At 72.2% G+C, this 56119-nt stretch carries 56 protein-coding genes; 23 read left to right on the top strand and 33 right to left on the bottom strand.

Annotated elements, in window-relative coordinates:
* The first annotated feature begins 338 nt into the window (after positions 1-338).
* Positions 339-1304 carry a YihY/virulence factor BrkB family protein gene (locus ACZ44S_RS25925; protein WP_190162934.1) on the top strand — a complete coding sequence of 322 codons (966 nt, stop codon included), beginning with the start codon at positions 339-341 and terminating at the stop codon, positions 1302-1304.
* A 145-nt stretch (positions 1305-1449) separates the two neighbouring features.
* Positions 1450-1857 (top strand): hypothetical protein, encoded by a 408-nt coding sequence (locus ACZ44S_RS25920; RefSeq protein WP_466933200.1) that lies wholly within the window; start codon positions 1450-1452, stop codon positions 1855-1857.
* A gap of 158 nt (positions 1858-2015) precedes the next feature.
* Here the strand turns inward: ACZ44S_RS25920 and ACZ44S_RS25915 are convergent, their stop codons facing one another.
* On the bottom strand, positions 2016-2438 hold the full coding sequence (locus ACZ44S_RS25915) for a DUF350 domain-containing protein (protein ID WP_466932970.1): 423 nt from the start codon (positions 2436-2438) through the stop codon (positions 2016-2018).
* A gap of 766 nt (positions 2439-3204) precedes the next feature.
* Here ACZ44S_RS25915 and ACZ44S_RS25910 point away from each other — a divergent pair.
* The 4 genes from ACZ44S_RS25910 (at position 3205) to ACZ44S_RS25895 (ending at position 7250) form a co-directional block, all read left to right on the top strand.
* The gene (locus ACZ44S_RS25910; protein WP_466932967.1) at positions 3205-3561 is read left to right on the top strand and encodes a hypothetical protein; all 357 of its coding nucleotides are present in this window, start codon (positions 3205-3207) and stop codon (positions 3559-3561) included.
* A gap of 163 nt (positions 3562-3724) precedes the next feature.
* Entirely contained in the window at positions 3725-4960 is a 1236-nt protein-coding gene (locus ACZ44S_RS25905) for a lectin (protein WP_466932966.1), read from the top strand.
* Between the two features lie 200 nt (positions 4961-5160).
* Positions 5161-5712, top strand: a complete 552-nt coding sequence (locus tag ACZ44S_RS25900) for a tellurite resistance TerB family protein (RefSeq protein ID WP_190162940.1) — start codon at positions 5161-5163, stop codon at positions 5710-5712.
* 86 nt (positions 5713-5798) lie between these two features.
* Complete coding sequence (locus ACZ44S_RS25895) at positions 5799-7250, top strand: WGR domain-containing protein (protein WP_466932964.1); 1452 nt, start codon at positions 5799-5801, stop codon at positions 7248-7250.
* Positions 7251-7330: 80 nt separating this feature from the next.
* Here the strand turns inward: ACZ44S_RS25895 and ACZ44S_RS25890 are convergent, their stop codons facing one another.
* Positions 7331-8068, bottom strand: coding sequence for a D-Ala-D-Ala carboxypeptidase family metallohydrolase (locus tag ACZ44S_RS25890; RefSeq protein ID WP_466932962.1), 738 nt, complete (start codon positions 8066-8068; stop codon positions 7331-7333).
* Positions 8069-8298: 230 nt separating this feature from the next.
* Here ACZ44S_RS25890 and ACZ44S_RS25885 point away from each other — a divergent pair, with 230 nt between their 5' ends.
* Positions 8299-9021, top strand: coding sequence for an FAD binding domain-containing protein (locus tag ACZ44S_RS25885; protein WP_466932961.1), 723 nt, complete (start codon positions 8299-8301; stop codon positions 9019-9021).
* A 69-nt stretch (positions 9022-9090) separates the two neighbouring features.
* Here the strand turns inward: ACZ44S_RS25885 and ACZ44S_RS25880 are convergent, their stop codons facing one another.
* The 16 genes from ACZ44S_RS25880 to ACZ44S_RS25805 form a co-directional block, all read right to left on the bottom strand.
* Positions 9091-9543, bottom strand: a complete 453-nt coding sequence (locus tag ACZ44S_RS25880) for a universal stress protein (RefSeq protein WP_466932959.1) — start codon at positions 9541-9543, stop codon at positions 9091-9093.
* A 64-nt stretch (positions 9544-9607) separates the two neighbouring features.
* A complete protein-coding gene (gene hypE, locus ACZ44S_RS25875) occupies positions 9608-10648 on the bottom strand; it encodes a hydrogenase expression/formation protein HypE (protein ID WP_466933197.1) in 1041 nt (346 codons plus the stop codon).
* 19 nt (positions 10649-10667) lie between these two features.
* On the bottom strand, positions 10668-11807 hold the full coding sequence (gene hypD, locus ACZ44S_RS25870; RefSeq protein WP_466932956.1) for a hydrogenase formation protein HypD: 1140 nt from the start codon (positions 11805-11807) through the stop codon (positions 10668-10670).
* Positions 11804-12106, bottom strand: a complete 303-nt coding sequence (locus tag ACZ44S_RS25865) for a HypC/HybG/HupF family hydrogenase formation chaperone (protein ID WP_190162946.1) — start codon at positions 12104-12106, stop codon at positions 11804-11806. Before ACZ44S_RS25865 ends, hypD begins: the two co-directional genes overlap by 4 nt.
* 42 nt (positions 12107-12148) lie before the next feature.
* Positions 12149-14530 carry a carbamoyltransferase HypF gene (hypF, locus tag ACZ44S_RS25860; RefSeq protein ID WP_466932955.1) on the bottom strand — a complete coding sequence of 794 codons (2382 nt, stop codon included), beginning with the start codon at positions 14528-14530 and terminating at the stop codon, positions 12149-12151.
* Positions 14527-15222 (bottom strand): hydrogenase nickel incorporation protein HypB, encoded by a 696-nt coding sequence (gene hypB, locus ACZ44S_RS25855; protein ID WP_466932953.1) that lies wholly within the window; start codon positions 15220-15222, stop codon positions 14527-14529. Before hypB ends, hypF begins: the two co-directional genes overlap by 4 nt.
* Positions 15223-15224: 2 nt before the next feature.
* Positions 15225-15620: a hydrogenase maturation nickel metallochaperone HypA/HybF gene (locus ACZ44S_RS25850; RefSeq protein ID WP_466932951.1), complete on the bottom strand. Its 396-nt coding sequence runs from the start codon at positions 15618-15620 to the stop codon at positions 15225-15227.
* Between the two features lie 101 nt (positions 15621-15721).
* Positions 15722-15838: a DUF6893 family small protein gene (locus ACZ44S_RS25845; protein ID WP_466932950.1), complete on the bottom strand. Its 117-nt coding sequence runs from the start codon at positions 15836-15838 to the stop codon at positions 15722-15724.
* The gene (locus ACZ44S_RS25840; protein ID WP_466932948.1) at positions 15835-16413 is read right to left on the bottom strand and encodes a hydrogenase maturation protease; all 579 of its coding nucleotides are present in this window, start codon (positions 16411-16413) and stop codon (positions 15835-15837) included. Before ACZ44S_RS25840 ends, ACZ44S_RS25845 begins: the two co-directional genes overlap by 4 nt.
* Positions 16410-17819 carry a hypothetical protein gene (locus ACZ44S_RS25835; protein ID WP_466932946.1) on the bottom strand — a complete coding sequence of 470 codons (1410 nt, stop codon included), beginning with the start codon at positions 17817-17819 and terminating at the stop codon, positions 16410-16412. The genes ACZ44S_RS25840 and ACZ44S_RS25835 overlap by 4 nt, the downstream gene beginning before the upstream one ends.
* The gene (locus ACZ44S_RS25830; RefSeq protein WP_466932944.1) at positions 17816-18454 is read right to left on the bottom strand and encodes a DUF6084 family protein; all 639 of its coding nucleotides are present in this window, start codon (positions 18452-18454) and stop codon (positions 17816-17818) included. The genes ACZ44S_RS25835 and ACZ44S_RS25830 overlap by 4 nt, the downstream gene beginning before the upstream one ends.
* Positions 18451-19092 (bottom strand): DUF5947 family protein, encoded by a 642-nt coding sequence (locus ACZ44S_RS25825; protein WP_466932941.1) that lies wholly within the window; start codon positions 19090-19092, stop codon positions 18451-18453. Before ACZ44S_RS25825 ends, ACZ44S_RS25830 begins: the two co-directional genes overlap by 4 nt.
* Entirely contained in the window at positions 19089-19673 is a 585-nt protein-coding gene (locus tag ACZ44S_RS25820) for a hypothetical protein (protein ID WP_466932939.1), read from the bottom strand. The genes ACZ44S_RS25825 and ACZ44S_RS25820 overlap by 4 nt, the downstream gene beginning before the upstream one ends.
* A complete protein-coding gene (locus ACZ44S_RS25815; protein ID WP_466932937.1) occupies positions 19670-21451 on the bottom strand; it encodes a nickel-dependent hydrogenase large subunit in 1782 nt (593 codons plus the stop codon). Before ACZ44S_RS25815 ends, ACZ44S_RS25820 begins: the two co-directional genes overlap by 4 nt.
* Before the next feature lie 72 nt (positions 21452-21523).
* Complete coding sequence (locus ACZ44S_RS25810) at positions 21524-22612, bottom strand: NADH-quinone oxidoreductase subunit B family protein (RefSeq protein WP_466932935.1); 1089 nt, start codon at positions 22610-22612, stop codon at positions 21524-21526.
* A gap of 56 nt (positions 22613-22668) precedes the next feature.
* A complete protein-coding gene (locus ACZ44S_RS25805) occupies positions 22669-24375 on the bottom strand; it encodes a hydrogenase maturation protein (RefSeq protein WP_466932933.1) in 1707 nt (568 codons plus the stop codon).
* A 261-nt stretch (positions 24376-24636) separates the two neighbouring features.
* Here ACZ44S_RS25805 and ACZ44S_RS25800 point away from each other — a divergent pair, with 261 nt between their 5' ends.
* On the top strand, positions 24637-25023 hold the full coding sequence (locus ACZ44S_RS25800) for a hypothetical protein (RefSeq protein ID WP_466932932.1): 387 nt from the start codon (positions 24637-24639) through the stop codon (positions 25021-25023).
* Between the two features lie 9 nt (positions 25024-25032).
* Here ACZ44S_RS25800 and ACZ44S_RS25795 read toward each other — a convergent pair whose 3' ends face one another.
* Both ACZ44S_RS25795 and ACZ44S_RS25790 read right to left on the bottom strand, forming a co-directional pair.
* A complete protein-coding gene (locus ACZ44S_RS25795) occupies positions 25033-26511 on the bottom strand; it encodes a glutamate-cysteine ligase family protein (protein ID WP_466932930.1) in 1479 nt (492 codons plus the stop codon).
* A gap of 83 nt (positions 26512-26594) precedes the next feature.
* Positions 26595-27029: an SRPBCC family protein gene (locus ACZ44S_RS25790; protein WP_466932928.1), complete on the bottom strand. Its 435-nt coding sequence runs from the start codon at positions 27027-27029 to the stop codon at positions 26595-26597.
* Between the two features lie 135 nt (positions 27030-27164).
* On the opposite strand from ACZ44S_RS25790, the gene ACZ44S_RS25785 reads away from it, so the two are divergent.
* Positions 27165-27605, top strand: a complete 441-nt coding sequence (locus ACZ44S_RS25785; RefSeq protein WP_466932926.1) for a DNA-binding protein — start codon at positions 27165-27167, stop codon at positions 27603-27605.
* Here ACZ44S_RS25785 and ACZ44S_RS25780 read toward each other — a convergent pair.
* Positions 27563-28282, bottom strand: a complete 720-nt coding sequence (locus ACZ44S_RS25780; protein ID WP_466932925.1) for a lysophospholipid acyltransferase family protein — start codon at positions 28280-28282, stop codon at positions 27563-27565. The genes ACZ44S_RS25785 and ACZ44S_RS25780 overlap by 43 nt on opposite strands.
* Before the next feature lie 89 nt (positions 28283-28371).
* On the opposite strand from ACZ44S_RS25780, the gene ACZ44S_RS25775 reads away from it, so the two are divergent.
* Together ACZ44S_RS25775 and ACZ44S_RS25770 are read left to right on the top strand one after the other, a co-directional pair.
* Positions 28372-28623, top strand: coding sequence for a hypothetical protein (locus ACZ44S_RS25775; RefSeq protein ID WP_466932923.1), 252 nt, complete (start codon positions 28372-28374; stop codon positions 28621-28623).
* Positions 28620-29033: an SRPBCC family protein gene (locus ACZ44S_RS25770; protein WP_466932921.1), complete on the top strand. Its 414-nt coding sequence runs from the start codon at positions 28620-28622 to the stop codon at positions 29031-29033. Before ACZ44S_RS25775 ends, ACZ44S_RS25770 begins: the two co-directional genes overlap by 4 nt.
* 37 nt (positions 29034-29070) lie before the next feature.
* Here ACZ44S_RS25770 and ACZ44S_RS25765 read toward each other — a convergent pair whose 3' ends face one another.
* Entirely contained in the window at positions 29071-29904 is an 834-nt protein-coding gene (locus ACZ44S_RS25765) for a pentapeptide repeat-containing protein (RefSeq protein WP_466932919.1), read from the bottom strand.
* Between the two features lie 102 nt (positions 29905-30006).
* A complete protein-coding gene (locus ACZ44S_RS25760) occupies positions 30007-30603 on the bottom strand; it encodes an ATP-binding protein (RefSeq protein WP_466932917.1) in 597 nt (198 codons plus the stop codon).
* Positions 30604-30866: 263 nt separating this feature from the next.
* On the opposite strand from ACZ44S_RS25760, the gene ACZ44S_RS25755 reads away from it, so the two are divergent.
* Both ACZ44S_RS25755 and ACZ44S_RS25750 read left to right on the top strand, forming a co-directional pair.
* Positions 30867-31742: a helix-turn-helix domain-containing protein gene (locus tag ACZ44S_RS25755; protein ID WP_466932914.1), complete on the top strand. Its 876-nt coding sequence runs from the start codon at positions 30867-30869 to the stop codon at positions 31740-31742.
* Between the two features lie 48 nt (positions 31743-31790).
* Positions 31791-32606: an SAM-dependent methyltransferase gene (locus tag ACZ44S_RS25750; RefSeq protein WP_466932913.1), complete on the top strand. Its 816-nt coding sequence runs from the start codon at positions 31791-31793 to the stop codon at positions 32604-32606.
* 27 nt (positions 32607-32633) lie between these two features.
* Here the strand turns inward: ACZ44S_RS25750 and ACZ44S_RS25745 are convergent, their stop codons facing one another.
* From ACZ44S_RS25745 to ACZ44S_RS25710, 8 genes are all read right to left on the bottom strand, one after another.
* Positions 32634-33560 carry a GNAT family N-acetyltransferase gene (locus ACZ44S_RS25745; protein ID WP_466932911.1) on the bottom strand — a complete coding sequence of 309 codons (927 nt, stop codon included), beginning with the start codon at positions 33558-33560 and terminating at the stop codon, positions 32634-32636.
* Positions 33561-33652: 92 nt separating this feature from the next.
* Positions 33653-34453, bottom strand: coding sequence for an enoyl-CoA hydratase/isomerase family protein (locus tag ACZ44S_RS25740; RefSeq protein WP_466932909.1), 801 nt, complete (start codon positions 34451-34453; stop codon positions 33653-33655).
* Positions 34450-35712: a cytochrome P450 gene (locus ACZ44S_RS25735; protein ID WP_466932907.1), complete on the bottom strand. Its 1263-nt coding sequence runs from the start codon at positions 35710-35712 to the stop codon at positions 34450-34452. Before ACZ44S_RS25735 ends, ACZ44S_RS25740 begins: the two co-directional genes overlap by 4 nt.
* 106 nt (positions 35713-35818) lie before the next feature.
* The gene (locus ACZ44S_RS25730; protein WP_466933195.1) at positions 35819-37117 is read right to left on the bottom strand and encodes a cytochrome P450 family protein; all 1299 of its coding nucleotides are present in this window, start codon (positions 37115-37117) and stop codon (positions 35819-35821) included.
* A gap of 103 nt (positions 37118-37220) precedes the next feature.
* Complete coding sequence (locus ACZ44S_RS25725; RefSeq protein ID WP_466932905.1) at positions 37221-37823, bottom strand: GTP-binding protein; 603 nt, start codon at positions 37821-37823, stop codon at positions 37221-37223.
* Complete coding sequence (locus ACZ44S_RS25720) at positions 37798-38172, bottom strand: DUF742 domain-containing protein (protein WP_466932904.1); 375 nt, start codon at positions 38170-38172, stop codon at positions 37798-37800. The genes ACZ44S_RS25725 and ACZ44S_RS25720 overlap by 26 nt, the downstream gene beginning before the upstream one ends.
* A complete protein-coding gene (locus ACZ44S_RS25715) occupies positions 38169-38570 on the bottom strand; it encodes a roadblock/LC7 domain-containing protein (protein ID WP_004921409.1) in 402 nt (133 codons plus the stop codon). Before ACZ44S_RS25715 ends, ACZ44S_RS25720 begins: the two co-directional genes overlap by 4 nt.
* Positions 38567-39772, bottom strand: a complete 1206-nt coding sequence (locus ACZ44S_RS25710; protein ID WP_466932902.1) for an ATP-binding protein — start codon at positions 39770-39772, stop codon at positions 38567-38569. The genes ACZ44S_RS25715 and ACZ44S_RS25710 overlap by 4 nt, the downstream gene beginning before the upstream one ends.
* Positions 39773-40193: 421 nt before the next feature.
* Between ACZ44S_RS25710 and ACZ44S_RS25705 the strand changes: the two genes are divergently transcribed.
* The 10 genes from ACZ44S_RS25705 (at position 40194) to narI (ending at position 53948) form a co-directional block, all read left to right on the top strand.
* The gene (locus ACZ44S_RS25705) at positions 40194-40889 is read left to right on the top strand and encodes a response regulator (protein WP_466933193.1); all 696 of its coding nucleotides are present in this window, start codon (positions 40194-40196) and stop codon (positions 40887-40889) included.
* Between the two features lie 1255 nt (positions 40890-42144).
* A complete protein-coding gene (locus tag ACZ44S_RS25700; RefSeq protein ID WP_466932901.1) occupies positions 42145-43410 on the top strand; it encodes a TIGR04053 family radical SAM/SPASM domain-containing protein in 1266 nt (421 codons plus the stop codon).
* On the top strand, positions 43398-43844 hold the full coding sequence (locus ACZ44S_RS25695; protein ID WP_466932900.1) for a hypothetical protein: 447 nt from the start codon (positions 43398-43400) through the stop codon (positions 43842-43844). Before ACZ44S_RS25700 ends, ACZ44S_RS25695 begins: the two co-directional genes overlap by 13 nt.
* Positions 43845-43974: 130 nt before the next feature.
* Positions 43975-45012, top strand: a complete 1038-nt coding sequence (locus tag ACZ44S_RS25690) for an Acg family FMN-binding oxidoreductase (protein ID WP_466932898.1) — start codon at positions 43975-43977, stop codon at positions 45010-45012.
* Positions 45013-45130: 118 nt separating this feature from the next.
* The gene (locus tag ACZ44S_RS25685; RefSeq protein ID WP_466932896.1) at positions 45131-46378 is read left to right on the top strand and encodes a nitrate/nitrite transporter; all 1248 of its coding nucleotides are present in this window, start codon (positions 45131-45133) and stop codon (positions 46376-46378) included.
* Between the two features lie 27 nt (positions 46379-46405).
* Complete coding sequence (locus ACZ44S_RS25680; RefSeq protein WP_466932894.1) at positions 46406-46879, top strand: hemerythrin domain-containing protein; 474 nt, start codon at positions 46406-46408, stop codon at positions 46877-46879.
* 254 nt (positions 46880-47133) lie between these two features.
* Positions 47134-50817, top strand: a complete 3684-nt coding sequence (locus tag ACZ44S_RS25675; RefSeq protein WP_466933191.1) for a nitrate reductase subunit alpha — start codon at positions 47134-47136, stop codon at positions 50815-50817.
* Position 50818: 1 nt separating this feature from the next.
* A complete protein-coding gene (narH, locus tag ACZ44S_RS25670; RefSeq protein WP_466932892.1) occupies positions 50819-52519 on the top strand; it encodes a nitrate reductase subunit beta in 1701 nt (566 codons plus the stop codon).
* Positions 52516-53184: a nitrate reductase molybdenum cofactor assembly chaperone gene (gene narJ, locus ACZ44S_RS25665; RefSeq protein WP_466932890.1), complete on the top strand. Its 669-nt coding sequence runs from the start codon at positions 52516-52518 to the stop codon at positions 53182-53184. Before narH ends, narJ begins: the two co-directional genes overlap by 4 nt.
* A complete protein-coding gene (gene narI / locus ACZ44S_RS25660) occupies positions 53181-53948 on the top strand; it encodes a respiratory nitrate reductase subunit gamma (RefSeq protein ID WP_466932888.1) in 768 nt (255 codons plus the stop codon). Before narJ ends, narI begins: the two co-directional genes overlap by 4 nt.
* 38 nt (positions 53949-53986) lie before the next feature.
* On the opposite strand, the gene ACZ44S_RS25655 is transcribed toward narI, so the two are convergent.
* Both ACZ44S_RS25655 and ACZ44S_RS25650 read right to left on the bottom strand, forming a co-directional pair.
* Positions 53987-55192, bottom strand: a complete 1206-nt coding sequence (locus ACZ44S_RS25655) for a serine hydrolase domain-containing protein (protein WP_466932885.1) — start codon at positions 55190-55192, stop codon at positions 53987-53989.
* Between the two features lie 181 nt (positions 55193-55373).
* Entirely contained in the window at positions 55374-55928 is a 555-nt protein-coding gene (locus tag ACZ44S_RS25650) for a nucleotide triphosphate diphosphatase NUDT15 (protein WP_466932883.1), read from the bottom strand.
* Positions 55929-56119: the final 191 nt, after the last annotated feature.

Here is a 56119-nt window from a genome sequence, read left to right as displayed (position 1 = left end):
GGTTTGGGGCGACTGTCACGACCCACCCCCCCCCCCCCCCCACCCCTCCCCCCCCCCCCCCCCCCCCCCCCGCCCCCCCCCCCCCCCCCCCTCCCCTCCCCCCCCCCCCCCCGAGGCCCACCCCGGCGGCCACCGTTCCCTGCAGGAAGACTCTGCGCTTCCATCCTTCAGCCATGTTGCGTCCCTTGATCGTTCCTGACAGACGATGCTTGAAACGTTTCAGTAGTGCTGTTCAGCGATCCTATGGACGCCCTGTGAGTCACTACAAGAGGTGTGACGGCAGCGAAAAGGGCGATCAGTGAGGGGAACAAGCCACTCACAGGCAGGAGGGTCCGCGCATGGGAACCGTCGTCCGCGTCCCGCAGACCCGCGACATGATCGGGGACGAGCTCTCCGGGGACGAGGCGTTCGCCGCGCTGCGGCACTACGGAGGTCTGCGTCTGCTGACCGACTCCGTCGCCCGCTTCCGCTTCGCCGACGGCTTCACCAACGCGCGGGCCCTCGCCTTCCAGGTCGTGCTGGGCCTCGTGCCGTTCACCGTGGCGCTGGTGGGCCTCGCGACCTCCGTGCACACCGAGGGCGTGGGCCGTGTCGTGGAACTCGTCCTCGGCCGGATCGTGCCGGGCGCCGGCGCGGACGTCGTCGAGGACGCCCTCGACGGGACCCGTCGCACCGCCGGCGAGGGCCTCGGGAGCATCCTGGCGCTCTGGCTCGGGCTCGGCTTCGCCGTGCTCAACCTCGCCTCCGCCATGGGCCAGATCGAGCGGGGCGCCAACCGCATCTACGGAATCGAACGCGACCGGCCCCTGCCCCGCAAGTACGGCCGTGCCGTCCTCCTCGCGCTCGCAGCGGGGCTGCCGATGGTGCTCGGGTTCGTCGTCCTCGTCGCCGGTGACGCGGTGAGCCGTGCGGTCACCGAGGTGGCGGCCGGACGGGGCAGCGGCACCGGGTGGTGGGGCGCGCTGGACGTGCCGGTGGGGCTGCTGCTGGCCTGGGTCGCCTCGGCGGTGATCTTCCGCTGGTCGCCCCGCCGCGCCCAGCCGGGTTACACCTGGCTGGCCTTCGGCTCCGCGGTCCATCTCCTGCTGTGGGTCGCCGCGACCTGGCTGCTCGCGCTGTACGTCGAGGGCAGCGGGGCGTTCGGCGCGCTGTACGGGCCGTTGACCGCCTTCGTCGCCCTGCTGCTCTGGGCCTACCTCACCGCCGTCGCCCTCTTCCTCGGCATCGCCTTCGCGGCCCAGCTGGAAGCGGCGCGTGCCGGCATCGACGCCGCGGTGCGTCCGGATCCGGGCCCGGGCGGCTGACCCGGGGGCGACACGCCGACACGGGAACGGAGTGAGCTCTGCCCGCGTTGTCGGTGTGAGGTTGCACAATGATCGGAAAAGGAGATCAACTCCGGCGCGGTGCTGGGTAGACGGTCTCGTGTCCGGCTCCGGAAAGGTCCTGCTGATGCTCTCCACCGTCGACCGCACGACGCCCCTCGTCGCCCTGCCGACCTCCCGCCGCCGGCACTCCAGGGCATCCGTCCGCCCGGTCCCGGACGGACGTCCCTCGGGTGCCGCCGCCGACGCGCTGCGCATCATCGCCGACCCTCGTACTCCCACCTACGTCACGGTGTACGCGAACGGCCGCCGCAGGTACAGCTACTGGCGCCCCCTCGACTCCACCACCGGCGCCGGCGGCTGCTACGCGGCCCTGCCCACCGCCGAGTGCGACGAGCTGCACGCGGCCGGCCGGATCACCCTCGGCGAGCCCGTCGTGGACCCCAACCGCACGACGTACCGCGTCCGTACGGCCGCCCGGGTCCAGCCGGCGTCGCTGCGCGGCGTGCCGCAGACCCGCTCCCGGGTGGCGTGAGGGCGCAGGGGCGGACGCCGCCGCAGCGGAGCATCCCTGGGTTCCTGCTGAACCATGGGGGTTCCCCGCGGGTGTTCCGGATCTTCCCGGCCACGTCGGGTGACCTCTCCGCCTGGAGGCACTGGGGGACGCCGAGCCCCGGGGCATGAGGCCGGGCGTCAGGCGATGGACGCCGAGATGATCGCGGACACCGCGAGATTGCAGGACGCCGTCACCCAGACCGCGGGATGGGGTTCGGACTCCACCAGCGTGGCGCCCAGGCGCCCCGGAGTGATCAGATCCACCACCAGGAACGCCACGGCCATCATCACCAGGCCCAGCACGCCGAAGACCGCGGTGGACGCCAGCCCCTTGCCGAAGTCCTCGTACGTCGTCCAGATCGACGTGAACACGATGCCGCCGATGCCGAGCAGCGAGGAGCTGAGGACCACGGAGGCGTTGCGGTTGCGCTCCTGCCAGATCTGCCGGCCGAGCTTCCCGGGCGTCAGCAGGTCCACCAGGACGATGCCGAGGACCAGCAGAACCAGTCCGAGTGCGCCGTAGGCGGCGGCCCGGCCGAGTCCGTTGACGATGTCGCTCAAGGGTGTGCCGTCCGTAGCGTGAGAGATCGTGAATGATCGCGGTCAAGGGCGTGCAAAATGTAGCGCACCCGTTCGACGTCCAGGCCGGGCGCCCCGTCACGCCTCCCGGCCGATGTCGTCCGCGAGTGCGACGAAGCGGGCGCCGCCGGTGACCCGGTAGAGGAACGCCCCGCCGTCCCGGTCCGTGTCCTAGGACGAACGCCCGGGTGACACCGGCCAGTACATGGTCCGGCAGCGGCTCACGGCGCCGCGGACAGTCCTCGCCCAGTACGGCCCACCGCGACGGATCGCTCTCGTGCGGCCGGTGGACGCGGAATCCGGCGCCGAAGTAGTCGGGCTGTACGCCGAGTCCGCGGACGAAGGCGACCGCCTCGGCCCGGGTCCGCGGAGCCCGGTCCTCAGGCGGGGTGTACGGCTCCTCGGCGACGGCGGCCGGTGACGACGCGCCGGGACCGGGAGTGCCGGGTGTTCCGCTGCGACCCGGACGGCTTCCCGGCACCGGCTCCCTCCTCCGTCCCGCCCGTGCACCCCACCACCAGCAGTGTCCCCGCCACCGCGGCGACGACCGGTCAGTGCGCGACCATGCCCCGCCCCCGCTCTCCCCACGGTCCGGTCCCCTCGGCGCAGTGTGACGCAAGGGGACGCCGGAGGGTGACAACTCAAATTGAAACAAAGGGACTTGATGGAGAGTTCCGTCGGCCTGTCATGCCGGCGCACATCCGGGGCATCAGAAGTCCATCGGAGGGAACGGGAAGGGGAACGAGCCATGAGCAGGGGCAGCCGCGCTCTCACCGTCCTGTACGTCGCCGTGGCCCTTTGGCTCTCCTTCTGCACCGTGCGCACCTGGGGCACCGTGCCCGTGTGGACGAGTCTCGCCATGGCCGTCGCCGCCCTGGCGCCCGTGGTGGGTGTGGTCCGCGAGACGGTCATCGCCGAGGAGCGGCGCGCCGTCGCCGTCCTGCGTGAGCGGGAGGGCCGCCGGGCGGCCTGGCGGGACGCGGCGGCCGCGGCGCTCGCACAGGCGGAGGTGGAGGCCGCGTGCTGCGAACGCTGGTGGACGTCGTGCGCCACCGCACACGACCCCGGCTGCGCGCACCGGACCTCGTGGGGCACCACGGCCTGAAGCAGGGTCCGGGGCCGTCGTCCGCGCGTCGGCCCATCCTGGTCTGTACCAGGGTCTTGACGGCCTGTTATCTCATCCCTTAAATCAAGTGGTTGCGCATTCAACCCCCACAACCTCGGTCGGCGCACCCGTGCACTCGGGTCGCCGTACGGAAGGGAGAGCCATGTTCTCTCCGCGCACCCGCCGCAGATGGCTGATCGCCGCCCTGTCCGCCGTACTCGTCGCATCCGGTGCGGCCGGAACGACCGCCCAGGCCGAACCGGCCGGCGCCGACGCCGCGGCGGCCGTGACGTTCTCGGACACCTTCGACGGACCCGCCGGTGCGGCCGTCGACTCCTCGAAGTGGCAGATCGAGACCGGCGACAACGTCAACAACCACGAGCGGCAGTACTACACCTCCGGCAACAGCAACGCCGCGCTGGACGGCCAGGGCCACCTCGTCATCACGGCCCGGAAGGAGAACCCGGCCAACTACCAGTGCTGGTACGGCACCTGCCAGTACACCTCGGCCCGGCTCAACACCGCGGGCAGATTCACCGCGCAGTACGGGCACATCGAGGCGCGGATGAAGATCCCGCGCGGGCAGGGCATGTGGCCGGCGTTCTGGATGCTGGGCACGCCCGTCAACTGGCCCGACTCGGGCGAGATCGACATCATGGAGAACGTGGGCTTCGAGCCCTCCACCGTGCACGGCACGATCCACGGCCCCGGCTACTCGGGCTCCGGCGGCATCGGCGCCGGCTACACCCTGCCGGGCGAGCAGGCCTTCGCGGACGCCTTCCACACCTTCGCCGTCGACTGGGCGCCGGACTCGATCACCTGGTCCGTGGACGGGAACGTCTACCAGCGGCGCACCCCGGCCGACCTGGGTGGCAGGCAGTGGGTGTTCAACAAGCCCTTCTTCCTGATCCTCAACCTGGCGGTGGGCGGCTACTGGCCCGGTGACCCGGACGGCTCGACCGTCTTCCCGCAGCAACTCCTCGTGGACCACGTCTCGGTGACGACCAGTGACTCCTCGACCGGCGGCGCGATCCGCGGGCTGGCCGGCAAGTGCGTGGACGTGGCCGGGGCGAACACGGCCAACGGCACCCCCGTGCAGCTCTACGACTGCAACGGCACCTCCGCCCAGCGGTGGACGGTGGGCTCCGACGGCACGATCCGGGCGCTCGGCAAGTGTCTGGACGTCGCCTCGGGCGGCACCGCGGACGGTACACCGGTCCAGCTGTGGGACTGCAACGGCACGGCGGCCCAGAAATGGGTCGTCACCGGGGCGCGGGACATCGTCAACCCACAGGCCGACAAGTGCCTGGACGTGGCCGGAAACAACGCGGCCAACGGTACCCGGCTGCAGATCTGGACCTGTACGGGCGCGGCGAACCAGAAGTGGACGGTGGGCTGAGCCGGCACCGGACACCCTGCAGGACCGCCGCCCCCGGACCGTCGGGCCCGGGGCGGCGGCATGCCCGTGGGGCGCGTTTTGCTTTTCTTTTGCCCTGCGGGAACACGGTCGGGGCCGCGTCCGTTTGACCGGACGGACGAAAGATCCGGGACCGGCGACCAGGACCGGACGGACCGCGACAGAAACCGAGGTGGCACCGAATGGCGATGTGGGACCGGCTCAAGGACCAGGCCAGGACGCTCCAGCAGTCCCAGGGGGCACGAGCGGGAGGCGCACGGCAGCCGGGGCACGGCTCGTCCTCGTCCGGCGGCTCCAAGGCCCAGCTGCTGGGACTGTTCAAGTCCCAGCTCGCGTCCGCCAAGGCGGAGCTCAAGAGCGGCGCCTACCGGGACGCGAGCATGGCGATGTGCGCGCTGGTCGCGGCGGCGGACGGCCGGGTCGACCCCTCGGAGCGGCAGCGGGTGGAGGAACTGATCGTCTCCAACGAGGTGCTGCAGAACTTCCCGCCGGACCAGCTCCGCAAGCGGTTCAACGAACACGTGGACCGGCTCACGGCCAACTTCGAGCAGGGCAAGGCGCGGGCGCTGGAGGACATCGCCAAGGCGGCGAAGAAGCCGGTCGAGGCGCGGGCCGTCGTGCAGACGGGCATGGTCGTCGCCGGCGCCGACGGCAGCTTCGACGCCTCGGAGCAGTACGCCGTCCGCGACGCCTGCGTGGCCCTCGGTCTCCCGCCGCAGGAGTTCGGCGTCTGACGGCGGCTCCGTTGTCAGAGGCGCCCCCTACGGTGTGATCAGTGGGCCCGCCGGAGCGGCCGCGGGCCCGTGGGGAGGGGTGTGCCATGTCTGCCGGGGCAACGGTGTCGACGACGTATCTGGAGCTGTCGCAGGAGGGCGGCGGCGCGCACAAGTTCTACGAAGTGACCGTCGCGGGCCAGATGGTGACGGTGCGCTACGGCCGGATCGGCGCGGCGGGGCAGATCCAGACGACGACGTTCGCCTCGGCGGCGAAGGCCCAGGCCGCCGCCGCGAAGAAGGTGGGGGAGAAGGTCCGCAAGGGCTATGCGCCGGCCGTGCCCGGACAGCGGGCCCCACGCGCGGTGACCCGGCGTCAGGTGACCTCGGCCCCGTCCACCGCGCGCGCCGTGGCCCCCGTGCTGTGGCGGTTCGGCACGGGCTCCTCGGCGTTCGGCATCCATGTCGACGACGACCGCTGCTGGGTCGGCAACCAGTCCGGCGACGTCTACACCCTGGACCACGAGGGCAACGTACTGGCCCGCTTCAGTCTGCCGGACGGCGTGAAGTGCCTGGTGGCGGACGACTTCTGGATCTACGCGGGCTGTGACGACGGCAGGGTCTACGACCTGTCCTCGAAGCTGCCGTTCGCCGCCTACGACATCGCGGCCGACGTCGACATCTTCTGGCTGGACATCCACGAGGGCGTTCTCGACGTCTCGGACCGCGAGGGCCGGCTCACCGTCATCGACCACGAGGACGAGCACCAGTGGACCCGTCGCAGCCAGGGCGACCACGCCTGGATGGTCCGCGCCGACGACCGGGCCGTCTACCACGGCCACCACCGGGGAGTCACGGCCTACGCGCCCGACGGCAGCGGCGAGTTGTGGCACACGCCCACCCGCGGCGGTGTGTTGTTCGGCTGGCAGGAGGACGACACCGTCTACGCGGGGACGGCGCACCGGGTGGTGCAGCGGCTGTCGAAGGCGACCGGCACCATCGAGGCCACCTACGCCTGCGACAGCGCCGTGTACTCGTGCGCGACCGCGCCCGGCGGACGGTTCGTCTTCGCCGGGGACGCGTCGTCGTCCGTCTACTGCTTCGACCGGGACGGCACCCGCCTGTGGAAGCTCGGCACGGGCGGCGGATCGGCGCTGTCGATGCAGTACCGGGACGAGCGCCTGTACCTGGTGACCACGGACGGCTCGCTGGTCTGCGTGGACGCGAGCGAGGCGGCGGTCTCCGCGGCCCAGCAGGGCTCGGTGCCGGTGGCGCGCGACGTCAAGCTCGCCGCGGCCCTGCCGACCTACGCACCCGCCACGACCGCGACCGCGGTGGCCACCGTCGCCCAGCCGCCCTCCGGTGCCGTGGTCGTCGAGTGCGTGCAGCACGACGGGCGCCTGCGCGTCCATGTGGTGTCCGAGGGCTACGACGGGTCGTGGAACGTCCAGTTCCCGCGCGCGATACGGGAGCCCGGCGCGCGCTACGTCGTGGACGCGCTGCACCCGGCGGCCGGCGGCTTCTACCGCGTGCGGGGCGAGATCCGCCGGCTGCTCTGAGCGTCGCCGGCGCAGGCCGGGCCCGCCCCCGGGGTTCCCCGGAGTGGGGCCGGGGAACCTTCCGAGCGGCCGGCGCCGGCTCAGATGCCGCAGGTCGGCGCGGACCAGTAGCGACTGGCGCGGTGGTCGACATGGGTGTGGTCGTCGTGTCCCGGATAGCCGGGGCCGAGAATGCCGCGGAAGCCGTGATTGCGGGCCTGCCTGGCCAGGGTGCACAAGGAGTGCGGCCCCGCGCCCAGGTCGGCCGCGTCGCCGTACAGATGGCGGCTGCCGCTCGCCCCGCCCACCGCGTCGTTGCAGGCGTGGGAGCGGAAGCCGCTGGTGACCCGGATCGGCTCGTCGCCGAGCGCGTGCCGCAGGGCCTCCAGCTTCCACATCGTCCGCAGCGCGTTGGACTTGGCCGTCGCGGCGCCGACCGCGCCGCCCGACCATGCGGAGTTGCAGCGGTTGAGCTCGGCGTAGGAGAAGTGGACCGGCGTGCAGTCGTCGTCCTGGAGGGCGTACAGCTTGCTGTAGGTCTGAGGACCGGCCACGCCGTCCGCGGCCAGGCCGTAGGCGGACTGGAACCGCTTGAGCGCGGCCGCCGTGGCGGGCCCGAAGTCGCCGTCCACGGCCAGCACCGAGCCGTGGCCCGGGTAGCCGCCGAGCCGGATCTGGAGCTGGGTGACATCGGCGCCCGAGGCGCCCTGCGACAGGGTGCGGGTCCATGTGTAGCAGCCGTCGGCGTGCGCGGTTCCTGCGGTGGCGACGGTGCCCGCCGCCAGTCCAGCCATGAGTATGACAACCGACAGAAGGATTCGTACACAGCGTCCGAACATGCGATCTCCGCTTCCGGGACATGTGGTTCAGCTGAGTGAGGGGCCATGTGACGCGCGTCAACCATGGAGCACGTACCCGACTCGGCGCAATGGTCCCGCCGCACGGGCGCACACCGCCACACCGTGAGCCCTGTACGCGCCCCCGGCTCCGTGCCGACAATGCAGTGCCCGTGATCGCCCCGGTAAGTCCTCGGTTTTCCGCCCCTGTTGAGGAAAGCAGGTCGCCCGTCGTGCTGTTGCGTATGCCCACATCCCTGTCCGAAGCACAGCAGTGTCTGGCCGAAGGGGCGGTGCCCGTCGGCGGCGCCACACTCGTCTGGGCCCTCTGGCAGCGCGACGGCTTTCCCGAGCAGGCGATGTCGCTGCGCAAGCTGCCGGAGGCCACCCTGACGGAACGTGAGGCGCTGGGCGCCGCGGTCCTGCTGCACCAGGTCGACGACCGCGTGCCGGACGTGCTGCGCCGGGCCGCCTCCACCGTGGGCACCGGTGCCGTGCGACGGACGGCCACCGTCGGCGGCAACATCGTGGGCAGCACGCTGCGCTGTCTGCTGCCCGCGGCGCTGGTCCTGGACGCCCGGGCGACCGTGCTGGACCGGGAGGGCACCTACGAGACCGACCTCGCCGAAGTGGTGGCCAAACGGCATCTGCTGCTCGGCCTGCGCTGGCGAGACCCGGTGACCAGCGGGTACTACAAGGCGCCCGGCGAAGCGGGCGGACCGCCGCCCCTCGTCGTCGCCACCGCCGTGCACACCGGGAGCGACGGCCGGCACCGCCTCTTCGTTGCCGTCCGGGACGGCTACGACGTGATCAGCGAGACCGTTCCCTGCCACACCGGGCCCGACCGGGCCCTCGAGGCCCTGGACGGCACCGGCCTGGCGTCACTGCCCGCCGAGGCGCGAGAAGCGGTACGCCGGGAGGTGACCGGAATCCTGGGCGGCCCCGCGGACCGCTGAAACGGGGCGTGCACACGGAAGCGGGTCACCCGGTGCGCCCGGGTGACCGCCGTCCTCGGGCGGGTGGGATCAGCCCTGCGCGTCCTGCCGGTGCCGCACCACGACGACCGGGCACGACGCGTGCTGGGCGCAGCGCTGGCTGACCGAGCCCAGCATCGCCCGCGCGAACCCGCCTCGTCCGCGGTGGCCCACCACCAGCAGCTCCGCACCCTCGGAGGCCCGGATCAGCACCTCCGAGGGATCGCCCTCGACCAGCCGTTCGCGCAGCTCGGCGGGCCGCTCGCCGGGGAACGCGGTGCTCAGCGCCTCGGCGAACCGCTCCCGGGCCTGCTCCGCGTCGAAATCCGGTTCGATCACGGGGCCGGCCCACCCCGTGGACGACGGGGTCTCCCAGGCGTGCACGGCCTCCACCACCGCGCCCATCGCCCGCGCATACCGCACGGCCCAGCGCAACGCCTCGTACGAGGCCGGTGATCCGTCCACGCCCACGACCACCCGCGGTGCCGGTTCTGTGGATTGCATGCCTACCTCACCCACCCGTCGTTGTTCGGTCTCTGCTGCGCCGCCCGGCCCGGTGACAGCCGGGTCAGCAGATGCGGGGCAACTGCTCGCCCATCGGCAGATCCACCACCCGGGTACCCCCGAGCCCGGTCCGTGCGACGACCATGCCCGGATGCTCCGCGACCACCTCGCCCACGGCGGCGGCCCCGGAGCCCAGCGGATGCGCCCGCATCGCGGCCAGCACCGCGTCGGCGTGCTCCCGGGGCACGAAGGCGACGAGCTTGCCCTCGTTGGCCACGTACATCGGGTCGAGCCCCAGCATGGCGCAGGCGCCGGCGACCGGCGGCGGCACCGGAACCGCGCGCTCCTGGATCACGACCCCGCACCCGGAGGCCACGGCGATCTCGTTGAGCGAGGTGCCCAGACCCCCGCGCGTCGGGTCACGCAGCACATGCAGATCCGGGGTGACCGACAGCATCGCCTCGACAAGCCCGCCGAGCGGCGCGGAGTCGCTCTCGATCTCGACCTCGAACCGCAGGTTCTCCCGCCGGCTGAGGATGGCCACGCCGTGCACGCCGATGGCCCCGCTCACCAGGACGACATCGCCCGGAACCACCCGTTGCGGACGCAGGTCGACCCCGGCGGGGACCACCCCGACCCCGGACGTGTTGACGTACACGCCGTCCCCGTGCCCGGCCTCCACGACCTTGGTGTCACCCGTCACCACGCGCACCCCCGCGGCACGAGCCGCGGCACCGAGCGCTTCGGCGACCCGGCCGACGGTCTCGATGTCGACGCCCTCCTCCAGGATCAGCCCGCACGAGAGGTACGCCGCACGGGCCCCGCTCATCGCAAGGTCGTTGACCGTGCCGTTGACGGCCAGGTCACCGATGCTCCCGCCGGGGAAGAACAGCGGCCGGACCACGAAGGAGTCGGTGGAGAAGGCGAGCCGGGCACCGCCGAGGTCCACCACGGCGGAATCGGTCAGCGCGGCCGGAGCCGCCCCGCCGAGCCCCGGGAGGACGACCTGCTCGAGCAGCTCGGCGGACAGGGCGCCGCCCCCGCCGTGGCCCATCACCACACGCGGCCGGTCGCGCAGGGGCGCCGGACAGCTCCAGGAGAGCATGTCGGGGGCCGTCGTGGACTCAGACAACGGAGCTCGCCTCCCGGTCCGGCGCGGTCACGTCCGCCGCCGGCAGTTCCAGCCGCCGGTACAGGTAGTACGCGGCGCAGGCGCCCTCACTGGACACCATGGTGGCCCCCAGCGGGGTCCGCGGCGTGCAGGTCGTACCGAACGCCTCGCACTCGTGCGGCTTCAGCAGCCCCTGCAGCACCTCACCGCTGCGGCACTCCGCCGGTTCCAGCGTGGCGATGTCCGACACCTGGAACCGGTGCTCGGCGTCGTAGTCCCGGTAGCGCGCCGACAGCCGCCAGCCGCTGTCCGGGATCACCCCGATCCCGCGCCACGCCCGGTCGGTGACCTCGAAGACGTCGTCGAGCATGGCCCGCGCGCCGGGGTTGCCCTCGGGCCGGACGGCGCGCGGATAGGCGTTGTCGACCGTGTGCTCGCCCCGCTCCAGCTGCCGCACGGTCCGCCGTACGCCCTCCAGGATGTCCAGCGGCTCGAACCCGGTCACCACGATGGGCACCTTGTACCGCTCGGCCAGCGCCGGGTACTCCTCGGTCCCCATCACGCTGCACACGTGCCCGGCCGCCAGGAACCCCTGGACCCGGCAGTCCGGTGACCGCATGATCGCCTCGATCGCGGGAGGCACCCTCACGTGCGAGACGAGCAGGCTGAAGTTGCGGATGCCGCGTTTGCGGGCCTGATGCACCGTCATCGCGTTCGGCGGAGCCGTGGTCTCGAAGCCGATGCCGAAGAACACCACCTCGCGGTCCGGGTTCTCCTCCGCGATGCGCAGCGCGTCGAGCGGGGAGTACACCACGCGGACGTCACCGCCCTCCCCGCGGACCTGGAACAGGTCGCGCCCGGTGCCCGGCACGCGGAGCATGTCGCCGAAGGAGCAGAAGACGACCTCGGGCCGCGAGGCGATCGCCAGCGCCCGGTCGATCACCTCAAGCGGGGTCACACAGACCGGACAGCCCGGTCCGTGAATCAACTCCACCTCCTCCGGCAGCAGTTGATCGATGCCGTGCCGGATGATGCTGTGCGTCTGACCGCCGCACACCTCCATCAGGGCCCATGGCCTGGTCACCGATGCCCGGATGTCGTCGAGCAGGTGTGCCGCCAGCTCCGGGTCCTGGAACTCGTCGATGTACTTCACCGCCGTACCTCCCGCGCCGGTTCCTCGTCGCCGCTGCGCGCGGCCTGTTCCCACGGATCGCCGAACTCCTCCTGGAGCATGCCGAGGTTCTCGAACAGCTCCAGGGTCCGGCGGGCCGACTCCTCGTCCAGCCGCTGCAGGGCGAACCCGACGTGCACGATGGCGTACTCACCGACCTGCAGATCGGGCAGGTACTCCAGGCACACCTCCTTGACCACACCGCCGAAGTCGACGGTGGCCATGCGGGTACCGTCCCGTTCCTCGACGCCCAGCACTCGGCCGGGTACCGCAAGACACATGCGGATCTCCTCACTCGTCGCGCGCGCGATCGCCCGCGCCCGTCATCGGCTCGCGGCTCCCGTCCGGGCGGCCACGACCAGCTGGCCGAGGGCCAGCCCGCCGTCGTTCGGCGGGATCTCCCGGTGGCGCAGCACGGTGAATCCGGCGGCACGCAGCTCCCGGGCGCAGGCCGAGGAGAGCAGCGTGTTCGCGAACACCCCGCCGGTCAGTGCCACTGTCCGCAGTCCCGCCGCCGCACGGGCCGCCACGCACGTCTCCCGCACCAGCCCGGCGACGGCCAGATGGAAGCGGGCGGCGATCATGGCCGCGGGGACGCGCCACCGTACGTCCTCGACGACCGCCGCCAGCAGCGGGGCGGGGTCGGCGGCCGACGGGCCCGGACCGCCCGCCGGCCGGAACCGGTAGCGAGGGTCGCGGTCGACGTCGCCGGCCGACACGGCCGCCGCCTCCAGCTCGACCGCGGCCTGCGCCTCGTACCCCGCCCGGTGGCACACCCCCGCCAGGGACGAGACCGCGTCGAACAGCCGGCCCATGCTGGAGGTCGGCACACAGTTCAGCCCGCGCGCCAGCTGCGTGCGCAGCACGTCGAGTTCGTCCGGCGGGCAGGCGGCCGTGCACGGCAGGTCCGGTGCGGCGCCGATGCCCGCCGCGTGCAGATGCGCCAGCGCCATCCGGTACGGCCGCCGCACCGCCGCGTCACCACCGGGCAGCGGCACATGGGACAGGTGCGCGAACCGCTGGTATCCGTCGTAGTCCGCGATCAGGAACTCCCCGCCCCACACGGCGCCTTCGTCCCCGTGCCCGGTGCCGTCGAAGGCGACCCCGATGACGCGGTGGCCGGCCGGCACCTGGTGCTCGGCCAGGACGGCGGCGACGTGCGCGTGGTGGTGCTGGACCGTGACCACGCGACGGCCCCCGGCGTGCCGTCGCGCCCATGCCGCCGACCGGTAGCCGGGATGCCCGTCGGCGGCCAGCAGCGACGGCCGTACACCGGTCACGGACTCCAGGTGCCGCTCGGCCCGGCCGAACGCCTCCTGGGTGGCGAGGTCGTCCATGTCCCCGACATGCGCGGACAGCCAGGCCCGGCGTCCCTCCCCGAGACAGAAGACGTTCTTCAGGTCCCCGCCCACCGCGAGCGACGGCACCACGGGAACCGGCAGCGTGACGGGCAGCGGCGCGTAGCCGCGGGAGCGGCGCAGCACCAGCGGTTCGCCGTCGCAGACGCGCACCACGGAGTCGTCGCACGGCACCCGGATCGGCCGGTCGTGCGTCAGCCACGCGTCGGCCGTCCCCGCCAGCCGCACCAGGGCCTCGTCGTCGTCCGTCACGATGGGTTCCCCGGAGAGGTTGCCGCTCGTCATCACCAGCAGCCGGGGCGCCCCCGCCGCCGCGAGCAGCAGGTGGTGCACCGGCGTGTACGGCAGCATCACGCCCAGGTCCGGACTGCCCGGCGCGACGGCGTCCGCGGGCACCGGCGCCCCCGGGGCCGGCCGGACACCGGAGCGCCGCCGCAGGAGCACCACCGGGCGGACCCGCCCGGTGAGCAGCTCCCGCTCCACCGGACCGATGTGCACCAGGTGTTCGACGTCCCCGATGTCCCGCGCCATCAGCGCGAACGGCTTGTCCCCCCGGGCCTTGCGGCGGCGCAGCGCGGCCACCGCCTCCGGCCGGGTGGCGTCACAGGCGAGGTGGTAGCCGCCGACGCCCTTGACCGCGAGCACCGCGCCCGCGGCGAGCAGCGCGGCGGCCGCGCCGAGGGGGTCGTCGCCGGCCGGCGGCGGCACGCCGGGACAGGAGGCGCCGGTCACCAGCCGCAGCCGCGGCCCGCACGCGGGACAGGACACCGGCTGCGCGTGGAAGCGCCGGTCGAGGGGATCCCCGTACTCGCGGGAGCAGTCCTGGCACAGGGGGAAGCCCGCCATCGTCGTGTGCGCACGGTCGTACGGCAGGCCGGTGACGATGGTGAAACGCGGCCCGCAGTGTGTACAGGTGATGAACGGATGGCGGTGGCGCCGGTCGCCGGGGTCGCCGAGCTCGGCCAGACAGTCGGCGCAGGTCGCGGTGTCGGGCGCCACGAGCGTCCGTACGGGACCGTCCGTCCGGGACGCGACGATGCCGAAGCCGCGCTCCCGCGTGACGGGCAGCTCGGTGGTCTCCACCGACTCCACCAGCGCGAGCGGCGGCGCGTCCGGGGCGATCCGCGCGCAGAACCGGTCGACGGCCGACGGCGCGCCCTCGACCTCCACCACCACCCCTTCACCGGTGTTCGTGACGTGCCCCGCCAGCCCCAGACCGGTGGCCAGCCCGTACACGAACGGCCGGAACCCCACACCCTGCACCACGCCCCGTACGACGACACGCGCACGCCGTGGCGGACCGGGGTCCGGTGCCGGGGCGGGGCGGACGCCGGGAGCGGTGCTCACGCCTCGGCCCGCGCCATCACCGGTACGTGGACCGTGTCCCCGTCGGCCGCCGCGAGCGCACGGTCCACCAGGACTCCCGCGCCCTCACCGGTCCGCACGGACGTCAGCACCACCTCGACACCGGGATTGACCTGCTCCACATGGGCGCGGAAGGCGGCCTCGTCGAACGCGGCAGGACCGGCCAGATCGGACTTGGTGACGACCACCAGCTGGGCGAGGCCGAACGCGGTGGGGTACTTGAGCGGCTTGTCCTCGCCCTCCGTGACGGACGCCAGGACGACGCGCAGGGACTCGCCCAGGTCGTAGGAGGCCGGGCACACCAGATTGCCCACGTTCTCCACGAAGAGCAGCCGGGTGGCGTCGGGCAGCCAGTCGTGCAGGTGCCCGGCGAGCATGTCGGCCTCCAGGTGGCACAGCCCGTCGGTGAGCACCTGCTTGACCGGGACGCCCGCACGGGCCAGCCGGGTGGCGTCGTTCTCGGTGGCGAGGTCCGCGGTGAGGGCCGCGGTCGTGACGCCCCGCTCCCGCGCCAGCACCAGTTCGCGCTCCAGCAGGGCCGTCTTGCCGCTGCCGGGGCTCGACAGAAGGTTGACGACGGTGGTGCCCCGGGACGTGAGTTCGGTGCGCAGGACGCCTGCCGCCATGGTGTTCCTGGCGAGCACGGCCTGCCGGAGGTCGACTGTGCGGCACATCGTCAGCTCTCCTCGGATCGCGGTACCGGTGTGGGACCGGGTGCGGCGGTGGGCGTGGACCAGTGCACCTCGGTGATCCGCAGTTCGCGGCCCGAGAGCAGTTCACCGGCGCCCCGGCGGCAGACCGCGCAGAGCATGTCCGGCGGCATCCCCGTGTCCCAGGAGCGTCCGCAGGGGGTGCAGGAGGCCCGGCCGGGCAGTGACCGGGTGACGAGCTCGGCTCCCTCCAGCACCGTGCCGGCGCAGGCCAGTTCGAAGCAGAAGGCGAGGGCGTCGGGGACGACGCCGGCCAGTTCCCCGATCTCGACGGTGACCCTGCGCACCCCGTGCGCACCGCCGGACCGTGCCGCCTGCTCGACCTGGTCCACGACCGACAGGGCGACGGACATCTCGTGCATCGCCGCTCCGTCCTGGCCGGGTGGTGTTCGCCGCCCATTAGAGGCACGGCCGGGGCGGCAAGCGGCCCGGCGCGCCGGGGCCATAGCCCGTTCGGCGGGCCTCACATACTGCGCATGCGCAGGTAACGCCGCACGTCCGGCCAGAGGTTCACGGTGATCGCCGCCAGTGCGGACAGGGTGAGGACGGCGGCGACGCCGCCGACGAGGCGTTTACTCATGGTGCTCTCCGAAGGGATGGAAGGGGGGTGCCGTCGGGCCCGGCCTCGGCTTCGTCGAGGCCCGGCCCGCCGATCAGGCCGACGACCAGACGTGCCGCCTCGGGCACCGCGGCGGCGACCGGCGGACTGAGGCCGATGCCCTCGTCCAGGACGGCGGGTTCGCAGCCCACGACCAGCATGCGGCGGGGCGGCACCGCGCCGGTGCCCGCGCACAGGGTGTCGAGCAGGGCGAACACGGCGTCTGGCGACATGCGGTGGCCGTCCAGGGGGACACCGTCCGGTGGGGCACCGTCCGCCGTCCGCCGGCCGGCGGGCCCGGCCGCGTCGATCACGTACAGGGCCCCCGGCTGCCCGCCCCGCGCCGTCGCGTCGAGCACGACCAGCGTGTCGTACCCGTCGAGGAGCCGGTAGGCCAGGTGCACGCCGCGGATGCCGATGTCGGCGACCTCGACGCCCTCCGGCAGCGGCCGTCCGGCCAGGGCGCGGGCGGCCTCGACGCCGAAGCCGTCGTCGCCGAGGAAGATGTTGCCGACCCCGGCGACCAGGGTGCGCGGAGCTGCGTTGCCGCCGGTCACGGCTCCTCCACGTCGATCTCGTCGGGCTGGAAATAGAGGTAGCGGCCTTGTTCACGACGGATGTCGGCGCCCGGGTCGTCCTCGACGACGACCGCGATGTGCACGCCCCCGTCGACATCGTGGAGGACCGCCTCCACCAGGGCGCGCCGCCCGGCCAGGAACAGGTCCTGGGCGTCGGTGTGCCGCAGCCGGGGCCGCAGGACGACGCGGCTGCCCGCCCGCACCTCCCGCCCGTCGACCAGCACGTGGTCGTGGGCCGGGTCCACCGAGGCGTCCGCGCCCGGATCCCACCAGGGCATGTCCGGTCGGGCGAGGCCCCCCTCGGCGTCATGGAACACCGGTGGGGCGGGCGCGGTGACCTCCCGCAGGCCGCGGACCGCGCCGTGCAGCCGCTCCAGCACCTCCGCGGGCATCGAGTCGGTGAGGTCGATCACCGCCGCGGCCCTCTCGTCCGTACCCCTCGCCTCACGCTTCTCCTCGTCGGTGAGGGCCGCGGTGCGCAGGGCGAGGATCTCGTCGATCTCCGTGGCGTCGTACAGGGCGCCCGGGCTCTCGGGGGCGATCGCCGGATGGTCCTCCAGGATGATCGGGGAGGAGAGCACCAGGTCACGCGAGTCCGGTTCGCCGGCCAGCACGGGCCAGGTGTGCAGATTGCGACAGGCCGCGGCGGCGCCCCGGGCCCACTCCGGAGGGTCCGTCAGCGACAGGAAGCCTCCGGCGTCCAGATGCAGCAGCGTGTGTGTGGCGACCAGCGAGCGGGAGAGGGCCGCGTCACGGTCGGCACCCTCCTCGGGCAGCCACTCGCCGGTGTTCTCGACGACCACACCGAGCCGCTGTGTGGTGTACGGGCCGTCCAGCGGGCTCGCCGTCAGGCGCAGGACGCCCTCCACCGCCTCGTGGCGCCGGACCAGCCGCCCCACGACCGTCCCGTCGGCGTCCGTGACCGGCTCGGTCTCCTCACCGGCAGGCCGGCCGAACGGGACGACGGTGCCGGAGCCCGACAGTTCCTCGACGGGAACGGTGAGGCGGACCCGCTCCTCCCGGCCCTCGTCCCACGGGACGATCACCCGGTCCGCCAGGCGCAGTTCGCCGACGGTCTCGTAGGCGCCGTCCGGCAGCACCCGCTGCACCGTGCGCCGCCGGGCGTGCAGGAAGCGCACCTCGACGGAGAGGACGGCACCCCGGCGCGGCTCCATCAGCAGTTCGGTGTGCTGGAAGTCGTGCTCCGCTGCCGTCGCCGTCCAGGACGGGGGCACCAGCACCCCGAACTGCCAGCGCAGCCTGTTCTTGGCGGCCGACGCCCGGTACGGGTAGAGCACATAGCCCTCGAACAGCACGGCGTCGGCGACGTGCCGGGCCACCGCGAGGCGGGCCTCGGCCGAGGCGGTGAACGTCGTCGTGCTCATCGTGTCCTCCCGCCCGCGGCGTCCAGCAGCTCGTCGACGGTCGCCTGCCACGAGGGAAGCGCCCGCCGGGACCGGTAGGCGAGCAGCGCGTCCATCGCGTCCCTCGGCAGCCGGATCCAGCCCGAGCCCGGGAAGTGCCGGTCGACCATCTCCCGCCAAGTGCTCACCGGCATCCGGAACACCGCCTCCTTGTCCCAGGGGACGGGCTCGACCCGGAACCCGCCGGCTCCGGTGAACGCGGTGCCGGAGAACAGCATCCGCAGCGGCACCTCCCCGTCGTCCAGGGCGTGGAAGTAGCGGGACGAGGCGATGTCCATGTCGTAGGTACAGGGCACCACCAGGTCGGTCTCGGTCTCGCCGGTGAACCCCCGGACCATCACCGGGACCTGGGCGAACTCCAGGGGGTTGAGGGTGCTGCCCCAGCGGGACCGTGCCCCGAACAGATCGGTGAGGGCTGCGGCCTCGGTGTCGTCGTAGCCCCGGCGCGCGGGCTCGATACGGATCTGGCAGCGCAGCGCCAGCGCGTGCACCCGCGCCCCCGGGGACGCGGTGACCCGCAGCCGGAAGACCAGTGCCGGACCCGCGGCGTACGGGTCGGCGCGCACCCCGGTGCAGGTGAAGCCGAACTCGGTCACGACGGGCTCCCCCCGACGTCACGGGCCCGCTCGCGCACATGGCCGAAGAACTCCTCCAGCTCGGCGCGTGCCCGCGCGCCGCCGTCGAAGCCCTGCCACCGCAGTCGCATACGGCCCACCAGTTCGTAGCAGATGTCGATCGGCACCAGATGGCACTCCACCCGCCCCTGGTGGCGGCGGAGCAGCAGCGCCTCCACGTCGGGTTCGAGGAGCCCGGCCAGGGGGGTGGCGGCCGGCAGCACCTCCCAGACCTCCGGCTCGAGTTCGCTCTCGGTGGCGCCGGCCGGGCTCGGATAGAGCGCGACCGGCCGGCCGAGGGCGGAGTTGTGGAAGAAGAAGGCGACGCCGACGGGGACGCGCAGCCGCTCCCAGGAGGCGTCGTCGAGACCGCCCCCGGGGTCGCTCAGGTAGCGGCCCGGAACCGCGCGGAACCGGCCCGTGGCCGCGCCCGAGGTGTCCAGCAGCCGGGCACAGGGGTCACAGGCGCAGGCCAGGGCCCGGTTCTCGGTGTCGACGAGATGCCGGTGGCCGGGATCCGGCAGGGCGGCCGAGCACAGCTCGCAGCGTTCGTCGCGGGGCGGCCGGGGCGCGGTGAACCGGAACAGGCCCCGTCGCAACGACGGCTGACGCGTGCTCACGGTGCCGTGGTGGCCGCTGGGCGGCCGTCCGGTCCCGACGAGTCGGAGCCCGGCGGGCCCGCCCCGATCTGGAGCAGCACCGGCTCGGACACCGCGTCCGCCTCCCATGTCACCGCCGTCACCTCGGGGGCGAACGACGCGAGCGTGTCCAGGACCGCCCGCTCGACGGCGTCCCGGGAGCCGCCGCAGCCGCAGCCCCCCGAGCCTGCCGTCCGCAGCCGCAACTCGCCCGTGGCCGGGTCGAAGCCGGTGCTCTCCACGTCCTGCGGTAGGGCGTCGAGGGCGTGGGCGATCCGGGTCGGCGCGTCCTGCGGATGCAGCCCGTGCAGCACCAGCAGGCCCGCGACGAGCTCGTCGCTGAGCAGCGCGTCCACGGCCTCGCGGGCCGGCCGCTCCGGGCGGCGCCCGAGCAGGTCCATGACCCGCGCGAACCCGCCGCCGTAGAACTCCATGAGGACGCGCACCAGTTCCTCGGCGGCCTCGCACGCCGCGTGGTCGCCCGAGGAGGCGAGCCGGTCGAGGACCTCCTCGACCATCCGCCCGGCCGTCTCCGCGTCCGGCGTGCCCTGAGCGCCGCTCATCCGGCCAGACCGCTCAGACCGGTGGGCACGTGCATCGACTTCACCGTCCGGCCGTCGCCGACGTACATGTGGACACCGCACGGCAGACACGGGTCGAAGCTGCGCACGGCGCGCATGATGTCGATGCCCTTGAAGTTCTCCGGTGAGTTCTCCTCGAAGATCGGCGTGTTCTGCACCGCGTCCTCGTACGGGCCCGGGGTGCCGTAGGTGTCACGTGTGGAGGCGTTCCACGGGGTCGGCGGGTAGGGGTGGTAGTTGGCGATCTTCCCGTCCCGGATCACCATGTGGTGCGACAGGACACCGCGCACCGCCTCGGTGAAGCCGACGCCGATCGACTCGTCCGGCACCTCGAACTTCTCCCACGTCTGGGTGCGTCCGGCGCGCACCTCCTCGAGGCCCTTCTCCGCGCTGTGCAGGGCCACCGCGGCGGCGTACGCCTGGAAGTAGGTGCGGGCGCGGTTGCGCTCCAGGGCGTTGGACCACTGCGGGATCTTCCACTCGAAGGTGGTCTCCGGCTTGGTGAGCGTGCGTGGCAGGTTGATGACGACGCTGTGCCCGGTCGCCTTGACGTACCCGATGTCGACGAGCCCGGACAGCGCGGTGGACCACAGGCGGGCGAGCGGACCGCCGCCGGTGTCCAGCGGCAGATGGTCCTTGCCGTCGAACCAGCGCGGGGACATCACCCAGCTGTACTTGTCGTCGAAGTTCCGCTTCTGGGGTGCCGGGATGGTGTGCTGGTTCCACGGATGGCGCGGGTCGACGGGGTTGCCGAGCGGATCGTGGGTGACGAAGCGCTCCTGGCCCTCCCAGTCCTCGTAGTACGCGCTGCCCAGCAGGATGCGGATGCCGAGGTTGATCTCGGTGAGGTCGTTGGTGACCAGCTTCCCGTCCACCACCACACCGGGGGTGACGAGCATCCGCCGTCCCCAGTCCGTCATGTTGGCGTAGGTGAAGTCGCAGTACTCGGGGTCGTTGAACGCCCCCCAGCAGCCCAGCAGTACACGCCGGCGGCCGACCTCCTCGTAGCCGGGCAGTGCCTCGTAGAAGAAGTCGAACAGGTCGTCGTGGAGCGGGACGACCCGCTTCATGAACTCGCAGTACCGCATGAGGCGGGTCATGTAGTCCGTGAAGAGCTGCACCGACGCGATGGTGCCGACACCGCCCGGGTACAGCGTGGAGGGGTGCACATGGCGGCCCTCCATCAGACAGAACATCTCCCGCGTGTACCGGCTGACCTGGAGCGCCTCCCGGTAGAACTCGCCCTCCAGCGGGTTGAGCGAGCGCATGATGTCGGCGATGGTGCGGTAGCCGTGGTCGGCGGCGTGCGGCGCCTCGGTGCGTTCGGCGAGTTCGAGGACGCCCGGGTTGGTCTCGCGGACCATCTTCTCGCAGTAGTCGACCCCGACCAGGTTCTCCTGGAAGATGTTGTGGTCGAACATGAACTCCGCGGACTCACCGCAGTTGATGATCCACTCACCGAGGTGCGGTGGCTTCACGCCGTACGCCATGTTCTGCGTGTAGACCGAACAGGTGGCGTGGTTGTCGCCGCAGATGCCGCAGATGCGGCTGGTGATGAAGTGCGCGTCGCGCGGGTCCTTGCCCCGCATGAAGAGGCTGTAGCCGCGGAAGACCGACGAGGTGCTGTAGCACTCGGCGACCCGCTTCTGCTTGAAGTCGATCTTCGTGTGGATGCCGAGGCTGCCCACGATCCGGGTGATCGGGTCCCATGCCATCTCCACCAGGCCGGTGCCGTCACCGGTCGTCGTCGAGGTCGCCATTGTGTCGGTGCTGCCCTTCGGTCGTTCGGTCGGTGAGGGGGTCGGTGGAGCGGCGGGGGCAGGGGGCGTCGGTCACCAGGGCGGCCGGTAGCCGGTGGTGAGTTTCCGGCCGGTGTGCCGCCACTTGGGCTCCTTGTCCACCGTCCGCGCCGTCATGGTCCGCAGCCTGCGCACCACGCCCCCGTAGGCGCCGCTGGCGGTGGTGGAGATCTTCGCGCCGGGAGGCTCGTCCATGAACGGCATGAACTTGTCGGGGAAGCCGGGCATGGTGCAGGCGATGCAGATGCCGCCGACGTTGGGACAGCCGCCGATGCCGTTCATCCAGCCGCGCTTGGGGACGTTGCACTTCACCACGGGCCCCCAGCAGCCGATCTTCACCAGGCACTGCGGCGAGTCGTACGACAGGGCGAACTGGCCCTGCTCGTAGTAGCCGGCCCGGTCGCACCCCTCGTGCACGGTGGCCCCGAACAGCCATGTGGGACGGAGCTTGTCGTCCAGCGGGATCATCGGCGCGGAGCCCGCGGCCTGGTAGAGCAGATAGGTGAGGGTCTCGGCGAAGTTGTCCGGCTGGATGGGGCAGCCCGGGACGCAGACGATGGGGATGCCGGCCTTCGACTTCCAGTCCCAGCCCAGATAGTCCGGCACACCCATGGCGCCGGTCGGGTTCCCCGCCATGGCGTGGATGCCGCCGTAGGTGGCGCAGGTGCCGATGGCCACGACGGCGAGGGCCTTGGGGGCGAGCCGGTCGATCCACTCGCTGGTGGTGATGGGCTGACCGGTCTCCGGGTTGTCCCCGAAGCCGCACCAGTAGCCCTCCTTCTTGATGGCCTCGTTCGGCACGGACCCCTCGATCACCAGGACGAACGGATCGATCTCCCCGCGCTCGCCCTTGAAGAACCACTCGATGAACGTGTCCGCGCCGCCGACCGGTCCGCACTCGAAGTCGATGAGCGGCCAGTGCACGGCGATCTTCGGCAGGCCGGGCAGAGCGCCGAGCGCGATCTCCTCGATGCTGGGCTGCATGGCGGCGGTCAGCGCGACCGAGTCGCCGTCGCAACTCAGGCCGGCGTTGATCCAGAGGATGTGGATCGGTTGGTCGTCCGTGCCGACGGCGCCGGACGTCTCCGGTTCGGCGCTCGAGGCCGGGGGTGCTGCGTTCATCGGGGCCTCCTGGGGAGGAATGCGGCGATGCCGATGTCTCGGCCCGTGTCCGTGGCTCAAGCGTCGGCCACACCGGCCGGCACCGCAGGCGGGACGGCCGGCGGTTCCTTGCGGCAGAAGGCCCTGCGGAGCGCGTGGTAGGACGCGGTGGGGTCGAAGAAGATCCTGTGCATGTGCGCGAGTTCCCGCTCGCGCACCGCCGCCAGAGGGGTGACGGCCTCCCGGCGCTCGCTCTCGGCCTTCTTCGCGACGAGCCGTGACTGCGCCCGGGAGGAGCCGGCCAGGCGCTGAGCCAGCCGGGTGACCTCGCGGGAGAAACGGGCCGGAGCGCAGTCGATCACCCGGTCGGCCAGGCCGATGTCGCGGGCCTGTCCGGCCCCGAGCGGGAGCGCTTCCCGCATGAGTCGCTCCGCCGCCGCGGCGCCCACCCGGCGCGGCAGGCTGTACGTCCAGTACTCGGAGCCGTACAGGCCCATGAGGCGGTAGTGCGGGTTGAGCACCGAGCCGGAGCGGCACCACACCTCGTCGGCGGCCAGCGCCAGCATGACGCCCCCGGCCGCCGCGTTGCCGCCGACCGCGGCGACGACGAGCCGGTCGGTGGTGGTCAGGACGGCCTCGACCAGGTCGTTCATCGCGTTGATGGTGGACCAGGACTCCAGCGCCGGGTTTGCCGCCGCCTCGATGACATGCAGATGGATGCCGTTGGAGAAGAAGTCGCGGCCGCCCCCGAGGACCAGCACGGACGTGGGCCGCTCGCAGGCAGCCCGGTACGCCTCCAGCAGCCGCCGGCAGTGGTCGGTGGACATCGCGCCGCCGGGGAAGGAGAACCACAGCATCCCCACCGCGCCGTCCTCCCGGTACCGGATGTCCGACCAGGGGGCCCCGTCCCCGGCGGGGCACAGCGGCGGCGTGGACAGCCGCGGCAGCCGGGGCAGCCGGTCGCCCAGGGCGAGCACGGCGGGCAGCTTGCAGGCGCGCGGCGCACCCGGGCCGGTACGGGCCCGCAGCTCGGGGAGCCACACCGCGCCGTCGGCCGTGGCCCGGCAGACCGCCCCCGCCCGGGTGGCCAGCAGCTCGCCGGGGCGTCCGCGCAGCCGGTACTCGGGATGACCGCCGTGCAGGAACCATTCCTCACCGAGCAGTTCGTCGAGGACGCCGGGCTGGGAGTCGGCGGCGCGCAGCTTGCGCAGCACCGTCCCGGTCGGGTCGTCGGCCCACGCGATACGACGGGTGCCCTGTCGCATCGGCGGGCGGGTCCGGGCGCCCGGCGCGGCCGGCAGGGAGCTCTGTGCGGCGGGGGAGTGGCGGCCCGAGGCGAACCGTTCGACGGCGGTCAGTACGGCGTCCACGGCGGCGTCGGACAACTCGTTGCGGTACAGATCGCTCTTGCCGGTGCGGGTCACGGGGAACGCCGTCGTGGCCCACACGGGCCCCGCGTCCATCTCCTCCTCGGCCTGGAGCACGGTGACCCCCCAGGCGGTGGCGTCCTCGTGGATCGCCCAGTCCAGGGAGGACGGCCCCCGGTCGCCGACGGGCCCCGGGTGCACGATCAGGCACGTCCGGGTCGTCCACACCTCGCGCGGGACGACCGTCTTCAGCATCGGCGCCACGACGAGCCGGGGATCGTGCCGGTCCACGGCGCGGACCACGTCACCGCTCGTGGGCGTCACTTCGACGGCGACGGCGTGCCCGCGGACCCGCAGCTCGGCGTGGACCCGCTGAGTGAGGCTGTTGTAGGCACTGGCGATGAGCAGGATGCGCATGGCGACAGCCCTTCCGGGGTTGCTGAGGCCGTCGGCGGGAGACGGCCCGGCTGTCTGCGATGGTCGGGCATCCGGAGCCGGAAGCGTCGACACGAATCCCTCTCATCACCCGTGCGAGTGATGGTTCCGGCCGCATGCGAGGCGGACAGGTGGCTACAGATCGCGCATTATCCGATATGCCATGGATTGAGATGAGTGGGAGGCTTTGTGTGCCGGGGCACTGTGGATGTGCTCCCTATGAGCGGACAGGTGGGCCGACACATGCCCGATGATCGCAAGTCGCCGAAGCCGTCGCGGGACCGCGGGCCCGGTCGCCATCAGGGGACCGAACAGCACGGCTGGTCGCCCGACGTCGACGAGACACGGCAGCAGGAGAACCCGAGCGCTCGCCGCTCCTTCTACGCGGAGGAACACGCGCCCTCACGCGGAGCGGGCCGCAGGCACGTCGAGGAGGAACGCACGTCCGTCCCCGGCGACGTCGCGCGCAGCGGCACGCGACGGGGCGAGGAGTACGCGGAGCACAGTGAGGAGGGGAGGCGGGACACGGGACGCCGGGGCCGGTCCGCGCGTCCCAGCGGTACCAAGGACGACTCCGCCTTCACCGGGGTCGACCCGGACGACTCCGGATCCGGACCCCGGCCGGGCTGACGGACGGGGTCACTCCACGGGCCAGGTATGGACCGGGGCGTTGAGGTGCATGTACTCGATGTACTGCTGCGTCATGCGCCGCAGCGCCTCGTGGCGGCCGCAGTGCGCGGTCGCGTCGATGTGGTGGAACATCTCCTTCTGCCACACCGCCCCGTTGCGGCCCGTGACGCACCGCTGCTCGATGATGCCGAGCAGCGGTTCCCGCCAGGCCTCGTCCATCCCGGAGCGCTCCAGGCCGCGGTGCGCCAGCGGCAGCAGTCGCCGCAGCACGAGTTCGGCCGCCGGCACCTCGCCCATGCCGGGCCAGTACAGCCGGGCGTCGATGCCGTACCGCGCGGCCGACCTCAGGTTGTCCTCGGCGGCCGAGAAGGACATCCGTGACCACACCGGACGTTCCTCCTCCACCAGGGCGCGGGTGAGACCGTAGTAGAAGGCGCCGTTGGCGAGGGTGTCCGCGACGGTCGGGCCGCCGGGCAGCACCCGGTTCTCCACCCGGACGTGCGGCTTGTCGTGCGCCACGGCGTACACCGGCCGGTTCCAGCGGTAGATGGTGCCGTTGTGCAGGGTCAGCTCGCCGAGTTCCGGGATGTCGCCGCGGGTGAGGGTCTCCGCCGGGTCCTGGTCGTCGCACAGGGGGAGCAGGGCCGGGAAGTAGCGCAGGTTCTCCTCGAAGAGGTCGAAGACGCTGGTGATCCAGCGCTCGCCGAACCACACCCGGGGCCGCACGCCCTGCGCCTTGATCTCCTGCGGGCGGGTGTCGGTGGCCTGCTCGAACAGCGGGATGCGCGTCTCGTGCCACAGTTCCTTGCCGAAGAGGAAGGGCGAGTTGGCCGCGAGCGCGACCTGGACCCCGGCGATGGCCTGCGCCGCGTTCCAGTAGTCGGCGAACTGTTCGGGGGAGACCTGGAGGTGGAACTGCGTGCTGGTGCACGCGGCCTCCGGTGTGATGGTGTCCGCGTAGGTCCGCAGCCGGTCGATGCCGGTCACCTCGATGTGCAGGTCCTCGCCGCGTGCCGCGAAGATCTGGTCGTTGAGCAGCCGGTAGCGCGGGTTCTCCGACAGCGCGCCCTCGCCGACGTCCTCCTGCCGCAGGGTGGGCAGGATGCCCGTCATGATCAGATGCGTGCCGATGGACCTGGCGCGGTGCTCCGCGTGGTTCAGCGCCGCGCGGATCTCCGACTCCCAGGCGTCGGGCCCGCCCGCCGTGAGCCGTCGGGGGGCGATGTTGATCTCGAGGTTGAACCGGCCGAGTTCGGTGTCCCAGGCCGGGTCCGCGATGGCCTCGAGCACGTCGGTGTTGCGCATCGCGGGCTCGGCCCGGTCGTCGACCAGATTCAGTTCGATCTCGAGCCCCACTTGGGGCCGCTCGGCCTCGAAGCGCGACTCGCGCAGCATATGCGCCAGCGCTTCGAGGCACTCCTGCATCTTGATCCGGTAGCGGCGGCGATCCTCGCGGGTGAAGGTGAGCGCCGGGACGTCGCGTCCCATCGGTCTCCCTCCAGGGCTGTCGTCCTCGGAACCTGACCACCCAAGCGTCGCACCGGCGGACGACTCCGACCACGCGAAGCGCTTCAGCCCTTCGCGCCGTCGGCGAGGAAGACGGTCAGGCTGTCGAGGAGCATGGTGCTGCCCTGCTCGGCCATGTCGCGCTCCTCCGCCGTGTCGCACGCCTGGCGGAGGACGATCCGCGTCCGCGGGCCGTCCTCGGCGAGTTCGACGGCCATCGTCGAGGGCGCGGGCTTCCCGGGGACGTCCATGCCCACCACCAGCAGGCGGGCGACGTCGACATCGAGGTAGGAGCCGGTCAACGGGAACTCACCGCCGTCCGGGGTGACCATGGTGGCCTTCCAGGCGCCGCCCGGCCGTACGTCCATCTCGACGGAGCCGGGAGCCGCGTAGGCCCACCGGGCGTACTGGTCGGGGGTGGTCCAGGCCTGCCACACCCGGGCCGCGGGGGCGTCCAGGGCGCGGGTCAGGGTGTACGAGAAGTCGGTGCCGTTGCTCATCATGTTTCCTTCGTCCGGTGGGCCGGCCCCCGGCGGGCCGGTCGCATCTGTGGACGGCCGGGAGCGCGGAAAGTCATCGGCGCGACGAGGATGTATTTCGTTGACAACAGGCTGTTCATCCCTGAGGCTGGGCCCATGGCGCAGACCTCTGAGCACCCCACCGACCCCTTCACACCCCCGAGTTCCGACGCGGCGCGCGTGCACCGGACGCACGCCTCCTTGTTCCGCATCGCCGAACGGCACGCGGCCACCGACGGGCAGCGCCGTCGGCAGACCCACCCCGGAGTGATCAGCCCGCACGAGGCGGTCCGGCTGGTGTCGTTCCTGCTCAGCGGCGCCGCGCTGCTCGAGGACGGTGAACCGGAGGTGGACCGCGCGGACATCACGGCCGCGCTGAGCCTCGTACCGCGCGCGCGTGCGGAGATGGACGAACTGGAGGTCGGTCTCCTGCAGATGGCGCGAGGGCGCGGCATGACCTGGCCGGAGATCGCCTTCGGACTCGGCCTGGGCAGCCCCCAGGCCGCCCGGCAGCGCTACGAGAGGCTGGCCGAGCGCACCGACGCCGGCACGGACTGACCGGGGCCCGCCGCGTCGCCCCCGCCGTGGACGCGTTCGCCCACGGCGAGGGCGGCCTGCCGCCAGGCGGCGCCGACCGCCCGGTGGGCCACCGTCGTGCCGGCCGACGTCCCGGACGGCAGGTGCACCGGACGGCCGACGTGGACGTGGAACCGCGGACGGCGCACCGGGGCCGTGAGCACACCGGCCAGTTGCTTGGCGACCGGACCGGAGGCGAGCCGCCGGGCTCCCGCCTGGCCCACGGGCACGACCGGCGCTCCGGTGGCGGCCGCGAGCCGTGCCAGGCCGGTGCGGAAGGGCCGGGGCGGGGCCGACGCCGCGTCCTCGCGCAGCGGCAGGCCCCCTTCCGCGTAGATGAGGACATGGCGTCCCGACCGCACCGCCTCCGCCGCGGCGTCGAGCGCGTCCGACGCGCGGGCCGTCCTCCGGTGCACCGGGATGTGGCCGCCCCCGGCCAGGGCGCGTCCCAGCACCGGTACGCGCCACAGCCCCGCCGTCGCCATGACGGCCGGCGTCACACCGATGCCGCGCAGAGCGGCCAGCACGACGGCCGGATCGGCCACCGAGTCGTGGTTGGCGACGAAGACACTGCCCCCGGCGAAGGGCTCCTCGGCGTCGAGGGTGACGGTGAGCCGCCCGAACAACGGCAGCAGGACAGCGGCGGCACGGCTGAGCACGGAACGTCCTTCCGGAAGACGGGAACCTCGCCGCCCAGCCTCGCGCCCGCACCGCCCCCGCGCCTGAGTACGTGTACCCGGACCGTCGTGTGCCGCGTACTCGGCTTCCCACCGGGACGGTCGTCAGCGTTCTCGCGCCGGCGCCGTACGACGCATCGCCCGACGATGCCCTGGGTACCCGCCACGTCCTCGCGCGGATCCGCCGCGCCGCCCCGGTACGGGAGGCCTCCATGGCCGAGATCGGCCCCATCGACCTGCAGGAGGCCGTCTTCGACCACGCACAGCGCCCGCGCGGCGCCCGCCACCCGCGCGTCCGAACCGGAAGGCGGTACCGGCCATGACCGAGTACGAGCGTTCACGCACGATGCCCGCACAGCCCGAGCATGTCTTCGACCAGGCTGCGAACATCGACCAGATGGGTGACTGGCTGCCCGAGGCGCTCCATGTGCACGCCGACGAGCTGCCCGCCGTCACCGTGCACGAGGACCGTCTCGACGAGGACACCTCCGCGCTGCTGCGCGCCCGGCGCGACCAGATGCGGCTCGAATGGGGCACACGTGACCAGGGCGGTTACACCGGCTGGTTGCAGGTCGCCGGAATGGGCAGCGGAGCGAGCGAGGTCACGGTGCACCTGTCCTTCTTCGACGACAGCCACGACCCGGGCGAACAGCGGGTGGGCGACGCTCTGGACTCGAGCCTGAGGCGCCTGGAGGAACAGGTGCGGCTGCGCGTCGACAACGCGGCCGGCTGAACGTCTCCACGGAGGACCGCCGCTGTTGCGCGGCCCGCTACCAGTGGGCGGGGCGGTCCAGCGCGGGAGGCAGCACCGTGGTGGCGTCACCCCTGGCGGCGTTCACCTGCGCCTGGGTGAGGAAGAGGGCGCCGGTGAGGTCGGCGCCGCTGAGGTCGGCGTCGCGCAGATCGGCCCCGATCAGGTCGGCGTCCCGCAGATCCGCGCCCGTGAGATCCGCGGCGACGAGCAGGGCACCGCGCAGACTGGCCCCCCTCAGATCGGCGCCGGACAGCCTCGCGCCGACCAGATCGGCCCCGCGGTGATTCTTCCTGCGCCCGGGCACATGGGCCCGGGCCAGCTCACCGGCCCGCAGCAGCAGCACGTTGACCTCGCCGCGCAGTGCGTTCACATCCAGCTCGACGAGCGACTCGGCGCTGCCGTGGGTCAGGCCGTCGATCCGGGCCAGCGCCCGCCGCAGTTCCCTGTGCACGGGCCGGGCCGGCGGCAGGGCGAGGGCCTCGGTGATGTACCAGAGAAGCTCCTGCAACTGCCGCATGACGGGGAAGACCGTGAACATGCCGCGCGCCGTCTCCGGCGCCTGGCGCCAGTCGGTGCCGCCGAAGGTGACCTGGGACACCTTCTGCCCGGCGCCGAAGCAGTCGAAGACGGTGCAGCCGGGGTACCCCTCGTCGCGCAGCCGCTCGTGGATGCCGCAGCGGAAGTCGCTCCGCAGGTGGGAGCACGGCCGCCCGGCGGGTTTGTCGGCGGCGAAGTCGGAGGAGCGGGCGAAGGGCAGCGCCACGCAGCACAGCCCGAAGCACGAGGAGCAGTCGGCCCGAAGGTCCCCGCGGTCCCCCGGGGAGGCGGGGGTTTCGTACTGTGGCGACACCGTGCGTGCTCCAGTCGTGCGGCGAGCACTGCACACCGCGGCGCTCCGGGACCGGCCCATTCTCGCAGACGGCCGCCGTCGCCGGCACACGCCGCCGGAGCCTCAGAAGCGGTCCGTCCTCGCTTCCGCCTCCCCGCCGTCGGAGCCCGGCGGCGCGAGCCCCGGCGGCCCGGCACTGCGGGGCAGTTCGGCCCAGACCGTGCGTCCGGACCGGCCCGGAACGCTGGTGACCGCCCAGTCGCTGCTGAGCGCGTCGACCAGGAGCAGCCCACGGCCGTTCTGGTCGTCGGGGCCCGGCCGGCGGAGCACGGGCAGTCCGGAGCCGCGGGCCTGGTCCTCGACCTCGATCCGGATCACGTCCGGTGCCAGGAGCAGCCGGAAGCGGATCCGGTCGCCGGCTGAGTGGGTGAGCGCGTTGGTGACGAGTTCCGAGGTCACGATGACAGCGTTGTCACACACGTCGTGACCGATGCCCCGCGCGGTCAGCAGGTCGCGCACGCCGCACCGGGCGGTGCGCACCGACGCCGGAGCCGTCGGCAGGTCGAACGTGCGCGTCTCCCGAAGGGCGTGGGGCCCGGAGGCGAGACGGCCGGGGCCGTCCGGCTGGGGGAGTGGAGCCGGATGCCCGCCTCCGGGTGATCTGGGGAGGAGCTCGTTCCGGGCGTGGTGCAGCGGCCTGGGTAAGGGGAGCCGAGCCATCTCCGTGGGCCTTTCGTCTGCCTGCGCGCGGGGGTCCCGTCCCACCTCGGCCGGGGGTCAACCGGCCGACTCCGTAAGGCTGTTCAGCAGCCGTGGGGACGGTGCGAACACTGTGGCACCTGTCAACGGCGGGCCGCAACCGGCAAGTTGAAAATTGCAGCCGGCTGCGGGCATGCTGCTCCCGGCAGCGCCTGATCGACTGTGTCCAGGGCGAGTGACGCGTGGGACGGTGAGCCCGGAGAACCGATGTGAGGGGGCACGGCGTGACCGCGGAGACCGACTGGGGCGGTGCCCCTTCCGTCCTGCGCATGATCCTCGGCAGACAACTCGAGGAGTTGCGCGGCCGGGCCGGTCTCACCTACGAGGAGGCGGGCGCGGCCATCGGCGTCAGTCACTCCACGATCCGCCGGATGGAAGCCGCCAAGGTGGCCCGGCTCAGGCTCGCGGACGCCGAGAAGCTGCTCCGCGTCTACGGGGTGAGGGACCAGCAGGAGATCGACACCTTTCTGAAGTCGGTCCGTGAGGCCAACAAGCGGGGGTGGTGGCACACCTACCGCGACGTCATGCCGGACTGGTTCGCCGCCTACCTCAGCCTGGAACAGGCGGCCCTGCAGATCCGCGCCTACGAGAGCCAGATCGTGCACGGGCTGCTGCAGACCGAGGCCTACGCACGCGCCCTGCTGAGCGCCGGCAACCCGCACGCCCCCGCCGAGGCGACCGAGCGCCGGATCGCCCTGCGGATGCGCCGGCAGGAGTTGCTGCGGCGCGAGGCGCCGCCACGGGTGTGGGTGGTGATGGACGAGACGGTGCTCCGCTGGCCGGTCGGCGGCGCGGACGTGATGCGCACCCAGATCGACCACCTCATCGAGCTCCAGCGGCTGCCCCAGGTGACGCTGCAGATCATGCCGTTCTCCAACGGCCCGCACCCGGCCGTGCGCGCCGGTGCCTTCCAGCTCTTCCGGTTCCGGGCGCGTGAACTGCCCGACATCGTCTATCTCGACGGCCTGGTCGGCGCCGTCTACCTCGACAAGGGCGCCGACGTCGTGGTGTACCGGGAGGCCCTCGACCGGGTGAGTGCGCAGGCGACACCCGTGCGAAGAACCGAGGCCGTCCTCGAACGGATCCGCAAGGACCTCTGAGTCACCCCGCCCGACGCAGCCCCCACGACGTACGAAGGAGACCCGAAGGTGCCCGAGAACGGATGGTCGGCCGACCGCATCGACACCGAGAACGCACACTCCGCGCGGATCTACGACTACATACTCGGCGGCAAGGACTACTACCCGGCCGACCAGGAGGCCGGCGACGCCATGGCCCGGGAGTGGCCGGCGCTTCCCGTCCACATGCGCGCCAACCGGGACTGGATGAACCGGGCCGTCCGCTGGCTCGTCGAGGAAGCGGGGATGCGCCAGTTCCTGGACATCGGGACCGGCATCCCCACCTCCCCGAACCTGCACGAGATCGCCCAGTCGGTGGACCCCGGAGCACGCGTGGTCTACGTCGACAACGACCCGATCGTGCTCACCCTCTCCCAGGGACTCCTGGCCAGCACGCCCGAGGGCAGGACGTCGTACATCGAGGCCGACTTCCGTGACCCGGCGAGCATCCTGGACGCGCCGGAACTGCGGGAGACCCTCGACCTGGACCGGCCGGTGGCCCTGACGGTCATCGCCATCGTCCACTTCGTCCTCGACGAGGACGACGCCGTCGGCATCGTCCGCCGGCTCCTGGAGCCGCTCCCGCCGGGCAGTCACCTGGCGATGACGATCGGCACGGCGGAGTTCGCCCCCGAGGAGGTGGGCCGGGTGGCGCGTGAGTACGCGGCCCGCAACATGCCGATGCGGCTGCGCACCATCGACGAGGCCCACGAGTTCTTCGAGGGCCTGGAGCTGGTCGACCCGGGCATCGTCCAGGTGCACAAGTGGCACCCGGACGGCACCGGCGAACAGGGCATCCGGGACGAGGACATCGCCATGTACGGAGCGGTCGCCCGCAAGCCGTAGCACGATGGCCGGGCACCGGTACGGCCGTCAGTCCACCACCGTCTCCCAGGTGTCGACGGCGTAGTGGACCGTCATTCCGTGGCGGTCGTACAGGCGCGGGGCGCCGGTGGTGTTCTCCGTGTCCACGCCGAGGCCCACGGTGTCCCGGCCCCGTGCGGCGAAGGCCGCGAACGCGTGCCGCAGCAAGAACCCGCCCAGGCCCCGGCCGCGCGCCCCGGACAGCACACCGAGGCTGCGGATCCACCCCATGGCCTCGCGGTCGCCACGGGCGAGCAGGAAGCCGGCGTCGCCCAGTTCGTCGGTGGACACGATCCACACCAGGGACCAGTCCAGCCCCTCGGCGTCGATGTCGTGCAGCCACGTCTCGTAGGCGCGCGGCTGGAAGTCGAAGTGGCCGGCGAACGACGCCTGGTACAGCTCGTGCACCCGCAGCCGGTCCGCCTCCGCGGTGCAGTCGCGCACGCGTACGCCGGCCGGAACCGCGGGCACCGTGTCGCGCGCCGGGTCGAGGGGGCGGCGCAGCACGTGATACCGGCGTACGACGCGCCAGTCACGTGCCCGCAGCAGCCCGGTGTCCAGCGTGGGCGCCGCATTGAGGTGGAGGTGCACCACCGCCCGCGCCGCGCCGTTCTCCCGGGCCTTCTCCAGCGCCCTGACCTCCATCGCCTCCAGCATGCGGGCGGCGGCACCCTGGTGTTCGGGCAGGACGTACTGGTCGATGTCCACGCGCTCGCCGTCGGACTCGTCCCACAGCAGCCCGTAGGCGACCAGGCGGTCGCCGTCCAGCACCAGCCAGGAGTCGCGCTCCAGGTCGGTTCCGGGATGCTTCAGGTCGGCCTGGACGGTGTGCAGGTCGGTCTCGGGCCGGCCGATCTCGATCTCGTCGACCCGGTTGAGCAGTTCGGTGATGGCCGGGGCGTCGGTGAGCGCGGCGGGACGCTGCGAATAGCGCATGGGCACCAAGGGTCGGGCGGTGGCGCCCGCCGCGCAACGGCTTTTCCCGGGAGCGGGTCCGAACCCGCTCCCGCCGGCCGTCGCGGGCGGGATCAGCGGGGGGTGCGGGCGCGGTGCTGCTCGCTGAGGACCGCCGCCATCAGCTCGGGGTCGAGTACGGAGACGTCGGCGAGCCGGGTGGAGGCGGTGAGGGAGTTCAGCAGGGCCTTGGTGACCCGCAGCGCGGGGGCCGGCCGCCGCAGGAGGGGCTTGACCCAGGCCGTGACGGCGTCGTCGAGGGCTTCCTCGGGCACGACCTTCTGGAGGACCGACAGGGTGTGGGCCTCGGCCGCGTCGAAGACCCGGCCGGTGAGGATGATGTCGCGGACGCGGGCCGCTCCGGCCTCGCTGATGAGGCGCGGGAGCAGACCGCCCCAGGCGGTGGGCAGGCCGAGGGCGAGTTCGGGCAGGCGGAAGGCCGCGGTGTCGGCGCCGACCCGCAGGTCGCAGGCGAGGGCGAGGGCGAGACCGGCGCCGACGGCCTTGCCCTGGACGCGGGCGACGGTGACGGCGGGGTTGGCGGCGAGGGCGTCGCACACGCGCCGGGCCCGCGTCCCGGAGGCGCGGATGCCGCCGCCGGCGGGGTCGTGGGCGAGGTGCTCGGCGAATTCGCCCCGGTCGCCGCCGAGGCAGAAGTCGTCCCCGGCGGCGGTGAGCACCAGCACCCGTACCGCCGGGTCCTGGTCGTCGAGGACGGTGAGGAGGTCGTCCAGCATGGTGTCGGTGACGGCGTTGCCCTGTTCGGGAACGTTCAGTTCGACGGTGAGGAGAGGACCCTGCCGGTGGACGCGCAGGGTCTTGAGTATCCGGTCGGCGGGGAGGGCGGGGACGTCGGCGAGCGGCGGGGCGTTCATGCGGTGACCTTCAGGGAGGTGATGCGGCGGAAGACGATCCGGGAGGTGTCGTAGGAGGGGGGTGCGGTGGGCCGCAGGGTGGGGAAGCGCTCCAGCACCTGAGCGAGCAGTTCGCGGGCCTCGAGCCGTCCGAGACCCGCTCCGAGGCAGTAGTGGGCGCCGCCGCCGAAGGTGAGGTGGCCGCCGCCGCGCCGGATGTCGAAGACGTGCGGGTCGGGGTTGCGACGGGGGTCGTGGGCGGCCGACCCGTACAGCACGTGGACGGTCGTGTCCTTGGCGACGGGCGTGCCGGCGAGGACGGTGTCCTCGGCCGCGAAACGGGAGTTGAGCCACACCGGCGGGTCGTAGCGCAGGGTCTCCTCGACCGCGTCGTCGATGTGCTGCGGGTTGCGGCGCAGCCAGGCGGCGCGGGAGGGCTCCTGGGTGAGCAGCCAGACGACGTTGGTGAGCAGCACCGCGGTGGTCTCGAGCGAGGCGATGGTGATGAACATCGTCAGGTCGTAGAGCACCTGGTCCGCGGCGGCCCGGTCGTCGGGGTACCGGGCGTCCCAGTAGCGGATCCAGCCGGTGAGGGCATCGTCGCCGGGACGGTTCCGCCGCTGCCGGATCAGCTCGGTGAAGAAGACCCGCATCTCGAGTGTCGCCCTGGCCGAAACGGCCAGTTGGCTCTTGGTGGGCAGCAGTTCCTGGGCGTAGACCTGCCGGTGGGTGAAGTCCAGGATGTGGGCGAAGTGCTCCTCGGGGATGCCGAGCCAGTCACCGACGGTCCGCATGGGGAGCTGCTCGCTGACGGTCTCGACGAAGTCCGCCGTCCCGTCCACGCGCAGCCGTTTCTCGAGGTCGTCCAGCAGCCCGGAGGCCAGGGCGGCGATCCTGGGGCGCAGCGCCTCCAGGGCGGCGCGGTCGAAGGGGTTGCCGAGGGCGCGTCGTTGGCAGGTGTGGGCGGGCGCGTTGAGGCGGATGAGGGTGCGGGTCATTTCCCGGGTGGCGGGGGCCTGCCAGCGCTCGGGGTCGGGCCGGCGGTCCTGCCAGGCGAAGTCCGGTACGAGCCAGTCCCTGCCGCGCAGGACCTGGCTGCATGCCGCGAACCCGGTGACGAAGTAGCCGCCCCAGGGGGCGCGTACGACGTCCCCCAGGGCCCGCAACTCCTCCCAGACGGGCAGTGGGTCGGCCTGCCCCTCGCTCGAACGCAGGCGGCGGAGGAGGGAGATGACGGCTCGGCGGTCGGTCGTGCCGCGTATGTCGCCAACGGCGGTCACGCAGAGCTCCTTTGACTGGGCGCTGTCGATCAATACCGCCGGAACCTACCCCTCCACCCTCCCTCGTCATGCGCCGCTGCGTGTTGCTCCTGTCACATGCAGTGCATCAGACCCGGAAGATGTCCAGGAAGCTGCTCCAGAACCCCTTCTTCCGCGCCGGTTCCTGCCGGACCGGGGCGGACGCCGACGCCGGGAGCGGCTGGGCACCCGAAGCCGCCGAGCGGCTCTGGACCGCGGCCGCCATCCGGGTGGCGGGCGTGGGACTGAACGTCACCGGAAGCGAGACCAGGGCCCGGTGGAACGGCCCCGGCCGCCACCGGAGGTCCTTCTCCGGCACCGCCAGCGTGAGGTCCGGCAGGGCGTTGAGCAGCCGTTCGATCGCGGTGGTCGCGATGACCTGCGCCGGGTCCTTGGCGGGACAGGCGTGCGGCCCGGCGCCCCACGCGAGATGGGCACCCCTGCTGTGCGCGCGGCGCGCCTCGGCGAGCGCGGGATCGCTGTTGGCGCCGGCGAAGGAGATCACGACCGGCGTGTTGGCCTCGGCCACGTAGCCGCCCAGATCCACGTCCTGCACCGGGTAGTGGGTGGCGTAGTTGGCGATGGGCGTCTGGTTCCACAGCACGTGGTCCAGCGCCTCCTCGATCAGCATGCCGCTCTGCCGGCCGCCCGCGCCGGACAGCAGCAGCACCAGGGCGTTGCCGATGAGGTTGCGCTCGGGCTCCACGCCCGCGCCCATCAGCATCACCAGCTGGTCCTTGAGCTCCTCGTCGGTCAGCCCGGCCGGGTGCTGGATCAGCCACGAGGTGACGTCGTCGCCCGGCCGGCGCCGCTTGAGCGCGATCAGCTCCATGAGGCAGGCGGTGAGGTCCTCGTTGGCGCGCAGCGCGTCCTTGCCGTCGAAGATCGCCGACATGGAGGTGGTGAGGGTGTCGCCGATGTCCGCCGGGCAGCCGAACAGCTTGTTGAACAGCAGCAGGGGCAGCAGTTTGGCGTAGTCGTTGAGCAGGTCGGCGCGGCCCCGCTCGCTGAAACCGTCCAGCAGGTAGTCGGCGATGGGCTCGACGTCGCGGCGGATCCGGGTGATGTTGAGCTGCGCCAGACTGTCGACCACGGCCTTGCGCAGCCGCAGGTGCACCGCACCGTCGGTGAACAGGCAGTTGGGCCGGTACGCCATCATCGGCAGCAGCGGGTTGTCCATGCCGATCCGGCCCTCGTTGAGCGCCGTCCAGCGGCGGGCGTCGCGGGCGAACAGCTCCGTGTTCTGCAGCACGCGCAGTGCCGTCTCGTGGCCGACGACCAGCGTGGCGTCGACGCCGGGGGAGAGCTCCACGGGGCCGGCCGGGGCATGGGCGCGCAGCCGGTCGTAGACCTGCTGCGGGTCGGCGGCGAACGCCGTGTCGTGCATGGGGCATCTGCCGACGGTGGCGGCGGATGAGGTGTCAGGGTCCATGAGGTCTTCCTTAGTGATCCGGGAACCGCCGTTCCCGGTCCGGGCGGGCGCGCGGCGGTCAGGCCACGCGCTCGAGCAGGTGTCTCACCAGTGCGATCAGCGCCTTGGCGGAAGACTGCTGGTCGCGGGCGTCGCAGTACACGACGGGAGTGTCCGGGAGGAGGTCCAGCGCCTCACGCACCTCGGCCTCGCTGTAGGTGGCCGAGGGGTCGAAGCAGTTGACGGCGATGGCGTACTCCAGGCCGTACCCCTCGACGAGGTCGATGACGGGGAAGGTCTCCTCCAGCCGGGCCGGGTCGACCAGGAGCAGCGCTCCGAGCGCGCCGCGTGCCATGTCCTCCCACAGCTGCATGAAGCGCTGCTGACCGGGGGTGCCGAACAGGTACAGCACCAGGTCCTCGCTCAGGGTGAGGCGGCCGAAGTCCAGGGCGACCGTGGTGGTGGTCTTGTCCGCGACTCCCCTCAGGTCGTCGATGTGGACGGACGCCTGGGTCATCTTCTCCTCGGTGCGCAGCGGAGTGATCTCCGACAGCGAGCCGATGAACGTCGTCTTGCCCACGGCGAAATGCCCGACGACCAGGATCTTGGCGGCGTTGGTCACCGCGCTGGAGACGTAGATGGACTTCTGCGCCGTCTCAGCCGATGAGGGATTGGAGTCCATGCAGAACCTTCTCGAGGGTCGCTCTGTCAACGTTCTGGGCCCGGGGCGGCTCGGCCCGGCGCAGCAGGTGCCCCTGTTCCGATAAATCCGAGAGCAGCAGCCGGGCCACGCCGACGGGCAGGCCGAGATGGCCCGCCACCTCGGCGACCGACAGGTAGCCACCCGCGCACAGCTCCCAGATCGCCCGGACCTCGGGACCGGCCCCCAGCGGAAGCGTCCGCTCGGGAGCCAGGGTGACCAAGGTGTGCAGCGACAGTTCGTCGGAGGACGGCAGGCTCCGCCCGCCGGTGATGACGTAGGAGCGGACGAAGTCACTGGTGACGGGTGCTTCCTCGCCGGGCGTCGTCATGCGCCGCCGCCGTGGTCGGAGCGCGGCGCCACGCTCATCGCCTTGCTCAGTGCCGTGACCGTCTTCTGCATACGGAACGACATGGCCTCCATGTCGACGTCCAGCGCCGCCGAGACCGCGAGGTAGGCGCCCTGCCCCGCGGCGATCAGGAAGATCCAGCCGCCGTCGTACTCCAGCAGCGTCTGCTTCCAGATGCCGTGCCCGGCCCCCACGAAGCCGGCGACCGCCCGGCTGAGGGACTGCATGGAGCTCATCGCGGCGGCGTTGGTCTCCGCGTCGTCGCGTGAGATGTCGTCCGAACGCTGCAGCAGCAGGCCGTCACCCGAGACGAGGACCGCGTGGCGGGCTCCACGCACCTCGAGCACGTCGTTCAGCACCCACGACAGGTCGGTGTTCACTGGTGGTCAGGTCCTTCCGTGGTGTTCGTGTTCCGCCCGAGCTGGGTGCCGCGTGCGAACGCCCCGAGGCGCGACGCGGTCACCTCACCGGCCGACTCGGACGTCTGCTCGTCGATGGCGGGCTCCGGGGCCGGCACCACCGAGATGGGCCCCTGACGCCGGCGGCGCTTGGGCAGCCCGCCGCTCGTCGTGCCCACCACGTGCGAGGGGCCCACCGGGACGGGGGCCAGCCGCTGCGGCGGGCTCTCCTGGTATTCGGCCGCGGGCTCCCGCGCCGGTTCGGCGGGGGCGACGGCCTCGGCCGCCAGGAGACTCTCCGGGACACGGATCACTGCGCGCACTCCGCCGTAGGGGGACACGGAACCGACGGAGACGGCGAAGCCGTACCGCGCGGCGAGCATGCCGCACACCGCGAACCCGAACCGCGGCGGGTCACCGAGACCGGTGATGTCGACCGGGCCGTCCGCGGTCAGCAGGGCTGCCGCACGGTCCTTGGTCTCCTGGTCCATGCCCAGACCGGCGTCGTCGACGATGAAGCACACACCCGTCGGCACGGCCTGGATGTTGACCTCGACCGGGGTACCGGGAGCGCTGTAGGTGGTCGCGTTGTCCAGCAGCTCGGCCAGCACCACAGCCACCGGCTCGACCGCCTTGCTGGAGACGGCGACGCTGGCCTGGGCGTGGATGCTCACCCGGTTGAAGTCCTTGATGCGGCCCTGGGCGCTGCGGGCCACGTCGTAGACGGTCGCCACGCCCTCGCGCCGGCCCAGCCACCCGCCGCAGAGCACCGAGATGCCCTTGGCCCGGCGGCTGAACTGACTGCCGGTGTGGTCCACCGACATCAGGTCGGCCAGCACCTCGGTGTCGTTGCCGTACTTCTGCAACAACCCGTCCAGGAGCAGCTGCTGTTCCTCGGCGAGCGACTGCAGCGTGCCCATCGCCGACTTCAGTACGGCCTTGGTCGCCGACTCGGCGTCGGCGCGGACGTCCGCGAGGTCACCGCGGTGCCGGCCTTCCATGGTGGCGATGTGCCCCTGGAGCTGGTCGATACGGCCCCGGGCCTGGCCCAGGTTCGTCTCCAGGTCGCTCCTCGTTCTTCGGAGCGCCAGATTGGTTCTCCGTGCTCGCTGCACTGCGAAGACCGCAGCGACGAGCACCACAAGCAGGATCCACAGGAGTGGATCCTCGATCAAAGACGTCATGAGACTCTCTTCAAGTCGCATCGCGTCGGGAGAGCGGGAAGGCCGCGCGTCCGTGGGTCGCGTCCGGCCGTGGCACGGCGCGGATCCACGGGCGGACCAAAGCGTCAACTCCTCAGCGATGGGGCCTTAGAGACTGTCCCCCGTACGCGTTCATGACGCGCCGCCAGCCTACTGAAAGTCCGATGATCTTATCAGCCCTACGGTGGCAACACGCCTGTACCGGCAGCCACTTGACTTCCCTCACGAGACCCACACACCCGGGCGTGAAGCGGGCAGGAAGGTGAACCGTGAACGACCGTTTCGGTGTCCTCCGCGCCCGATGCGACCAGGGACGGAACAGGGCCGACCGGCCCTGGCCATCCGGCCCCGGACCGACGAGGATCCTGAGGTGAACCTGAACGCGGAGAACGAGGAGCACGCGATGGCGACCGGCGAGCAGCCCGGCCCCGACAACCCGATCCGGGTCTTCCTGCTGGACGACCACGAGGTGGTCCGGCGCGGGGTGCACGACCTGCTGAACGACGAGCCGGACATCACGGTGGTCGGCGAGGCCGCCACCGCCGAGCAGGCTCTCGTGCGCGTCCCCGCCCTGCGCCCCCAGGTCGCGGTCCTCGACGTACGGCTGCCCGACGGGGACGGCGTGAGCGTGTGCCGCGAGCTCCGCTCGGGCATGCCCGACCTGGCCTGTCTCATGCTGACCTCGTTCGACGACGAGGAGGCCCTGCTGGACTCCATCATGGCCGGAGCCTCCGGATACGTGCTCAAGCAGATCCGGGGCTCCGATCTGGTGACGGCCGTCCGGACGGTCGCCCGGGGCCAGTCGCTGCTCGACCCCAGCGCCACCACCAAGCTGATGGCCCGGCTGCGCGGCGGACAGCAGAAGGAGCAGGAGCGGCCGGACGCGCTGCCGGGGCTGACCGAACGGGAGCGGGAGATCCTCGCGCTGATCGGCGAGGGACTCACCAACCGGCAGATCGGCCAGCGCCTGTACCTGGCCGAGAAGACGGTGAAGAACCACATCTCCCGGCTGCTGGCCAAGCTCGGCGTGGAGCGCCGCATCCAGGCCGCCGTGATCGCCACCGAGGCCCGGGACCGCCTGAGGCACGAGGGCCACTGACCGTCACCGACCCCTGAGGCACGGCAGGCCGCTTCCCGACACCCGCGCCCGCCCGCATCGGTGCCGGCGTGGCGGATGCGCCCCTACGGCGCAGCAGACCGCCTCCCGCCGCCCGCCCGCATCGATGGCCGGCCGGTCCCGGTGTGGCGGATGCGGCTTCCTCGTTGCGGCAGACGGCCTCCCGGTACCTGTCCGGTGCCTGTGCCGGATGTCCGCGTACGCCGTTCGCGCACATCGGTGCGTCGCGGCCGCTCCCGGCCGTGGCGGCTTCGTGACACCTGTCCGGTGGTGCCGCCGGGGGTCTGCGCACGGCGCCTGCCGGTTTCGGTTCCGACCGGGCGGGGCTGGTGTGGCGGATGCGGCCCCTACGGCACGACGGGCCGTTGCCCGGTACCCGTCGGATGCCTGTGCCGGGGGTCTGCGCACGGCGCCTGCCGGTTTCGGTTCCGGTGGTGGATGCGGCTCTTCCGGTATGGCGGGTGGCGGCGTGGTACCCGTCCGGTGCCTGTGCCCGGGTGTCCGCGTCCGCCGTTCGCGCGCATCGGTGCGTCGTGGCCGGTCCCGGCCGTGGCGGATGCGGCCCCTACGGCACGGCAGGCCGATTGCCGGTATCCGTCGGACGCCTGTGTCAGGCGTCCGCGTACGCCGCCCGCCTGCATCGGGTCCGGCCGTGGTGGAGGACGGGGGCCGGTCGACGGACACCCGGGGCCGTCCGGCCCCAAGGACACGAGCGCGGGACGGGTGAGGCTGAGGCGTGACAGGCCGGGATGCGATCGGGCCGTCACGTCACCCCGTCCGGCCACGTCTTCTCGTGTCACGGGCCGGGCGGCAGGCGCGGCGGGCTCCCGGACCGGTCACCGTCCGGCCGTGCCTCAGTCACACGGCCGGGCCCGCGGTCCACCACGTCCGGTCCGCGACCGCCCGGGCCCGTCCATCCGGTGGGCCGGGTCGCGTCAGGGACGTGGTGGACCGTACCGGCCCCGTCCGCGCCGGGGCGCGGGACCAACGGCCCACCGGATCGGGACCGGTCGGCCGCGGCGCGACCTCCTCCAGGTCCGGCAGGCTGACACCGACCGACCCGGAGGTGTCCCGTGTACCACCGTAAGCAGCATGCGTGCGGCCGTTTCCCCCGCCGATCCCCGTCACGGATGCCGCGCACGGCCCGGGCCGGTCACCGTTCGGGCGCCCGGGTGGTCCGCAGCGACTCCCGGGCGGCCGGACGCGGGCCGCGTGCCTGCAAGGGCCGGGGGCTCCGGTGAGCGCCGCCCGGGCGATCCGCCGGCAGCACCAGGACGTCGCCGAACGGCCGTTCATCGTCATCTGGGAATCCACCCGCGCCTGCCCGCTGGCCTGTCTGCACTGCCGCGCCGAGGCCGTCCCCGGCCGTGATCCGCGCGAGCTGGACACGGCCGAGGCCAAGGACCTGCTGCGTCAGGTCGCCGCGTTCGGGCGGCCCGCCCCGCTGTTCGTCATCACCGGCGGCGATCCGTTCCAGCGTCCCGACCTCGACGAACTGATCGCGTACGGCGCCGAGGTCGGCGTCCGTGTCGCCGTGTCACCGTCCGGCACCCCGACCCTCACACCCCGGCGGCTGCGGGAGGTGCGGGACGCCGGCGCGGTCGGCGTCTCGCTCAGCCTGGACGGGTCCACCGCCGAGCTGCACGACGGCTTCCGCGGGGTGCCCGGCGTCTACCGGTGGACGCTGGACGCCTGGGACGCCGCCCGCGCGATGGGCATGAAGGTGCAGATCAACACCACGGTCACCCGGCACAACCTGCACGACCTGCCGGACATCGTCCGTCTGGTCCGCGACCACGGGGCCATGCTGTGGAGCGCCTTCTTTTTGGTGCCCACCGGCCGCGGCCGCCGGCTCGGTGATCTCACCCCCGCCGAGACCGAGGACGTCCTGAACTTCGTGTACGACGTGGGACTGACCGTGCCCGCCAAGACCACCGAGGCCCACCACTTCCGCCGGGTCGCGCTCCAGCGCGGGATCCTCGCGGACACCGGCGACGACCCCGTGGCCGTGCTGGGGCTCGGACCGCTGTACCGGGAGCTGCGGGAGCGCTGCGCCGCACTGGGCCTCGACACCGGGGCCCGCAGGGCCCGCCGCCCGCCGCTGGACGTCAACGCCGCCCGCGGCTTCGTCTTCGTCTCGCACACCGGCACCGTGCACCCCAGCGGGTTCCTGCCCCTGGGCGCGGGCAGTGTGCGGACCCGGCCCCTCACCGAGATCTACCGCTCCTCGGCGCTGTTCACCGCCCTGCGGGACGCCGACGGCCTGGGCGGCCGATGCGGGCGGTGCGAGTTCCGCCGGGTGTGCGGCGGGTCCCGGTCCCGCGCCTACGGCGTGACCGGTGATCCGCGCGCGGAGGAGCCCTGGTGCGGCTACCGGCCCGGTTCCTTCCCCTACCAGGAGGAACTGGCGGCGCTGCTGCCCGACGACCCGGGGGCCGCCGGGCCGGGCGCCGGGGCAGGGGCACACGGCACCGCGGAGGTGAGCCGGCAGTGGACACCGTAGGACCGTGGTCCCTGGTGCGTTTCGCGCACGTGGCCGGCGCCGCGCTGTGGGTCGGCGGGCAGCTCGCGCTGTCCCTGGTGGTCCTCCCGCTCGCCCGGCGGCTGCTTGCCCCCGAGGCCAAGGCGCGTTTCACCGCCGAGGCGGGACGCAGGTTCGGGATGCTCACCGGCGCGCTGTTCCTGCCGGTGCAGCTCGGTACGGGGATCGCCATGGCCTGGCACAAGGGCGTCACCTGGGCGTCCCTGGCCGAACCCGGCTACGGCCGCACCCTGGCGGCCAAGCTCGCCCTGTTCGCCCTGGTCATGGCCGCCGCGGCGGGACACGGCCTCGCCCACGCGCGCCACCGCACCGACGTGGCCCGGGCCCTCGCCGTCGTCTCCCTGGCCGGCTCCCTGGGAGTGGTGCTCCTCGCCACCGCCCTGCCGGCCACCTGACGGTGCCGGGTCCGCTCGGCGGCCGGCGATGGGCCGGGTGGCCCTCGTCGGGCGACCGGCGGTGACGGAGGGTGGACAACAAGGGCAGTCCTCCTCCACACCGGAGGTTCCCGGACAGCGAGGAGCCACGATGCACACCGACAAGATCGACGCCCTGGTGCTGGAGACGCTGCTGGCCGCGGCGGTGGCGGCGCCGTCGATCCACAACACCCAGCCCTGGCGCTTCGGTTTCGACCTGGGCACCCGGGCCGTCACGGTCCACGCCGACCGCGGTCGCTCCCTGGCCCTGGCCGACCCGGTGGGCCGCGCCCTGCATCTGTCCGCCGGCTCCGCGGTGTTCAACCTGCGGGTCGCCGCGGCCCACCTCGGCTGGGAGCCCGTCCCGCATCTGCTGCCGGACCCCCACGACCCCGACCTGCTCGCCACCGTGCGGCTGACCGTCCCCGCCGCCACCGCGCCGGACTACCGCACGCTGTACGCGGCCGTGGCCCGGCGCCACTCCAGCCGGATGCCGTTCACCGGCCGCCCGGTGCCCGAGCGGATCGTCGCCGACATGGCCACCGCCGCGCGGGCCGAGGGCGCACACCTGTACGTCCCGGACATCCTGCAGACGCGCCGCCTGCTGCGGGTGACGTCGGCGGCCGAGCGGCGCAACACCGCGGACCGGGAACGCACGGCCGAGAGCCGGGCGTGGGTCGCCCCGCCAGGAACGAGCTCTTACGGCATCCCGTACACCACGTCCCGACCGCTCGACGCCGCCGGGCGCATGCCGATGCGCGACTTCACCGGCCGGCCCCCCGTGCCCGGGCGACCGCGGCTGCGGTTCGAACGGCACGCCCAGGTCGCCCTGTTGTGGACCGTCGGCGACAGGCCGCGTGACTGGCTGCAGGCGGGCCAGGCACTGGAACGCGTGCTGCTGGTCGCCACCGCGCACGGCGTGCGGACCTCGCTGCTCCACCAGGCCATGGAGTGGCCGGACCTGCGGGAGGCGATGCGGGTCCCCGCGGCGAAGTGGTGCCGTCCGCAGGTGCTGATCCGCTTCGGGTACGGCCCGGAGGGGAAGGGCACGGGCACCCCTCGGGCAGCGGCACGTCCGGCCGACCGTCCCGCGTCCCGCGCCGTTCGGACCCCGCAACCGGGACCGCCGGACCCCGGCGCGGAGGACTGACGGCCCCACGCGGCAGCGCGTCACCCGCCCGATAGTTGTCGTGGGACGCCGGCAGATGCCCGGGTACCCGCGGTCCGACGTGATACGGACCGCACCGCGAACAGGGAGGACGGGCGGCATGCTGCAGCCGTCGGGAAAGCCGAATCGAGCACCACGACCCGGTGCGGCCGTGAGCGGAAGGGCCTGGCTGATGCTGGCCCTGGCCACGGCCGGATTCGCCCTCAACTTCTGGGCCTGGGCGCTGCTCAGCCCTCTCGCCCCCCGGCTCCAGGACTCCCTGGGGCTGTCGTCGTTCCAGCAGTCGCTGCTGGTGGCCGTGCCGGTGATCGTGGGCTCCCTGGGCCGCATCCCGGTCGGCGCCCTCACCGACCGGTTCGGCGGACGGGTCATGTTCCCACTGGTCTCCGCGGCCACCATCGTGCCCGTGCTCTTCCTGGGCCTGGCCGGACACTCGTCCTACGCCGCGCTGCTGGCCGGCGGCTTCTTCCTCGGCATCGGCGGCACCGCCTTCGCCGTCGGCGTGCCGTTCGTCAGCGCCTGGTTCCCGCCCGAACGTCGGGGCCTGGCCATCGGCGTCTTCGGAGCCGGTATGGGCGGAACCGCGATCAGCGCCCTCACCACGGTGAAGCTGGTCGACGCCAACGGAATGGCCAACCCCTTCCTGATCACCGCCGGGGTGCTCGCCGTCTACGCGGTGCTCGCGGCCGTCGTACTGCGGGACGCCCCCGGGCGCACCGTGCCGACCGAGCCGCTGGCCCGCCGCCTGACCGCCACCTTCAAGCTGGGCGTCACCTGGCAGGCTTCCGCCCTGTACGCGGTGGCCTTCGGCGGCTATGTCGCCTTCTCCGTCTACCTGCCCACCTACCTCAAAACCGGCTACGGACTCACCCAGGCGGACGCGGCCAATCGCATGGCGGGGTTCGTGCTGCTGGCCGTGGCCATGCGACCGGTGGGCGGCTGGCTCTCGGACCGTGTCGGACCGGTGCGGGTGCTGAGCGGTTCACTGGCACTGGTGGTCGCCGGAGCGCTCGCGCAGTCGTTCACCCCGGCCCTGGCGCCCCTGGGCACCGTCGCGTTCCTGGCCATGGCCACGGCGCTCGGCGCGGGCAGCGGTGCCGTCTTCGCCCTGGTGGCCCTACTGGCCCCGGCGAACAAGGTCGGATCGGTCACCGGCGTCGTCGGCGCGGCGGGCGGCCTCGGCGGCTTCCTGCCTCCGCTCGTGATGGGCGCCCTCTACGGCGCCTACAACTCCTACGCCTGGGGCCTGGTCCTGCTGGCTCTGGTGGCCGCGGCCGCACTGGCCTACACCGGGACCGCCGTTCGCCGCGGGATCGACCGTCGGGTCCCCGCCGCCCAGCCCCGCTGACCGCCCGCCCCGCCGAGGAGACACACCATGTGCGAGTACTGCGGCTGCCAGTCGCTCACCGCGATCGACGAACTCACGCGCGAGCACGACGAGGTGGTCCACCTGATCAGCCACGTCCGTGACGCCCACCGCGAAGGTGACCTGGATCGGATGGCCCGACTGGCCCGCCGGATAGGTGGCGTACTGGAGCCGCACACCGAGGTGGAGGAGCACGGGCTGTTCCCCGCGCTCGCCGACGAGTTTCCCGAGCAACTGGCCGTCCTCGAGGACGAACACCGCCGCATCGAGGCCGTACTCGCGGAGGCCGGGGCGGGCGCACCGTCGGACTCCACCTGGCCGGACCGGCTGATCCGGATGCTCGACCTGCTGCGGCTGCACATCCTCAAGGAACAGGACGGTGTCTTCCCCGCCGCGCTCGCGGCGCTGTCCACCGAGCAGTGGGAGGCGGTCGAGGCGGTGCGCTCCCGTGTCGGCACCCGCATGGAGGAGCCCGCCGGCTGAGACCGGACCCGTCCGACCGGCCTGGTTCACCCCCCGGCCGAAGTGAAAGGAGAGTACAAAGGGGCTGGCGGCCAAAAAGATGTTGTCGATCCGATTATCTGTTCGTTGGTCAGGTAAGACGATCGAGTACGTACCGAGGCCGTGAGCCGAGCGAGCATCCGACGGGCGTGCACCGCCCGGGAAGGAGAAACGGAGTGGCCACCGAGGCGAGCCCCCCACCGGGAAGGACGGGCCAGGAGAGTGGGCCCCCGGGCATGGACGGCGAGCTGGCTCGGGCACTGGTCGGCTCACGCCGCTTCTTCACCCGGGCCGAGATCTCCGCGGACCTGCGCTCGATGCACCGCAAGGGCGGCCGTCAGGCGGACGAGTTCTACCGTGACCGCTGGTCGCACGACAAGGTGGTGCGCTCCACCCACGGCGTCAACTGCACCGGCTCCTGCTCGTGGAAGGTGTACGTCAAGGACGGCATCATCACCTGGGAGGCCCAGCAGACCGACTATCCCTCCGTCGGCCCGGACCGCCCCGAGTACGAACCGCGCGGCTGCCCCCGGGGCGCGGCCTTCTCCTGGTACACGTACTCGCCGACCAGGGTGCGCTACCCGTATGTGCGCGGGGTGTTGCTGCAGATGTACCGCGAGGCCAAGGCCCGGCTGGGCGACCCGGTGGCGGCCTGGGCGGACATCGTCTCCGACCCCGAGCGCTCCCGCCGCTACAAACGGGCCCGCGGCAAGGGCGGTCTGGTGCGGGCGACCTGGGCGGAGGCGGCGGAGATGGCCGCCGCCGCCCATGTGCACACCATCAAGGAATACGGCCCGGACCGGTTGGCCGGGTTCTCCCCGATCCCGGCCATGTCGATGGTCTCCCACGCGGCCGGCGCCCGCTTCTACTCCCTGCTCGGCGGGGTGATGCTCTCCTTCTACGACTGGTACGCCGACCTGCCCGTCGCCTCGCCGCAGGTGTTCGGCGACCAGACCGACGTACCGGAGTCCGGGGACTGGTGGGACGCCGGGTATCTGATCATGTGGGGTTCCAATCTGCCGGTGACCCGCACCCCGGACGCCCACTGGATGGCCGAGGCCCGCTACCGCGGGCAGAAGGTGGTGGCGGTCTCCCCGGACTACGCGGACAACGTGAAGTTCGCCGACGAGTGGCTGGCCGCACAGCCCGGCACGGACGGCGCGCTGGCGATGGCCATGGGGCACGTGGTCCTCAAGGAGTTCTTCGTCGACCGCGAGACCCCGTACTTCGCCGACTACGTCCGGCGGTTCACCGATCTGCCCTTCCTGGTCACGCTCGACGAGAGCGAGGACGAGCCGGGCACGTACACCCCCGGGAAGTTCCTCACCGCCTCCGACCTCGGCGGCGAGCACGCGCGTGCCGAACACGCCGAGTTCCGGACGGTGCTGCTGGACGAGGCCACCGGGCTGCCCGTGGTGCCCAACGGCACCCTCGGCGACCGCTTCGGCGAGTCGGGTGCCGGGAAGTGGAACCTCGACCTCGGTGGGATCCGGCCCCTGTTGTCCGCCGAGGGCGGCGACGAGCCGGCCGTCGTCGTCGGCCTGCCCCGCTTCGACGCCCCGGACGGGGCCGCCGCACGGCTGCGCCGCGGGGTTCCGGTGCGCCGCGTGGCCGGGCGGCCGGTGACCACGGTGTACGACCTGCTGCTCGCCCAGTACGGCGTGGCCCGCGAGGGGCTGCCCGGAAGCTGGCCCGCCGGTTACGACGACGCGAGCGAACCGTACACCCCGGCCTGGCAGGCCTCGATCACGGGCGTGGACGCGGGCCGGGCGGCACGTATCGCCCGCGAGTTCGCCGCCAACGCGGAGGACTCACAAGGCCGTTCGATGATCATCATGGGAGCGGGAACCAACCACTGGTTCCACTCCGACACCATCTACCGCGCGTTTCTCACCCTGACCACCCTGACCGGCTGCCAGGGTGTCAACGGCGGCGGCTGGGCGCACTACGTCGGCCAGGAGAAGGTCCGCCCGATCACCGGCTACTCCGCGATCGCCACCGCCTCCGACTGGAACCGTCCCGCCCGCCAGATGATCCAGACCGCCTACTGGTATCTGCACAGCGACCAGTTCCGCTACGACCCCTTCTCCGCGGACACGCTCGCGGCGGCCGGTGCGGGCGGCACGTTCGCCGGGAAGTCCACGGCCGACGTGATCGCGGCCTCGGCACGGATGGGCTGGATGCCGTCGTATCCGACCTTCGACCGCAACCCCCTGGACCTGGCCGACGAGGCCGACGCCGCGGGCCGCCCCGCCGCCGACCACGTGGTGGACGAACTCAAGGCGGGACGGCTGAAATTCGCGGGCGAGGACCCGGACGCGCCGGAGAACTTCCCCCGGGTGCTCACCGTCTGGCGGGCCAACCTGCTGGGCTCGTCGGCCAAGGGCAACGAGTACTTCCTCAAACACCTGCTGGGCACCGACTCCTCGGTGCGCGCCACCGAGGCACCGCCCGACGCCCGCCCCCGGGACGTGGTGTGGCGCGAGGAGGCCCCGGAGGGGAAGCTCGATCTGCTGCTCACCCTCGACTTCCGGATGACCAGCACCACCGTTTTCTCCGACATCGTGCTGCCTGCCGCGACCTGGTACGAGAAGTACGACCTGTCCAGCACGGACATGCACCCCTTCGTGCACTCCTTCAACCCGGCGATCGCCCCGCCCTGGCAGACCCGTACCGACTTCGACATCTTCCACACCCTGGCCAAGGAGTTCAGCCGCCAGGCCGAAGGCCACCTCGGCGTGCGCAAGGATCTGGTGGCCGCGCCCCTGCTGCACGACACCCCCGACGCGATGGCCACCCCGCACGGGCGCGTGCGGGACTGGAAGGCGGGGGAGTGCGAGCCGGTTCCCGGCCGCACCATGCCGAAACTGATCACCGTCGAACGCGACTACGGCGCGATCGCCGACAAGATGGGCGCCCTCGGCCCTCTGCTGGACTCCCTCGGCGCCACCACCAAGGGCGTCACCTTCAAGGTGGACCGCGAACTGGAGTACCTGCGGCACAAGAACGGCACCGTGCGCGGCGGAGCCGCCGACGGACGGCCCTCCATCGCCCGCGACTCCCATGCGTGCGAGGCGATCCTCGCCCTGTCCGGTACCACCAACGGGCATCTCGCCACCCAGGGCTTCCACACCCTGGAGGCCCGCACCGGCACCCGGCTCGCGGATCTGGCAGCCGAGCACGAGGGCAAGCAGATCACCTTCGCCGACACCCAGACCGCCCCGGTCCCGGTCATCACCTCGCCCGAGTGGTCCGGCTCGGAGACCGGCGGACGGCGCTACTCGCCGTTCACCGTCAACGTCGAGCGGTCCAAGCCCTGGCACACGCTCACCGGCCGCCAGCACTTCTACCTCGACCACGACTGGATGACCGCCCTGGGCGAGCAACTGCCCGTGTACCGGCCGCCGTTGAACATGGACGCCCTGTTCGGCGAGCCGAGCCTGGGGGAGGTCGGCGAACTGGGTGTCACCGTGCGCTACCTGACCCCGCACAACAAGTGGTCCATCCACTCCGAATACCAGGACAACCTCTTCATGCTGTCGCTGTCCCGGGGCGGCCCGCACATCTGGATGAGCACCCGGGACGCGGAGAAGGTGGGAGTGCGGGACAACGACTGGATCGAGGCCGTCAACCGCAACGGCGTCGTCGCCGCCCGCGCGGTCGTCTCGCACCGCATGCCCGAGGGCACGGTGTACATGTACCACGCCCAGGACCGGCTCATCGACGTCCCCCGCACCGAGACCACCGGCCGGCGCGGCGGCATCCACAACTCCCTGACCCGCCTGCTGATCAAACCCAGCCACCTCATCGGCGGCTACGCCCAGTTGAGCTACGCCTTCAACTACCTCGGCCCGACAGGCAACCAGCGCGACGAGGTGACCGTCATCCGGCGCCGTACGAACCAGGAGGTGGAGTACTGACATGCGCGTCATGGCCCAGATGGCGATGGTGATGAACCTCGACAAGTGCATCGGCTGCCACACCTGCTCGGTCACCTGCAAGCAGGCGTGGACCAACCGCACCGGCGTCGAGTACGTGTGGTTCAACAACGTCGAGACCCGCCCCGGCCAGGGCTACCCCCGGCGCTACGAGGACCAGGAACAGTGGCGCGGCGGCTGGGAGCTCAACAAGAAGGGACGGCTCGCGCTCAAGGCGGGCGGCCGCTTCAAGAAGCTGATCACCATCTTCGCCAACCCCGTCCTGCCGTCCCTGGACGACTACTACGAGCCCTGGACGTACGACTACGAGACCCTGACCAACGCTCCGCTGCAGGAGCACACCCCCGTCGCCCGCCCCAAGTCCCTCATCTCCGGCAAGGACATGAAGATCTCCTGGTCGGCGAACTGGGACGACGACCTCGGCGGATCCGCCGAGCACGGCGAGAAGGACGTCCTGCTCAACCAGGTCTCGGAGAAGATCAAGCTCGAGTTCGAGCAGACCTTCATGTTCTATCTGCCGCGCATCTGCGAGCACTGCCTCAACCCGTCCTGCGCGGCCTCCTGCCCCTCCGGCGCCATCTACAAGCGGGAAGAGGACGGCATCGTCCTGGTCGACCAGGACAAGTGCCGCGGCTGGCGGATGTGCGTGACCGGATGCCCGTACAAGAAGGTGTACTTCAACCACCGCACCGGCAAGGCCGAGAAGTGCACCTTCTGCTTCCCGCGCGTCGAGGTCGGACTGCCCACCGTCTGCTCCGAGACCTGTGTCGGCCGGCTGCGCTACATCGGGCTCGTCCTCTACGACGCCGACAAGGTGCTGGAGGCCGCCTCCACCCCCGACGACACGGACCTGTACGAGGCCCAGCGGAAGGTCTTCCTCGACCCGAACGATCCCGACGTGATCGCCGCGGCGGAGAGGGCGGACATCCCGAGGGACTGGATCGAGGCCGCCCAGCGCTCCCCGATCCACGCCCTGATCAACAAGTACAAGGTGGCGCTGCCCCTGCACCCGGAGTACCGCACCATGCCCATGGTCTGGTACATCCCGCCGCTGTCCCCGGTCGTCGACGCGGTACGTGACACCGGCCTGGACGCCGAGGACCACGGGAACCTCTTCGCCGCCGTCGACGCCCTGCGCATCCCCGTCGACTACCTGGCCCAGCTGTTCACGGCCGGCGACCCGGTACCCGTGGACGCGGTACTGCGCCGCCTCGCAGCCATGCGCGCCTACATGCGCGACATCAACCTCGGCCGCGAACCCGACGCGTCCATCCCCGAGGCCGTCGGCATGGGCGAGGAGCAGATGTACGACATGTACCGGCTGCTCGCCCTCGCCAAGTACGACGAGCGGTACGTCATCCCGACCGCCCATGCCGAGCAGGCCCACAGCCTCGAGGAACTGGCCACCGAGTGCAGCCTCGACTACGAGGGCGGCCCCGGCATGGGGGGCTCCGGCCCCTTCGGCGAGACGTCCGGCGGTGCGGCACCCATCGCGGTGGAGAACTACCGTGCGCTGCGCGACCGCCAGCTCTCGGACCACCCGGCGACCCCGGACGACAAGGCCACCCGCGTCAACCTCCTCAACTGGGACGGCAAGGGCAGTCCACCCGGCCTCTTCCCGCCCGGGCACGGCGGCAGCCCGGACCGCCCCGCCGGCGGTGGGGAGGTCGAACCCAAGCCATGAGAAACAAACTCCGGCTCAGGCCCGCGCACCGCGTCCAGCCCTGGCACACCTACGCCTGGCAGATCCAGTCCCTGCTCCTGGGCTACCCGGACGAGGAACTGCCCGCTCATCTGTCCCTGGCCCGGCGGACTGCCCCCGCGTTGCCCGCCGAGGTGCGCGAACCCCTGCTGCGCTTTGTCGCGCACGCCGAGGGCACCGGCACCGACACCCTGGCCGCCGCCTACGTGGCCACCTTCGACCACCGCAAACGCTGCTGCCCGTACCTGACGTACTACGCCCACGGCGACACCCGCAAGCGCGGCCTCGCCCTGGTGCGGCTGAAGCAGACCTACGCCAGGGCCGGATGGCGGCTCACCGACGACGAACTGCCCGATCACCTCGCCGTCGTCCTGGAATTCGCCGCCACCGACCCGGCGACCGGTCTGCGTCTGCTCACCGAGCACCGCGCGGGCCTGGAACTGCTGCGCCTCGCCCTCCACGACGAGCACGCCCCCTGGGCCGACCTGCTGAGCTCCGTCTCCGCGACCTTGCCCGCGCTCGCCGGTGACGAACGCCAAGCGGTCGCGCGGCTCGCCGCGGAGGGACCGCCCGAGGAACAGGTGGGCCTCGACCCCTACGCGCCGCCGCAGTACCTGCCGACCCCGTCCGCCGGAGGCCCCCGATGACCGCGTCCCAGCAGCCCCTCACCCTGGCGGTGGAGTCCGGCACCGGCGGCATCCTGCTGTGGGTCGTGCTGCCCTACGTCAGTCTCGCCGTGTTCGTCCTCGGACACATCTGGCGCTACCGCTACGACAAGTTCGGCTGGACCACCCGCTCCTCGCAGCTCTACGAACGCCGCCTGCTGCGCATCGGCAGCCCGCTGTTCCACCTCGGCATCCTGCTTGTGCTGCTCGGGCACATCGGCGGACTGCTCGTCCCCGAGAGCTGGACGGAGGCAGCGGGCATCAGCGAGCACACCTATCACGTCGTCGCTGTCGCCCTCGGCACCGCCGCGGGCATCTGCACCCTCGGAGGACTGGCCATCCTGATCTACCGGCGGCGCACCGTGGGCCCGGTCTTCTCGGCCACCACCGTCAACGACAAGGCCATGTACCTTTCCCTGACGGTGACCATCGGACTGGGACTGGCCGCGACCGTGGCGGCGAACCTCGTCGGCGGCGGCTACAACTACCGTGAGACCATCTCCCCCTGGTTCCGCTCGATCTTCTACCTGCAGCCCGACCCGGACCTGATGACCGGCATCCCGGTCCTCTTCCAGCTGCATGCCCTGAGTGCCCTGCTGCTCTTCGCCGCCTGGCCGTTCACCCGGCTCGTCCACATGCTCACGGCACCCCTGGGCTACCTCACCCGCCCCTACATCGTCTACCGCAGCCGTGACGCCCGGCTCGGCACCCGCGCCCCGCACCGCGGCTGGGAGCGGATCCGGTAGGCCCCGGCCGGACGGGCGTCCGGCCGGGGCACGGTGGGTCAGTCGCGGGCGACCTGCGGGGCGATGTCCTCGGTGACCGCGGTGGCGGAGGCGGCGCGACGGGCGTCTGCCGCGTCGGAGCCGCAGAAGGAGGCCTCCAGGGTGCCGCCGAGGGTGGCGTTCACCGTTCCGTTGTTGGACGTGTTGGCCAGGGAGGTCATGCTGCGGGCGCCGTCACTGGTGGTGAAGGCGTAGGTGTAGTACCCCTGGACGGTGCCGGTGTGGCCGTAGACGGTGGTCCCGCAGGACAGGGTGCGGCCCCGCAGGCCCAGCCCGTAGGACTGCTTTCCGTCCGCGGTGACCGGGACCATCGCGGTCATGTCCCGCAGCTGCTCGGCCGGCAGCAGCCTTCCGGACAGCAGTGCGGAGAAGAAGCGGTTGAGGTCTTTCCCGTTGGAGATGACCGCTCCCGCGGACTGGGCCCAGGAGACGGTCTGCTCGGTGGAGTCGACCAGCGGCAGCGTGGTGTCGTCCTGCCGGAGGTACCCACGGGCGTACGAACCGGAGAGCGACGTGCGCGGGTGGACGTACGAGGTGTTCCTCAGCCGCAGCGGCGTGAAGATGCGCTCGCGGTAGTGCGTGGCGACGGGGGTGCCGGTGGTGTGCTCGATGAGCTGCCCCAGCACCACGAAATTGGTGTTGGAGTAGCTGTACGCGGCCCCCGGCTCGTTGTTCAGCGGGCGTGCCGTGGAGAGGTCGATCAGGTCCTGGTAGCTGAAGACCTTGTTGCGGACCGCCTCGAAGCCCGGGACCGTGTGCTGGAACATGTCGTTGGTGTAGTCGTACAGCCCGCTGCGGTGGCTGAGCAGATGGCGCACGGTGATGCGGTCGTCCGGCAGCGGCTCGGGCAGATAGCGGTTGGCCGGGGCGTCGAGCTCGATGCGCCCCTCGGCGACGAGTTGCAGCAGCACGACCGCGGTGAAGGTCTTGCTGACGCTGCCCACGCGGAACCGGCGGCCGGTGTCCATCCGCGTGTGGGCGGCCGTGTCGGCCTCCCCGGTGGCGACGTGACGGCTCAGGTGGCCCTCGTCGATCCGGGTGAGGGCTCCCGGCGCACCTTGGGCCAGGGCCGTGCGGTGCACGGCGCTCACGGCGGCGGTGTCGGGGTCGGGCAGGGAGGTGCCGTCGGCGAGGGCCGGAGAGGCCGCCAACGTGACGATCAGGGTGGAACCGGCGAGCATCATGCTCACGTCTTTGATTCGCATCCGCGTCTTTCCTGATGTGGGGGAACCGGGAAGCGCACCCGCAGCCTTCCCGGAGGCCGAATCAACTCCCTTTGCACATAGGTCAGTTGGAGGGCCCCCGGCGGGGGTGGGGCGGCAACGCTCGCATCGTAATGCACCGGCGGCGTCGTGCCCGGGGACATGGCCGCCGCCGGGTCGCCCATCAGGACCTGCCAGGGGCGGACCCGGTGTCGCGTGCCGAGCCGGAGGTCCGGCCCGAACGCCTCGCGACGTCGTCGCCGATCCGGTAGTGACGCACGTCGGCCGCGCCCCGGCGCTCCCCCTCGGGCCACAGGCAGTCCAGGACCGACGCGGACGGGCCGAACAGTGCGGTAGGCACCGACTCGCGCGCGAACCACTCCCAGCGCACGATCTTGTCCGGTTCGGTCACCACGGGCGTGCCGGCCGCTCCCTCGGCGACCGCCGCGGCCGTGACCCGGGTCAGACCCCGGAGCCCGTCCACGACAACGGCCAGCACCCGTAAGGCCGTTGCGGGAACCGAGAGCCCGGTCTCCTCCGCCAGTTCCCGCGCGGCCGCCGTCTCGAAGTCCTCCCCGGGGTCCACCTTGCCGCCCGGAAGTTCCCAGCGCCCGTCGTGTCCGAGTCCGAGCAGGACGCGGCCGGCGGGGTCGAGGACGGCGAGACCGACACCGGTCAGGCTGTGGGGGACGGGGCGGGCTCGTTCGGGGCGCTCCGCGCCCTGTTCACTCGTGTTCACCAGGTCATTCCACACCGTGGACCCTCCGCAGCACGAACGACCGGTCCTGGGGGGGGGGGGGGGGGGGGGGGGGGAGGGGGGGGGGGGGGGGGGGGGTGGGGGAGGGGGGGGGGGGGGGGGAGGTGGTCGCAGAGGTGCGGGACCTGGGGCGGGCCACCGCCGAGGTGCACACCGCGCTGGCCCGCGCGCTG

The sequence above is a fragment of the Streptomyces malachitofuscus genome, from assembly GCF_055571035.1.
This window is presented reverse-complemented; position numbering and strand designations above follow the sequence as displayed.

Bases quoted from the DNA above. Each gene is read 5' to 3' on its own strand.
- ACZ44S_RS25925 (WP_190162934.1), top strand. From the start codon at position 339: ATGGGAACCGTCGTCCGCGTCCCGCAGACCCGCGACATGATCGGGGAC.
- ACZ44S_RS25850 (WP_466932951.1), bottom strand. From the start codon at position 15,620: ATGCACGAGATGTCCGTCGCCCTGTCGGTCGTGGACCAGGTCGAGCAG.
- ACZ44S_RS25690 (WP_466932898.1), top strand. From the start codon at position 43,975: ATGCACACCGACAAGATCGACGCCCTGGTGCTGGAGACGCTGCTGGCC.
- hypB (WP_466932953.1), bottom strand. From the start codon at position 15,222: ATGTGCCGCACAGTCGACCTCCGGCAGGCCGTGCTCGCCAGGAACACC.
- ACZ44S_RS25920 (WP_466933200.1), top strand. From the start codon at position 1,450: ATGCTCTCCACCGTCGACCGCACGACGCCCCTCGTCGCCCTGCCGACC.
- ACZ44S_RS25720 (WP_466932904.1), bottom strand. From the start codon at position 38,172: ATGACGACGCCCGGCGAGGAAGCACCCGTCACCAGTGACTTCGTCCGC.
- ACZ44S_RS25795 (WP_466932930.1), bottom strand. From the start codon at position 26,511: ATGGGACGCGACGTCCCGGCGCTCACCTTCACCCGCGAGGATCGCCGC.
- ACZ44S_RS25890 (WP_466932962.1), bottom strand. From the start codon at position 8,068: ATGTTCGGACGCTGTGTACGAATCCTTCTGTCGGTTGTCATACTCATG.
- ACZ44S_RS25685 (WP_466932896.1), top strand. From the start codon at position 45,131: ATGCTGCAGCCGTCGGGAAAGCCGAATCGAGCACCACGACCCGGTGCG.
- ACZ44S_RS25745 (WP_466932911.1), bottom strand. From the start codon at position 33,560: ATGCGCTATTCGCAGCGTCCCGCCGCGCTCACCGACGCCCCGGCCATC.
- ACZ44S_RS25655 (WP_466932885.1), bottom strand. From the start codon at position 55,192: ATGCGAATCAAAGACGTGAGCATGATGCTCGCCGGTTCCACCCTGATC.
- ACZ44S_RS25760 (WP_466932917.1), bottom strand. From the start codon at position 30,603: ATGGCTCGGCTCCCCTTACCCAGGCCGCTGCACCACGCCCGGAACGAG.
- ACZ44S_RS25790 (WP_466932928.1), bottom strand. From the start codon at position 27,029: ATGAGCAACGGCACCGACTTCTCGTACACCCTGACCCGCGCCCTGGAC.
- narH (WP_466932892.1), top strand. From the start codon at position 50,819: ATGCGCGTCATGGCCCAGATGGCGATGGTGATGAACCTCGACAAGTGC.
- ACZ44S_RS25800 (WP_466932932.1), top strand. From the start codon at position 24,637: ATGCCCGATGATCGCAAGTCGCCGAAGCCGTCGCGGGACCGCGGGCCC.
- ACZ44S_RS25680 (WP_466932894.1), top strand. From the start codon at position 46,406: ATGTGCGAGTACTGCGGCTGCCAGTCGCTCACCGCGATCGACGAACTC.
- ACZ44S_RS25910 (WP_466932967.1), top strand. From the start codon at position 3,205: ATGAGCAGGGGCAGCCGCGCTCTCACCGTCCTGTACGTCGCCGTGGCC.
- ACZ44S_RS25675 (WP_466933191.1), top strand. From the start codon at position 47,134: ATGGACGGCGAGCTGGCTCGGGCACTGGTCGGCTCACGCCGCTTCTTC.
- ACZ44S_RS25710 (WP_466932902.1), bottom strand. From the start codon at position 39,772: ATGACGTCTTTGATCGAGGATCCACTCCTGTGGATCCTGCTTGTGGTG.
- ACZ44S_RS25810 (WP_466932935.1), bottom strand. From the start codon at position 22,612: ATGAACGCAGCACCCCCGGCCTCGAGCGCCGAACCGGAGACGTCCGGC.
- ACZ44S_RS25740 (WP_466932909.1), bottom strand. From the start codon at position 34,453: ATGAACGCCCCGCCGCTCGCCGACGTCCCCGCCCTCCCCGCCGACCGG.
- ACZ44S_RS25845 (WP_466932950.1), bottom strand. From the start codon at position 15,838: ATGAGTAAACGCCTCGTCGGCGGCGTCGCCGCCGTCCTCACCCTGTCC.
- ACZ44S_RS25805 (WP_466932933.1), bottom strand. From the start codon at position 24,375: ATGCGCATCCTGCTCATCGCCAGTGCCTACAACAGCCTCACTCAGCGG.
- ACZ44S_RS25865 (WP_190162946.1), bottom strand. From the start codon at position 12,106: ATGTGTCTTGCGGTACCCGGCCGAGTGCTGGGCGTCGAGGAACGGGAC.
- hypE (WP_466933197.1), bottom strand. From the start codon at position 10,648: ATGCTCTCCTGGAGCTGTCCGGCGCCCCTGCGCGACCGGCCGCGTGTG.
- ACZ44S_RS25895 (WP_466932964.1), top strand. From the start codon at position 5,799: ATGTCTGCCGGGGCAACGGTGTCGACGACGTATCTGGAGCTGTCGCAG.
- narI (WP_466932888.1), top strand. From the start codon at position 53,181: ATGACCGCGTCCCAGCAGCCCCTCACCCTGGCGGTGGAGTCCGGCACC.
- ACZ44S_RS25705 (WP_466933193.1), top strand. From the start codon at position 40,194: ATGGCGACCGGCGAGCAGCCCGGCCCCGACAACCCGATCCGGGTCTTC.
- ACZ44S_RS25900 (WP_190162940.1), top strand. From the start codon at position 5,161: ATGGCGATGTGGGACCGGCTCAAGGACCAGGCCAGGACGCTCCAGCAG.
- narJ (WP_466932890.1), top strand. From the start codon at position 52,516: ATGAGAAACAAACTCCGGCTCAGGCCCGCGCACCGCGTCCAGCCCTGG.
- ACZ44S_RS25815 (WP_466932937.1), bottom strand. From the start codon at position 21,451: ATGGCGACCTCGACGACGACCGGTGACGGCACCGGCCTGGTGGAGATG.
- ACZ44S_RS25905 (WP_466932966.1), top strand. From the start codon at position 3,725: ATGTTCTCTCCGCGCACCCGCCGCAGATGGCTGATCGCCGCCCTGTCC.
- ACZ44S_RS25820 (WP_466932939.1), bottom strand. From the start codon at position 19,673: ATGAGCGGCGCTCAGGGCACGCCGGACGCGGAGACGGCCGGGCGGATG.
- ACZ44S_RS25835 (WP_466932946.1), bottom strand. From the start codon at position 17,819: ATGAGCACGACGACGTTCACCGCCTCGGCCGAGGCCCGCCTCGCGGTG.
- ACZ44S_RS25725 (WP_466932905.1), bottom strand. From the start codon at position 37,823: ATGGACTCCAATCCCTCATCGGCTGAGACGGCGCAGAAGTCCATCTAC.
- ACZ44S_RS25730 (WP_466933195.1), bottom strand. From the start codon at position 37,117: ATGCACGACACGGCGTTCGCCGCCGACCCGCAGCAGGTCTACGACCGG.
- ACZ44S_RS25770 (WP_466932921.1), top strand. From the start codon at position 28,620: ATGACCGAGTACGAGCGTTCACGCACGATGCCCGCACAGCCCGAGCAT.
- ACZ44S_RS25880 (WP_466932959.1), bottom strand. From the start codon at position 9,543: ATGCAATCCACAGAACCGGCACCGCGGGTGGTCGTGGGCGTGGACGGA.
- ACZ44S_RS25785 (WP_466932926.1), top strand. From the start codon at position 27,165: ATGGCGCAGACCTCTGAGCACCCCACCGACCCCTTCACACCCCCGAGT.